At 68.2% G+C, this 55,762-nt stretch carries 53 protein-coding genes and 3 pseudogenes (1 of these 56 cut by a window edge); 23 read left to right on the forward strand and 33 right to left on the reverse strand.

Annotated elements, in window-relative coordinates; genetic code table 11:
- Nucleotides 1–651, forward strand: a pseudogene (locus G5C60_RS10190) (long-chain fatty acid--CoA ligase); the annotation flags it as partial.
- 62 nt (nucleotides 652–713) lie between these two features.
- On the opposite strand, the gene G5C60_RS10195 reads toward G5C60_RS10190, so the two are convergent.
- From G5C60_RS10195 to G5C60_RS10205, 3 genes are all read right to left on the reverse strand, one after another.
- Nucleotides 714–1,091, reverse strand: coding sequence for a toxin Doc (locus tag G5C60_RS10195; RefSeq protein ID WP_165257137.1), 378 nt, complete (start codon nucleotides 1,089–1,091; stop codon nucleotides 714–716).
- Complete coding sequence (locus G5C60_RS10200; RefSeq protein WP_165257138.1) at nucleotides 1,091–1,330, reverse strand: hypothetical protein; 240 nt, start codon at nucleotides 1,328–1,330, stop codon at nucleotides 1,091–1,093. The genes G5C60_RS10195 and G5C60_RS10200 overlap by 1 nt, the downstream gene beginning before the upstream one ends.
- Nucleotides 1,331–1,489: 159 nt before the next feature.
- Nucleotides 1,490–2,182, reverse strand: coding sequence for a haloacid dehalogenase type II (locus G5C60_RS10205; RefSeq protein ID WP_165257141.1), 693 nt, complete (start codon nucleotides 2,180–2,182; stop codon nucleotides 1,490–1,492).
- Between G5C60_RS10205 and G5C60_RS10210 the strand changes: the two genes are divergently transcribed.
- From G5C60_RS10210 to G5C60_RS10220, 3 genes are all read left to right on the forward strand, one after another.
- Nucleotides 2,181–2,813: a CGNR zinc finger domain-containing protein gene (locus tag G5C60_RS10210; RefSeq protein ID WP_206439319.1), complete on the forward strand. Its 633-nt coding sequence runs from the start codon at nucleotides 2,181–2,183 to the stop codon at nucleotides 2,811–2,813. The two genes, G5C60_RS10205 and G5C60_RS10210, sit on opposite strands and share 2 nt — an antisense overlap.
- A 241-nt stretch (nucleotides 2,814–3,054) precedes the next feature.
- Nucleotides 3,055–3,660 carry a TetR/AcrR family transcriptional regulator gene (locus G5C60_RS10215; protein ID WP_338145768.1) on the forward strand — a complete coding sequence of 202 codons (606 nt, stop codon included), beginning with the start codon at nucleotides 3,055–3,057 and terminating at the stop codon, nucleotides 3,658–3,660.
- Between the two features lie 637 nt (nucleotides 3,661–4,297).
- Nucleotides 4,298–5,257 carry an alpha/beta hydrolase family protein gene (locus G5C60_RS10220; protein WP_165257145.1) on the forward strand — a complete coding sequence of 320 codons (960 nt, stop codon included), beginning with the start codon at nucleotides 4,298–4,300 and terminating at the stop codon, nucleotides 5,255–5,257.
- A gap of 77 nt (nucleotides 5,258–5,334) precedes the next feature.
- Here the strand turns inward: G5C60_RS10220 and G5C60_RS51760 are convergent, their stop codons facing one another.
- The 5 genes from G5C60_RS51760 to G5C60_RS10245 are packed head-to-tail and all read right to left on the reverse strand — an operon-like array spanning nucleotide 5,335 to nucleotide 12,036.
- The gene (locus G5C60_RS51760) at nucleotides 5,335–5,685 is read right to left on the reverse strand and encodes a hypothetical protein (RefSeq protein ID WP_241266655.1); all 351 of its coding nucleotides are present in this window, start codon (nucleotides 5,683–5,685) and stop codon (nucleotides 5,335–5,337) included.
- Between the two features lie 29 nt (nucleotides 5,686–5,714).
- Entirely contained in the window at nucleotides 5,715–8,804 is a 3,090-nt protein-coding gene (locus tag G5C60_RS10230) for an alpha-mannosidase (protein WP_165257147.1), read from the reverse strand.
- A 36-nt stretch (nucleotides 8,805–8,840) separates the two neighbouring features.
- Nucleotides 8,841–9,737, reverse strand: a complete 897-nt coding sequence (locus G5C60_RS10235) for a carbohydrate ABC transporter permease (RefSeq protein WP_165257150.1) — start codon at nucleotides 9,735–9,737, stop codon at nucleotides 8,841–8,843.
- Complete coding sequence (locus G5C60_RS10240) at nucleotides 9,737–10,654, reverse strand: carbohydrate ABC transporter permease (protein WP_165257309.1); 918 nt, start codon at nucleotides 10,652–10,654, stop codon at nucleotides 9,737–9,739. Before G5C60_RS10240 ends, G5C60_RS10235 begins: the two co-directional genes overlap by 1 nt.
- A gap of 5 nt (nucleotides 10,655–10,659) precedes the next feature.
- Complete coding sequence (locus G5C60_RS10245; protein WP_165257161.1) at nucleotides 10,660–12,036, reverse strand: extracellular solute-binding protein; 1,377 nt, start codon at nucleotides 12,034–12,036, stop codon at nucleotides 10,660–10,662.
- Nucleotides 12,037–12,390: 354 nt separating this feature from the next.
- On the opposite strand from G5C60_RS10245, the gene G5C60_RS10250 reads away from it, so the two are divergent.
- Nucleotides 12,391–13,629, forward strand: a complete 1,239-nt coding sequence (locus G5C60_RS10250) for an ROK family transcriptional regulator (protein ID WP_165257311.1) — start codon at nucleotides 12,391–12,393, stop codon at nucleotides 13,627–13,629.
- Here G5C60_RS10250 and G5C60_RS10255 read toward each other — a convergent pair.
- The 5 genes and pseudogenes from G5C60_RS10255 to G5C60_RS10275 all read right to left on the reverse strand — a co-directional run bounded on the left by G5C60_RS10255 (nucleotide 13,622) and on the right by G5C60_RS10275 (nucleotide 17,197).
- Nucleotides 13,622–14,046 (reverse strand): annotated as a pseudogene (locus G5C60_RS10255) (IS110 family transposase). The gene G5C60_RS10250 and the pseudogene G5C60_RS10255 sit on opposite strands and share 8 nt — an antisense overlap.
- A 292-nt stretch (nucleotides 14,047–14,338) precedes the next feature.
- On the reverse strand, nucleotides 14,339–14,842 hold the full coding sequence (locus tag G5C60_RS10260) for an SRPBCC domain-containing protein (protein ID WP_165257164.1): 504 nt from the start codon (nucleotides 14,840–14,842) through the stop codon (nucleotides 14,339–14,341).
- Complete coding sequence (locus G5C60_RS10265) at nucleotides 14,835–15,398, reverse strand: SRPBCC family protein (RefSeq protein WP_165257166.1); 564 nt, start codon at nucleotides 15,396–15,398, stop codon at nucleotides 14,835–14,837. Before G5C60_RS10265 ends, G5C60_RS10260 begins: the two co-directional genes overlap by 8 nt.
- Nucleotides 15,399–15,665: 267 nt before the next feature.
- Nucleotides 15,666–16,208, reverse strand: a complete 543-nt coding sequence (locus G5C60_RS10270; protein WP_165257169.1) for an NADPH-dependent F420 reductase — start codon at nucleotides 16,206–16,208, stop codon at nucleotides 15,666–15,668.
- Between the two features lie 56 nt (nucleotides 16,209–16,264).
- Nucleotides 16,265–17,197, reverse strand: coding sequence for an NAD-dependent epimerase/dehydratase family protein (locus G5C60_RS10275; protein WP_165257171.1), 933 nt, complete (start codon nucleotides 17,195–17,197; stop codon nucleotides 16,265–16,267).
- Between the two features lie 135 nt (nucleotides 17,198–17,332).
- Between G5C60_RS10275 and G5C60_RS10280 the strand changes: the two genes are divergently transcribed.
- Complete coding sequence (locus tag G5C60_RS10280; RefSeq protein WP_165257174.1) at nucleotides 17,333–18,274, forward strand: LysR family transcriptional regulator; 942 nt, start codon at nucleotides 17,333–17,335, stop codon at nucleotides 18,272–18,274.
- Nucleotides 18,275–18,399: 125 nt separating this feature from the next.
- Here G5C60_RS10280 and G5C60_RS10285 read toward each other — a convergent pair whose 3' ends face one another.
- Together G5C60_RS10285 and G5C60_RS10290 are read right to left on the reverse strand one after the other, a co-directional pair.
- Nucleotides 18,400–20,001 carry an MFS transporter gene (locus G5C60_RS10285; RefSeq protein ID WP_165257176.1) on the reverse strand — a complete coding sequence of 534 codons (1,602 nt, stop codon included), beginning with the start codon at nucleotides 19,999–20,001 and terminating at the stop codon, nucleotides 18,400–18,402.
- 95 nt (nucleotides 20,002–20,096) lie between these two features.
- The gene (locus tag G5C60_RS10290) at nucleotides 20,097–21,110 is read right to left on the reverse strand and encodes an NAD(P)/FAD-dependent oxidoreductase (protein ID WP_165257179.1); all 1,014 of its coding nucleotides are present in this window, start codon (nucleotides 21,108–21,110) and stop codon (nucleotides 20,097–20,099) included.
- Between the two features lie 97 nt (nucleotides 21,111–21,207).
- Between G5C60_RS10290 and G5C60_RS10295 the strand changes: the two genes are divergently transcribed.
- On the forward strand, nucleotides 21,208–21,843 hold the full coding sequence (locus G5C60_RS10295; RefSeq protein WP_165257181.1) for a helix-turn-helix domain-containing protein: 636 nt from the start codon (nucleotides 21,208–21,210) through the stop codon (nucleotides 21,841–21,843).
- Between the two features lie 130 nt (nucleotides 21,844–21,973).
- Nucleotides 21,974–22,840, forward strand: a complete 867-nt coding sequence (locus tag G5C60_RS10300; RefSeq protein ID WP_165257184.1) for a class I SAM-dependent methyltransferase — start codon at nucleotides 21,974–21,976, stop codon at nucleotides 22,838–22,840.
- A 13-nt stretch (nucleotides 22,841–22,853) separates the two neighbouring features.
- Here G5C60_RS10300 and G5C60_RS10305 read toward each other — a convergent pair whose 3' ends face one another.
- On the reverse strand, nucleotides 22,854–23,711 hold the full coding sequence (locus G5C60_RS10305) for an alpha/beta fold hydrolase (protein ID WP_165257186.1): 858 nt from the start codon (nucleotides 23,709–23,711) through the stop codon (nucleotides 22,854–22,856).
- A 99-nt stretch (nucleotides 23,712–23,810) separates the two neighbouring features.
- Between G5C60_RS10305 and G5C60_RS10310 the strand changes: the two genes are divergently transcribed.
- Nucleotides 23,811–24,221 (forward strand): winged helix-turn-helix transcriptional regulator, encoded by a 411-nt coding sequence (locus G5C60_RS10310; protein WP_165257189.1) that lies wholly within the window; start codon nucleotides 23,811–23,813, stop codon nucleotides 24,219–24,221.
- 81 nt (nucleotides 24,222–24,302) lie between these two features.
- Here the strand turns inward: G5C60_RS10310 and G5C60_RS10315 are convergent, their stop codons facing one another.
- On the reverse strand, nucleotides 24,303–25,163 hold the full coding sequence (locus G5C60_RS10315; RefSeq protein ID WP_165257191.1) for an AraC family transcriptional regulator: 861 nt from the start codon (nucleotides 25,161–25,163) through the stop codon (nucleotides 24,303–24,305).
- Between the two features lie 90 nt (nucleotides 25,164–25,253).
- Between G5C60_RS10315 and G5C60_RS10320 the strand changes: the two genes are divergently transcribed.
- Complete coding sequence (locus G5C60_RS10320; protein WP_165257193.1) at nucleotides 25,254–26,180, forward strand: MBL fold metallo-hydrolase; 927 nt, start codon at nucleotides 25,254–25,256, stop codon at nucleotides 26,178–26,180.
- Nucleotides 26,181–26,269: 89 nt separating this feature from the next.
- Here the strand turns inward: G5C60_RS10320 and G5C60_RS10325 are convergent, their stop codons facing one another.
- The 4 genes from G5C60_RS10325 to G5C60_RS10345 form a co-directional block, all read right to left on the reverse strand.
- Nucleotides 26,270–27,142 (reverse strand): alpha/beta fold hydrolase, encoded by an 873-nt coding sequence (locus tag G5C60_RS10325; RefSeq protein WP_165257195.1) that lies wholly within the window; start codon nucleotides 27,140–27,142, stop codon nucleotides 26,270–26,272.
- Between the two features lie 51 nt (nucleotides 27,143–27,193).
- Entirely contained in the window at nucleotides 27,194–27,667 is a 474-nt protein-coding gene (locus G5C60_RS10330; protein ID WP_165257313.1) for a winged helix-turn-helix transcriptional regulator, read from the reverse strand.
- Between the two features lie 573 nt (nucleotides 27,668–28,240).
- Nucleotides 28,241–29,125, reverse strand: a complete 885-nt coding sequence (locus tag G5C60_RS10340) for an alpha/beta fold hydrolase (RefSeq protein ID WP_165257197.1) — start codon at nucleotides 29,123–29,125, stop codon at nucleotides 28,241–28,243.
- Between the two features lie 1,108 nt (nucleotides 29,126–30,233).
- The gene (locus tag G5C60_RS10345) at nucleotides 30,234–33,011 is read right to left on the reverse strand and encodes an AAA family ATPase (RefSeq protein ID WP_165257201.1); all 2,778 of its coding nucleotides are present in this window, start codon (nucleotides 33,009–33,011) and stop codon (nucleotides 30,234–30,236) included.
- Nucleotides 33,012–33,141: 130 nt separating this feature from the next.
- On the opposite strand from G5C60_RS10345, the gene G5C60_RS10350 reads away from it, so the two are divergent.
- The 3 genes from G5C60_RS10350 to G5C60_RS10360 all read left to right on the forward strand — a co-directional run bounded on the left by G5C60_RS10350 (nucleotide 33,142) and on the right by G5C60_RS10360 (nucleotide 36,064).
- The gene (locus tag G5C60_RS10350) at nucleotides 33,142–33,345 is read left to right on the forward strand and encodes a hypothetical protein (RefSeq protein ID WP_165257205.1); all 204 of its coding nucleotides are present in this window, start codon (nucleotides 33,142–33,144) and stop codon (nucleotides 33,343–33,345) included.
- A gap of 404 nt (nucleotides 33,346–33,749) precedes the next feature.
- Entirely contained in the window at nucleotides 33,750–34,496 is a 747-nt protein-coding gene (locus G5C60_RS10355; protein ID WP_165257209.1) for a response regulator, read from the forward strand.
- 116 nt (nucleotides 34,497–34,612) lie between these two features.
- Nucleotides 34,613–36,064: a DHA2 family efflux MFS transporter permease subunit gene (locus G5C60_RS10360; RefSeq protein ID WP_165257222.1), complete on the forward strand. Its 1,452-nt coding sequence runs from the start codon at nucleotides 34,613–34,615 to the stop codon at nucleotides 36,062–36,064.
- Between the two features lie 172 nt (nucleotides 36,065–36,236).
- Here G5C60_RS10360 and G5C60_RS10365 read toward each other — a convergent pair whose 3' ends face one another.
- Entirely contained in the window at nucleotides 36,237–36,827 is a 591-nt protein-coding gene (locus G5C60_RS10365) for a TetR family transcriptional regulator (protein ID WP_165257225.1), read from the reverse strand.
- Between the two features lie 186 nt (nucleotides 36,828–37,013).
- Nucleotides 37,014–37,514 carry a PaaI family thioesterase gene (locus G5C60_RS10370; protein ID WP_165257228.1) on the reverse strand — a complete coding sequence of 167 codons (501 nt, stop codon included), beginning with the start codon at nucleotides 37,512–37,514 and terminating at the stop codon, nucleotides 37,014–37,016.
- A gap of 103 nt (nucleotides 37,515–37,617) precedes the next feature.
- Between G5C60_RS10370 and G5C60_RS10375 the strand changes: the two genes are divergently transcribed.
- A complete protein-coding gene (locus tag G5C60_RS10375; protein WP_165257231.1) occupies nucleotides 37,618–38,085 on the forward strand; it encodes a winged helix-turn-helix transcriptional regulator in 468 nt (155 codons plus the stop codon).
- A 158-nt stretch (nucleotides 38,086–38,243) separates the two neighbouring features.
- Here the strand turns inward: G5C60_RS10375 and G5C60_RS10380 are convergent, their stop codons facing one another.
- The 8 genes and pseudogenes from G5C60_RS10380 to G5C60_RS51010 all read right to left on the reverse strand — a co-directional run.
- Nucleotides 38,244–38,834 carry a TetR family transcriptional regulator gene (locus tag G5C60_RS10380; protein WP_165257315.1) on the reverse strand — a complete coding sequence of 197 codons (591 nt, stop codon included), beginning with the start codon at nucleotides 38,832–38,834 and terminating at the stop codon, nucleotides 38,244–38,246.
- Between the two features lie 55 nt (nucleotides 38,835–38,889).
- The gene (locus G5C60_RS10385) at nucleotides 38,890–39,981 is read right to left on the reverse strand and encodes an SMP-30/gluconolactonase/LRE family protein (RefSeq protein ID WP_165257234.1); all 1,092 of its coding nucleotides are present in this window, start codon (nucleotides 39,979–39,981) and stop codon (nucleotides 38,890–38,892) included.
- Between the two features lie 157 nt (nucleotides 39,982–40,138).
- The gene (locus G5C60_RS10390) at nucleotides 40,139–40,954 is read right to left on the reverse strand and encodes an oxidoreductase (protein ID WP_165257236.1); all 816 of its coding nucleotides are present in this window, start codon (nucleotides 40,952–40,954) and stop codon (nucleotides 40,139–40,141) included.
- A gap of 232 nt (nucleotides 40,955–41,186) precedes the next feature.
- Nucleotides 41,187–41,294: a hypothetical protein gene (locus G5C60_RS10395; protein WP_420907357.1), complete on the reverse strand. Its 108-nt coding sequence runs from the start codon at nucleotides 41,292–41,294 to the stop codon at nucleotides 41,187–41,189.
- Nucleotides 41,295–41,505: 211 nt separating this feature from the next.
- A complete protein-coding gene (locus tag G5C60_RS10400) occupies nucleotides 41,506–42,339 on the reverse strand; it encodes an enoyl-CoA hydratase/isomerase family protein (RefSeq protein WP_165257238.1) in 834 nt (277 codons plus the stop codon).
- Between the two features lie 109 nt (nucleotides 42,340–42,448).
- Entirely contained in the window at nucleotides 42,449–43,243 is a 795-nt protein-coding gene (locus G5C60_RS10405) for an alpha/beta hydrolase fold domain-containing protein (protein ID WP_206439321.1), read from the reverse strand.
- Nucleotides 43,244–43,656: 413 nt separating this feature from the next.
- Nucleotides 43,657–44,457, reverse strand: coding sequence for a nuclear transport factor 2 family protein (locus G5C60_RS51765; RefSeq protein ID WP_338145770.1), 801 nt, complete (start codon nucleotides 44,455–44,457; stop codon nucleotides 43,657–43,659).
- Nucleotides 44,443–45,381 (reverse strand): annotated as a pseudogene (locus G5C60_RS51010) (NADP-dependent oxidoreductase); the annotation flags it as partial. The pseudogene G5C60_RS51010 and the gene G5C60_RS51765, both read right to left, overlap by 15 nt.
- A gap of 274 nt (nucleotides 45,382–45,655) precedes the next feature.
- On the opposite strand from G5C60_RS51010, the gene G5C60_RS10415 reads away from it, so the two are divergent.
- Entirely contained in the window at nucleotides 45,656–46,615 is a 960-nt protein-coding gene (locus G5C60_RS10415) for a GlxA family transcriptional regulator (protein ID WP_165257240.1), read from the forward strand.
- A gap of 21 nt (nucleotides 46,616–46,636) precedes the next feature.
- Here the strand turns inward: G5C60_RS10415 and G5C60_RS10420 are convergent, their stop codons facing one another.
- Both G5C60_RS10420 and G5C60_RS10425 read right to left on the reverse strand, forming a co-directional pair.
- The gene (locus G5C60_RS10420) at nucleotides 46,637–46,810 is read right to left on the reverse strand and encodes a hypothetical protein (protein WP_165257243.1); all 174 of its coding nucleotides are present in this window, start codon (nucleotides 46,808–46,810) and stop codon (nucleotides 46,637–46,639) included.
- A gap of 67 nt (nucleotides 46,811–46,877) precedes the next feature.
- Nucleotides 46,878–47,831, reverse strand: coding sequence for a LysR substrate-binding domain-containing protein (locus tag G5C60_RS10425; RefSeq protein WP_165257245.1), 954 nt, complete (start codon nucleotides 47,829–47,831; stop codon nucleotides 46,878–46,880).
- 163 nt (nucleotides 47,832–47,994) lie between these two features.
- Here G5C60_RS10425 and G5C60_RS10430 point away from each other — a divergent pair, with 163 nt between their 5' ends.
- From G5C60_RS10430 to G5C60_RS10465, 8 genes are all read left to right on the forward strand, one after another.
- The gene (locus G5C60_RS10430) at nucleotides 47,995–48,888 is read left to right on the forward strand and encodes an intradiol ring-cleavage dioxygenase (RefSeq protein ID WP_165257247.1); all 894 of its coding nucleotides are present in this window, start codon (nucleotides 47,995–47,997) and stop codon (nucleotides 48,886–48,888) included.
- A complete protein-coding gene (locus tag G5C60_RS10435; RefSeq protein ID WP_165257250.1) occupies nucleotides 48,885–49,955 on the forward strand; it encodes a maleylacetate reductase in 1,071 nt (356 codons plus the stop codon). Before G5C60_RS10430 ends, G5C60_RS10435 begins: the two co-directional genes overlap by 4 nt.
- A gap of 251 nt (nucleotides 49,956–50,206) precedes the next feature.
- Nucleotides 50,207–50,764, forward strand: a complete 558-nt coding sequence (locus G5C60_RS10440; protein ID WP_165257252.1) for a nuclear transport factor 2 family protein — start codon at nucleotides 50,207–50,209, stop codon at nucleotides 50,762–50,764.
- Between the two features lie 174 nt (nucleotides 50,765–50,938).
- Nucleotides 50,939–52,477 (forward strand): sugar ABC transporter ATP-binding protein, encoded by a 1,539-nt coding sequence (locus tag G5C60_RS10445; protein ID WP_165257254.1) that lies wholly within the window; start codon nucleotides 50,939–50,941, stop codon nucleotides 52,475–52,477.
- A gap of 112 nt (nucleotides 52,478–52,589) precedes the next feature.
- Complete coding sequence (locus G5C60_RS10450; RefSeq protein ID WP_165257256.1) at nucleotides 52,590–53,657, forward strand: ABC transporter permease; 1,068 nt, start codon at nucleotides 52,590–52,592, stop codon at nucleotides 53,655–53,657.
- A 125-nt stretch (nucleotides 53,658–53,782) separates the two neighbouring features.
- Entirely contained in the window at nucleotides 53,783–54,802 is a 1,020-nt protein-coding gene (locus G5C60_RS10455; protein ID WP_165257258.1) for a sugar ABC transporter substrate-binding protein, read from the forward strand.
- A gap of 115 nt (nucleotides 54,803–54,917) precedes the next feature.
- Nucleotides 54,918–55,559, forward strand: coding sequence for a response regulator (locus tag G5C60_RS53605; RefSeq protein ID WP_165257260.1), 642 nt, complete (start codon nucleotides 54,918–54,920; stop codon nucleotides 55,557–55,559).
- 192 nt (nucleotides 55,560–55,751) lie between these two features.
- On the forward strand, nucleotides 55,752–55,762 hold the start of the coding sequence (locus G5C60_RS10465; RefSeq protein WP_206439322.1) for an LLM class flavin-dependent oxidoreductase. Its footprint extends 1,015 nt past the window's final position; only the first 11 of its 1,026 coding nucleotides appear in the window; the start codon lies at nucleotides 55,752–55,754; its stop codon lies off the right edge, out of view.

A 55,762-nucleotide genomic window follows, 5' to 3' on the forward strand; every position in this document is an offset into this window, starting at 1 on the left:
CCCCTCAACCCCCGCCCCGGCACGGTCGGCCTCCCGGTCCCCGGCACGGCGGTCCGCATCGCGGACGACGACGAGGTCCTCATCAAGGGGGGCATCGTCTTCAACGCGTACTGGAACGACCCGGCCGCCACCGATGCCGTCCTGACGGACGACTGGTTCGCGACCGGCGACCTCGGCGCCCTCGACGAGGACGGCTACCTCACCATCACCGGCCGCAAGAAGGACATCCTCATCACCTCCGGCGGCAAAAACGTCTCTCCCGCCGTCCTGGAGGACCGCCTCCGCAGCCGTCCCCCAGTGGGCCAGTGCATCGTCGTCGGCGACAAACGTCCCTACGTCGCCGCCCTGATCACTCTCGACCGCGAGGACGTCGACCATTGGCTCCACGTCCGAGCGATGCCCGCGGACACGCCGATGTCGGAGCTCGTACGCGACCCCGGCATGCGCGCCGACGTCCAGAAGGCCGTGGACTACGCGAACCAAGCGGTCTCCCGGGCCGAGTCGATCCGTGAGTTCGTGCTGGTGGAGGGTGAATTCACCGAGGAGAACCGCCTGCTCACCCCGTCCCAGAAGGTCAAGCGTCATGCGGTGACACGGGCGTACGCGGACGCGATCGAGGCGCTGTACGGGCGTGAAAACAGCAGCTCGTAACCTTTACGCCACTACGGAGCCGGCAAGGCTGAGCGTGGGCTGACCCCAGGAGGCCCTGCGGCTCAGAGCTTCCAGGAGCGGAGCTGGTCGGCTACGGCGTGGACGCCGAGACGGGTGTCGCGGATCTTTCGTACGAGGTCGGACAGGGCGCCGTAGGGCGGATCGATGCCTTCTCCGGACTGGTCCATGTACTGGGCGGCGATGAACGCGGCGTACAGGCTGTTGCGGTGCGGGAGTGGTTCCAGGCGCACGATGGTGTGCATGAGCGCGGCCGCGCGCCAGGCGACGTCCGGGTCGGCTGCGGCGAGGGTGGGCAGTTTGGTCTTGTGGCGGGCGACAGCCGCCACCAGTGCGGAGTAGTCGGAAACCGTCATGTCCTCGTGGGCGAGGGCGGCCTCCTGAACGTCGAGCAGCCAGGAGACGTCGATGTACAGATGCATCAGGCGGCCGCGGCCCCGTCATGGCGCTCAGAGGGCGGTACCTCATCGGGGAAGGCGTCATCGAACTCGTCGCGCAACCGGTCGGCCCAGGCACTGGCTCCCGTGACGAACTGCCGGCGGTGCATCTCGCGGACGCCGAGGTCGTGCAAGTACTGCTTGAGGCTCTTGCCCTCGGCTGCGGCCGCAGCCCGCACGCCTTCGAGTTCCTCGTCGGTGAAGGACACGTTCAGGGATGGCATACCCCGATGGTACCTAGTTGGTGCCTGCCGGGCGACCCATAGAGCCTTTCGCCGACAGGGCAACCGCCCTCCGCGTGCCGAGGACGACCGTGACGGGCTTGTTGGGGCATCTATCCAAGACGCCCTCAGGCGCCGTCGAGGGCACGTACGTCGGCCTGGCTACCTCGCCGTCAGCGCGGTGACCAGTTCGTCCAACCCGTTGAACCGTCCGTCGAAGACATCGGAGCTCGTCGGCGGATCCCCGATCGGTCGCCGGACGTAGGCGGTCCGCATGCCCCTCGCCCGAGCTCCGCGGAGATCCCAGGCATGGGCGGCCACCATGAGCACGCGTTCGGGTGGACATCCGGCGGTGTCGATGGCGAGCTGGTAGACCTCCGGCGCCGGCTTGTAGGCCAGTACTGCTTCGCTGGACAAGGCTTGGTGCCAGCGCAGCCCGGCATGTGCGTTCAGTCGCAGCAGGGCGGCGCGGCCGGCGTTGGAGAGCCCGAGCACGGGGAACTGCTGCGCGAGCCGCTCGACACCGGCGACGGAGTCGCCCCAGGGAGGCAGGCGCTGACCCGCGGTCGCCAGCCGGGCGATGGTCGCCGGATCGGCAAGTCCGGCATGGTCGGCCACCCGTCGAGCAGCCTCGCCGTCGATGATCTCGGTGTTGACGTACGCGCGGTGCCCTTGTCCGATGCGCTGTTGCTCGAGTTCGACATGCTGCTGCCACAGGGTGAGCAGTTCGTCGACAGCCCCATCGTCGGGCGCGGGCACCGCGTCGCGAATCTCCGCTCGGAGACCGCCGGGTTCGTCGACCAGTGTTCCGAGGACGTCGAAGACGACGACCTCGATATCGCAGATCTCGGCCATGCGTGCTCCCGTTCGCACTGGTGTCACCGGCTCAACAGGTGACGAGCTTGTCATCGGCCTCGTCACCGGTCAAGATGGTGACGTGGATTTCGCGTTCGTGAGCGGTAACCCAGCCCTCGATCTGGCCGGCACCGTGGTGTCTCGTCGAGACGAGCCCGTCGACCTCCTGGCCGCGCCCGCAGACCTCGAGCGGTGGGTGGCCGAATGCGACGAGCTCCCCGACCGTGTTACCGCCGACTTCGCAACCTTCGAGTCCGCGCTGTCACTGCGAGAGGCGACCTACCGGCTTGCTCTCGATCGCGTCCTCGATCGATCCTTCGATCCGGGCAGCCTCGACATCGTCAACGAGACGGCCGCCGGGCCAGTACCCACGATCAAGCTCAGCGACGCAGGGCTGCATATGTCGGGAGACCTGCTTGCAGCGCTCTCGCAAGTAGCCAGAAGCGGTATCGCCGTACTCGCCGATCCCCACGCCTGCCTCAAGGAGTGCGGTCGCACCGACTGCACCCGCATCTATCTCGACCGCTCGCGCGGCGCCCGGCGCACCTGGTGCGGGATGGACGAGTGCGGCAACCGCGTCAAGGCCGCGGCCTATCGCGCTCGCAGACGAGCTTCGACCACAGCCGAGTGACGCGGGCCCGAGGGAACCACCTGGCGAGAGCGCTACTCCGACAGCCGTCAGATCAGTTTGGGTCAATCTGACGACTGTCAAGTAAGCTGTTCCGTGGGTGGCCCAGTCGGTCGTGGGGCAGTCCACGCCACCGCGGGGAGGGCACTCAGGGGCAGAACGCGACGCAGCAATGGAGGCAGTGGTGGGAGTACGAGCCGAATCCGTTCGACGGCCGGGGCGGCCCGGAGCGGGCACTCCCGCGGTGCCCGAGGAGGAGAGCATCCTGCTGCGCGGGCTCGAAGCCTTCGCCGAGCTGGGCTACGACCATGCCTCCGCGCGCGAACTGGCCCGCCGCCTGGGCGTGAGCCACAACTTCATCAACGACCGGTACGGGTCCAAGATGGCCTTCTGGCGTGCTGTGGTGGACCACGCGCTGGGAGCGCAGTTGGCGCGACAGCCGCAGGTGGATCCCTCGCTCGACGACGCCGAGCGGCTGCGGCAGATCATCACCGGCTTCTACCGGACCGCGGCGGACACGCCGCTGGTCGGACGGATCTTCGTCAACGAATTCACCCTGGACACCGAGCGGTTGGACTACCTGTACGAGAACTACATCGCTCCGATCCTGCAGACCATGGCGCCCAGCATCGATCGCCTCGTGGCCTCCGGGCGCATGGCGCCCATCCCGATGGACGTGCTGTTCTTCGCCGTCGTCCCTCCCGTCTCGGGAATGGTGGAGGTGCCTCTGGCGCGGCTCCTGGGGCGGTCCGATGCCGCCTCGCCGGAACAGCTCAGCGCCACGGCGGAATTGCTGGCGACGCTCGTGACCAACGGGCTGCTCGCTACCGGTTCGGGGAGTCGCACCTGAGATCGACAGCCGCATGAGGGCTGCGGCATGCGGCGGTTCGTGAGTGCCGTGAGCATGCCGCCGGCTTCCACGGGCAACTCGCTGATGCGTTGATCGGACGTGGTTACTCAGCCGGCCTGGTCGCCGGTTGCAGTCACGTGTTCCGGGTCGCCGTAGCCGTCAAGCCGGTCGACGGCCGTCTTCTCTCCGTACCTCTTCGTCAGTTGGTGTGCCTCGATCATTCGCGTTCCCTCTCCCGGCCTCCGGCCACAGACGGTCCTGGTGGCCTTGCCGAGAACGCCAGGAGCCGGGCCATGCCGGTCCGGTGGTACCGGGGGCGAACCGGCCCGGGCGGAGCGGCTGTTGCGGCCGGACTCCGAGACACTCCGAGCCCCCCGGCCTGCTCGACGAGATGCGCGCGAGTCGGGAAGCGGCGGTCGATCGTCCCCATCCTGACCCCGAGGCCCGCCTTCGCACCGACGGCCGTTGACGAAACGGAACATGGTTCCGTATATTAAGCGGAACGATGCTCCGTTTTCGGCGTAGCCGAAGCCTGACGTTCGTGACCACCTCCCCCCGCCGGCAGCCATATGAGACCGGCGGCAGCGGCCATTGAGCACAGGGCATTGAGCAGAGGCCATGAAGGGACATACGCACCATGAGTGAATCGACTTACCCGGCCGACACCTTCAGCTCGTCCACTCCCGTCCTCTCGGTCGGTCCGGTAGTGCTGCCGGCTCCCGGCCGAGCCGTGGACCTGCACGTGCGGGTCTCCGCGCCCGTGACCGGGAGCGACCTGCCGGTCATCCTCCTCTCGCACGGTCAGGGCTACTCGAACCACCTCTCCTCGCTGAACGGCTACGCCCCCCTCGCCAACTTCTGGGCGGCGCACGGCTTCGTCGTGATCCAGCCCACCCATCTGAGCTCGAGGACGCTGAGCCTGGCCCCCGATACCCCCGGGGCGCCTCTGTACTGGCGATCACGGGCCGAAGACATGACGCGGATCCTCGACCAGCTCGACGCGATCGAGGCCGCCGTCCCGCAGCTCCTCGGCCGCCTGGACCGAAGCAAGGTCGCCGTGGCCGGACACTCGATGGGTGGCCACACCGCGAGCCTGCTGCTGGGCGCCCGGCTCACCGATCCGGACGACGGAACGGAAGTGAACCTGGCCGAGCCCCGGATCAAGGCCGGTGTACTGCTTGCCGCGCCCGGCAGAGGCGGCGACGCCCTCACCGAGTCCGTGGCCAAGAATCTTTCTTTCTTCCTGACCACGGACTTCTCCAAAATGACGACGCCCGCGCTGGTGGTCGCGGGCGACAAGGACGCCTCCGCCCACTTGACGGTTCGCGGCCCGGATTGGCACGCCGATCCGTACGTGCTCTCCCCGGGCCCCAAGTCCCTGCTCACCCTGTTCGACGCGGAGCACGGGCTCGGCGGGGTCTCCGGATATGACGTCGCCGAGACCACGGACGAGAACCCCGAGCGAGTGTCCGCGGTCCAGCGGCTCACCTGGGCCTACCTCCGCACCGAGCTCTACCCCGGGGATTCCGCTTGGCAGAAGGCGCGTGACGCGCTGACGGCCGGTCCCGACCCGGTCGGACGAGTCGAATCCAAGTAGGACGAAGTCCAGCCGCTGGTCCCGCAGGACATCGAGGCGAGCCGCGGCACGCTGCGGTAGTTCACACGGTCAGGTCGTCAGGCGTTGAATCGGTACGAACCCGCCCGTGCCCGGTAGACGTTGCAGGCCGCGCCGCCGAAGGTGCCGTCTCGGACGTACGCGACACCCCGGGGCGCGGTGACGGGCTTGCCCTCGGTGGGAACCCAGATTTCAGCGCCGCGCCAACTTCGCGTAATACGCGGCCCGTAAGGGCAGGGACCGGCACAACTGCCCGGAGAGATCAGCACCGTGGCCGGACGCCACTCGCGGCCCGTCCTGTAGCCGGCCGCGCGCCACTCCCCCAGCTCGTCCGCGCTGAGCCAGTCCTTGTCCGTGACGATCGTGGTGGCCGAACCGTACGTGTACGTCACGACGAGCTTCGCGCGCATGCGCGGCCGGCCGGCGTAAGGGGCGAGCGTCAGGCGTCACCCGCCTCGTCGCCGTGGGGCGCCTCCGGGCGGAGGCGGAGGGTGAGGATCTGGAAGGGGCGCAGTGTCAGCCTGACGGTGCCGTCGGTGACCTGGTGGCTCGCCGGGTCGTCGAGGGAGCGTTCCAGGAGGTCGGTGGTCGTGGCGGATGCGAGCGGGAAACCGAGGGTGAGAGTGGCGCGGGCGCGGACGCCGTGGGCCTCGTAGAGGCGTACGACGATGTCGCCGCTGTGGTCGTCGGCGAGCTTGACGGCCTCCACGACCACGCCCTCGTGGTCGACCGAGACCAGGGGGGCGACGGGCGTGCTGCCCGGCAGGACGCGTTCGGGCAGGTTGAGGTGGTAGCCCTCACGGACGGCGTCGGCGGTGTCGACGCCGATCACCAGGGCGTAGCTCAGCCGGTGGGTGCCCTGGTCGGCGTCCGGGTCGGGGAAGCGGGAGGCGCGCAGCAGGGAGAGGCGGACCGTGGTGGTGGTGCCGCCGTCGGGGCGGACGTCGCGGGTGACGTCGTGGCCGTAGGTGGAGTCGTTGACCAGGGCGGCCCCCCAGTCGCGTTCGCCGACGTGCAGGAAGCGGTGGGCGCAGATCTCGTACTTGGCCGCGTCCCAGCTGGTGTTGGTGTGGGTGGGCCGCTCGACGTGCCCGAACGGGATCTCGGCGGTGGAGTGCGCGGCGCGTACGTCAAGGGGGAAGGCCGCCTTGAGGAGCTTCTCCCGTTCGTGCCAGTCGACGACGGTGTCGATGACGAGCCGTCGGGAGCCGGCGGGCAGGGTCAGGGTCTGTTCGATTCGGGAGGCGCCGAAGGCACGCACCACGCGCACGCCCGCCTCGGTCGCCGTGACCGACTCGGCTTCGACGAGGTCTCGGACGGTGTTGCGGTAGAAGGCGTCGATGTCCCAGGCGTCCCACTGGTTGGGGAAGTCCTGGTGCAGCTGGAGCAGGTTGGCCCGAGCGGCCGGGGGCAGCGCCTCGCGGTCGGCGGTGAGGTCGCGGGCGGAGGTGATCAGGCCGTCCCGGGAGTCGACGGTCACCCGGACCAGGCCGTTGTCCAGGACGAAGTCGTGGTCGGCCGTGACCGGCGGCACGGGGGCGTGAGCGGTGGCCGTGCGTGGTGCGGCGCCCAGTGCCGGTACGCCGTCACGGTCGTGCGGGGCCGCGTTGAAGACGAGGGTGCCCTCGCCCGGCCGCCCGGCCAGCACGCGCTGGGCATCCTCGATGATCTGCCGAAGCTCCCGGGCGACGGCCGCGTAGGTCTCCTCGGCCTCCCGGTGCACCCAGGCGATCGACGTGCCCGGCAGGATGTCGTGGAACTGGTGCAGCAGGACCGTCTTCCACAGCCGGTCCAGTGCTTCGTACGGATACGGGTGCCCGTGGCGCACGGCGGCGGTGGCCGCCCACAACTCGGCCTCGCGCAGCAGGTGTTCGCTGCGCCGGTTGCCCTGCTTGGTGGCGAGCTGGCTGGTCAGGGTGCCGCGGTGGAACTCCAGGTACAGCTCGCCGGACCACACGGGGGCTCCGCCGTTCTCCGCGAACTCCGCGTGCGCGCGGGTGAAGAAGTCGGCCGGCTTCTCGATGTCGATCCGGGCCGAGCCCTCCAGGTCCCTCAGACGTGCGGCGCGCGCCAGCATCTCGCGGGTGGGGCCACCGCCGCCGTCGCCGTAACCGAAGGGGATCAGGGAGCTGTTGGCGGCGGCCTTGTCCTGGAAGTTCCGCACGCTGTGCGCGACCTCGGCGCCGGACAGCTCGCCGTTGTAGCTGTCGACGGGCGGGAAGTGGCTGAAGATCCGGGTGCCGTCGATGCCCTCCCACCAGAAGGTGTGGTGGGGGAACTTGTTGGTGGTGTTCCAGGACATCTTCTGGGTGAGGAACCAGCGGACCCCGGCCAGCTTCATCAGCTGCGGCAGGGCGGCGTTGTAGCCGAAGGTGTCCGGCAGCCACATCTCCTCCGTCTCGACGCCGAACTCGTCCAGGTAGAAGCGCTTGCCGTGGACGAACTGTCGGGCCAGCGCCTCGCCGCCGCTGATGTTCGTGTCGGGCTCCACCCAAAGGCTGCCCGTGGGCAGGAACTGGCCGGTCTTCACCTTCTCCTGCGCCCGGGCGTAGACCTCCGGACGGTGTTCCTTGAGCCAGGCGAGCTGCTGCGCCTGGGACATGACGAACTTGAACTCGGGGTGGTCGTCCATGAGCTGGGTGACGTTGGAGACGGTGCGGGCGACCTTGCGCACGGTCTCGCGCAGCGGCCACAGCCATGCCGTGTCGATGTGCGCGTGCCCGACCGCGGAGACGCGGTGCGCGCTGGCGCTCGCGGGCGCCGCGAGGGCCGGGGCGAGGGCCGCGCGGGCCGCGGCGGCGCTGCCGCCGACGTCCTGGAGGTCGACGGCGTCCAGGGCGCGTTCGACCGCCCGCAGGATCTGCCAGCGGCGCGGGGAGTCGGAGGACAGCTCGTGCATGAGCTGGCCGAGCACCTCCAGGTCCTGGACGAGTTCGTGGACCGTCCGGTCGAAGACGGCGAGGTCGAGGCGGCGCAGCCGGTACAGGGGCGCGCCCGGGTCGGCGGCCGGGTCGCCGAGCCAGGGCGCCCGCCCGCCGACCGCGGTCGGGCCGAAGGAGAGGGAGCCGGGGCCGGTGTGCATGACGACCGGGTTGGCCGCGGCCTCGATGAACGCCACGAACTCCTCGCCGCCGGTGGCCGACTCGGTCACGGGCAGCCAGGTGTTGCGGGGGTTGAGCGCCTTCACCGCGGTGCCGTCGGCGCGGTAGACCAGGCCCTCGGCGGAGAACCCGGCGGAGTGGGTGGAGAAGCCCAGGTCCAGTACGGCCTCCACGGGCTTCCCGGCCCACTCGGCCGGGATGGTGCCGCTGACCTTGAACCAGCTGGTCGACCAGGCCGGGCCCCAGTGGTCGCCGATCCGGGCCGGACGGTAGGGGGCGGTGAGGCCGTCGCGGACCGGCACGGGTTCGCCGCGTACGTCCCAGATCTCTGCCCGGAGGGGGACCGCCCGGGCGTGGACGGCCGGCCGTATGCGTTCGTTCAGCACCCGGTCCAGCCGCTGCTCGGTCACTTCGCGGTCGTTGTGCATGAGTGTCTCTCCGTTGTGGCATGGGGGTGTGGGGGATCAGCCCTTGAGGGCGCCGCCGAGTGCGAAACCGCCGCCGAGCTTGCGGGACAGCAGCAGGTAGAGCATCACGACGGGAAGGGAGTAGATGAGCGAGAACGCCGACAGCTGCCCGTACTGGGTCTGGTCGTGGGCGCTGAGGAAGGTGAACACGCTGACCGATGCGGGGAGTTTCTCCGGGGACAGCAGCAGGATGAAGGGGACGAAGAAGTTCCCCCACATGCCGATGAAGGTGAAGATGGTGACCACGACGACACCGGGCTTCATCAGCGGCAGGATGACCCGCCACAGCACCTGCATGGTGTTCGCGCCGTCGATCCGGGCGGCCTCCTCCAGCACGATCGGCACACCGTCCATGAAGCTCTTCATCAGCCAGATCCCGAACGGCAGCGCGGACGCGGCCAAGAACAGTGTCGTGCCGGGGGTCGAGTCGATGAGGTTCACCTGCACGAACATGCTGTACACGGGGATCATCACGGCGGTGATGGGCAGACCCGTGGAGAACAGGATCGTGTACAGGAACGGACGGCGCAGCCGCGAGCGGTACCGGGAGAGCGGATACGCGGCCAGGATCGACACCACCACCGTCACCAGGGTCGCGAAGCCGCACAGGATCAGGCTGTTGAGCATCGGCCGGTAGGTGGTGTCGACGTTGAGGATCGCGTCGAAGTTGTCGAGCGTCAGGGACGAGGGCAGCGTCAGCCGGAAGCTGTTGGTGTCACTGACCGAGGCGAGGAGCATCCACAGCAGCGGCAGTACGTACATCAGCGACACCGCCAGCAGGACGGCGTTGACGGCGACGCGGCCGAGCCGGGCGCGGCGTCTGCGGGGCGCGTGCGGTACGGCGTCCGTACGGGGCCGGGCGGGCGCGAGGCGCGGGGACGAGGCGACGGCCATCAGTCGTCCTCCAGCTTGAGCAGGCGGATGTACACGGCGGAGAACAGGGCACCGACGACCAGCAGCACCAGGGCGATGGCGGTGCCGTAACCGATGAGGCTGTTCTGGAACGCCTGCTGGTACATGAAGATGGGCAGGGTCTCGCTCTTGTTGCCGGGACCGCCGCGGGTCATGGTGTAGATCAGGCCGAAGACAGAGAGGGTCTGCAGCGTGATCAGCATCAGGTTGGTCATGATCGACCGCCTGATGACGGGCAGGACGACCCGCCACAGCCGCTGCCAGGGGCCCGCGCCGTCCATCTCGGCCGCCTCCACAAGTTCCTGCGGTACGTCGTTGAGGGCGGCGGAGAAGACCATCATCGAGAAGGCGGTGCCCCGCCAGACATTGGCCAGGCAGACCGCCAGGATCGGCATCGTGTACAGCCAGTTCTGCTGCGGCAGGTGCAGAGCGTCGAGGATCGAGTTGAGCGAGCCCTGGTTGTAGAAGAAGGCGTACATCAGGTAGCCGGCGACCACTTCGGGCAGCACCCAGGCGGCGATGACGACCCCGTTGACGACCGACCGGACCGGCTTGGTGGCCTTCTCCATCAGGACGGCCAGGGCCAGCCCCAGTGTGTTCTGGCCGATCACGGCGGAGCCGATCACGAACACCAGAGTCAGCCAGACCGCGTTGAGGAAGTCGGCGTCCCCGAAAGCCCGGGTGAAGTTGTCCAGGCCCACGAAACTCGTGCCGGACGCACCCGTCAGCTGCATGTCGGTGAACGCGTAGTACACGCAGTACGCGATCGGGCCGGCCAGAAAAACGGCCAGCAGGATCACCGCCGGCAGCGTGGGCAGTCCGCGCAGCAGGGAGCGCACGGGGGCGGGCGCCCCGGAGGGCCGGCGTGGGTCGCCGGCCCTGCGGGGGACGGTGGTCATCGTGCTCACGAGTCGCCCTTGACGGTCTTGTCGTCGCCCACGGCGGCCTTCACGTCGTCGTCGAAGGTCTTCGCGGCCTCGGCGACCGACGCCTGGCCGGTGGTCACCGACTCCATGGCCTTCTGGATCGCGGTCGACACCTGGTTGTAGGTGGGCAGACCGGGCCGGTAGTGGGTCGAGGCCACGAGTTCGGTGAAGAACTCGTTGCTCGGGACCGACTTCAGGTACGTCGGGTCTGTGGCGACGTCCGTGCGGACCGCGATGTTGGCATTGATCGCGTTCCACTTCGCCGCGTTGGACTTCGTCTGGAGGGACGTCAGGAACTTCCACGCCAGGTCGGGGTTGCCTGCCTTGGCCGGGATCGACCAGGCCCAGCCACCTGACATCGATGTCTTCCCAGGGGCCTGGCCGTTCTGGGTGGGCATCGCGGCGGTGCCGATCACCGACTGCCACTCGGGCCACGGCTTGCTGGCGGCGCTGCCCCAGTTGTTGGGCATCCAGGAGCCGTCGATGTCCATCGCGAGCTTGCCCTGGGGGATCAGCTCGGTGCCGACGGTGGTGCCGAAGTTGGCGCCGAGGGCCTGGTCCACCGGCGGGCCGAGCTTCTCGCTGTACACGGTGTGCACGAACTCCAGGGAGTCCTGGAAGCCCTTGCTGCCCACGACCCACTTCTTCTGGGCGGCGTCGTAGAGGGACTTGTCGCCCGCCGGGGTGCCGTAGAGCAGCATCTCGAAGCCCTGCATGGAAGAGGCCTCGCCACCCGCCGTGCCGGTGTAGAGGTTCATCGGGATGACACCGGGCAGCTTCGCCTTGATCGTCCTGGCGGCGCCGAGCACCTCGTCCCAGCTCTTCGGCTGCCAGGGGACGGCGATCCCGGCCTTCTCGAAGAGCTGCTTGTTGTACCAGATTCCGCGGGTGTCGGTGTTGTCCGGCACGGCGTACGTCTTGCCGTCGGCTGCGCCGGTCACCGCGCCCTTGGCCGCGGCCGCGTACTTCGACCAGTCGGCCCACTTCGCGGTGTAGTCGTCCAGCGGCTTGAGGTAGCCGCCCGCGATGTCGGAGTTGATGAGGGCGGTGTCCTCGTAGACGAGGTCGGGGGCGGTCGAGGGGGATCGCATCATGAGCTGGAGCTTGGTGTAGTAGTCGTTCTCGGAGGCGGTGACCGGGACGAGGGTCACCTTGGTGCCCGGGTTGGCCTTGGTGAACTGCTTCACCATCGAGGCGAGGAAGTTCGCCTGGAGCTTGTTCGTGCTGTCCAGGTTCTGCCAGTAGACGACCTTGATCGACTTGGCGGAGCTGCCTGAAGAGCCCGAACCGCAGCCTGTGGCGACCAGGGCGGTGGCGGCAGTGAAGGCCGCGGCGGCGATGAGTTTCGAACGCACAGTGGTTCCTCCGGAACGCGAAACCTGAAGGGAAGCCGCGATTGCGGTGCGGGCTGCAAGCGCGTTGCGCAGGGCTTCTTCACTGGACGCGGCCCCGCGCCCTGGCCACTTGGGCCTGTTTGGTGGGCGACAGCTAAATCCAATTGATGGATTAAGTCAACGCTTCCGGAGTGTAAAATTCGGTCACGAAACGACGTCCGACGCATACCCTGGGACCGGCCGCAGGTGCCGGGCTCACGGTGACAAGGCCGCGGCGAGCCCCCGATCCAGGGGGATGCACGGGGCCGTACGGGCACAAGAGAAGACACGAAGACCACGAGGACATGAGGTGCGACAGGTGACCGACAGGTGACGATGCCCGGTGGGACGAACCTGCCGCGGGTCGGCGGGTACAACCAGGCCGTCGTGCTGGACGCCATCCGGACCAGGGGGCCGGTGAGCAGGGTCGAACTGGCCGCCCTCACCGGCCTGACCAACCAGACCGTCTCGAACGTCGTCCGCAAGCTGCTCGACATCGGCCTGGTCACGGAGTCCGGCCACGCCCCGTCCAACGGCGGCAAGCGTCGCACCCTGCTGTCCCCCAGGCCCGACGGCGCGTACGCGCTCGGCGTCCACCTCGACCCTGACACGGCCGTGATCGTCCTGGTCAACCTGGCGGGAGAGGTGATCGGCAGCCGTCGGCTCCGGCTCGCCACCCCGAGCGACCCCGCCGACGTCGTGGACCGTGTCGCCCGCGCAGCGGTGCGGCTGGTCGCCCGGTCGGAGGTGGACGCCACCCGGCTGCTGGGCCTGGGCATCGCGGCGCCGGGACCGATCGACGGGCCCACGGGCACCGTCGTCTCCCCGCCGAACCTACCCGGCTGGGACCGCGTGCCCCTGGTGGAGATGTTCGTCGCGGCCACCGGTATGCCCGTCGCGCTGGACAACGACGCGACCGCCGCCGCCATCGGGGAGCGCTGGATCGGTGGCAAGGCCAGGGCGGGCAGCTTCCTGTTCGTCTATCTGGGCACCGGTATCGGCGCCGGCATCGTGCTCAACAACACCGTCCTGCACGGGGATTCGGGAAACGCCGGCGAGTTCGGCCACATGGCCGTCGAACCGGGCGACCGCGTCTGCCACTGCGGCGGCACGGGCTGTCTCGGGCCCTACTGCAGCCCGTCCGCGATCATCGACGACCTGCTGCACCGCCACGGGCGGGCCGCCGCCGACCGGATCGGCCTGGCCTGCACCCCGGACTCCCTGCACGGCGACTGGAAGTCCCTGCGCCGGGCCGCCCGCACCGGTGACCCGGACGCCCTCGATGTCGTACGCCGCGCCGCCCGCCGCATCGGCCAGGCCGCCCGAGGAGCTGTCAGCCTGCTCGACGTAAGCCGGGTCGTCCTCGGCGGCGAGGCGCTGCGCGGTGTCGAACCCCTCATGCGGGAGGAAATCGACAAGGCCGTCAACGCCACGTCCGTGGCCCGCGTCATCCGTCCCATAGCGATCGAGCAGAGCGTCATCGGCGACACGGTCGGCGCGGTGGGCGCCGCGTCACTCGTCCTGCACGGCAACTACGCGCCCGGCTGGCGCATGCTCACCGACGCCCTCAACTGATCCGTCGGCCTGGGATGAGGGCGCGCCCGTGCCCCCAGAGGTCGCAGTCGTCGGGCAGGGGCCGGTGGGCGTGCATGTCGGTGCGGAGGATGTTCGCCAGGACGAGGGCGTCGCCGGGGTCGGACTTCGTCCGGCTGCCGCTGTGACGGTCGCGGTAGCGCGAGGCTGCCATCGGTTGACGGCGAAGACCTGCCGCTTACCCTGCCGCAGTACGGCAACCAGCAGGCCGCGGCCCGTTTCGATGGCGACTGGGATCGGGATGCCTTCGGTGTCGCCACGCTCCGCCAGGAAGTCCAGCAAGAATCGGTAGCCGGCCGCATCGTCACTGATTTGGCGCTTGGTCAGCAGCTGGCCGGTGTCGTCGACGAGGGCGACGTCGTGGTGCTTCTCGGCCCAGCCGATCCCGCAGTAGATCAATGGACCTTGGCATCCGGATGCGGCGGCCAGGGCCGAAGCGGCGCGCTCCGCTTCGGCCCTGGCCGGTCAGCGCAGGGATCGGAAGAACTCCCTGACATCGCGGACCAAGAGATCGGGTGCCTCCAGGACCGCGAAGGGTCCGCCGCGGTCGAACTCGCTCCAGGGGTGGGGGGTAGTGGGCCCTCACCGGTGATCTCGGTGACCGTGTCCAGGTGGGCGTCCAGCAGGCGATGGGTGAGCCAGCGGCGTAAGGGTTTAAGGGGTCTCCCCCACGCCCATGTATGTGTGCGGGTCAGGGCACAAGCTTCGCCACTTCCGCCTCTGCGGCACGGGCGAGGCGTTCGACCCATTCCTGGTGATAGTGATAGAGCGCACCGGGATGCTTATGACCGAGCTCCTCGAGAAAGAAGGGGCCCTGCTGCGTTTCCTCGGTCAGCACGTGACAACCATTGTCCGTGGGCGTAATTACCCAGCCGTGGTACGCGCTCGAACCGGTCTCGTCTCCGTCGACTGTCGTCTCCCACGAGAGCCTCGTGAAGGATTCACACTCCGTCACGTTGAGAGTCATTGGGAATCCAACCGTTACCCGGCTGTACTTGGTTCCGAGTACCAGTTCCGGCTCACCGCTCAGGATCTTGACGCGATCTTCTGGAGGAAAGTAGCTCGACCAGTTCTCGGCATCGACGAGCAGCTTCCATACCACTTCAGGCGGCGCCTTCACGTCGATATCGTTGAGAGCGTAGAGAGCCGACGTTCTCGGGTCATACCGTTCGGGCCAATTCACCTTGTCATACATCGGATACTTTTCCCTTCTGAACATTTTGGAGAGAACGCTTCAATGCACCGACTGCCGCCCGCGATGTCTCTCGGTTTTCACGCTCGGTCGCTACCTTGGCGAGCGCCGCAAGAAGGTTTTCGTGTGTGCGCCAAAAAACTTCAGGATCCTGCTTCGCCAATTCGATCCAGAGCGGACCCTGCATCGTCTCTTCGGTCCAGAGGTGGCTCCCCTTCGGCGTGGGTGTGATGATCCAGGCGTGGTAAGCCCTGGATGCTTCCGACGCCTTGGGGTAACCGCCCCAGGCGATACGCGTCACAGGCTGGAATTCCTGTACGGATGCGAAGACGTCCTGGCCGGCCAGGTTGGTTTCGAATCGAGTTCCGAGGCGCAGCGAGTCATGGCCGTCAAGCAGCTGGACATGTTCGACGCCTGGGTAGAAGGTGGCCCAGGCTTGGGGATCCACGAGCAGGGACCAGATCGTTTCAGGAGAGGCTTCGACCTCGAGCTCGTTGGTGAAGTGGATCGGGGAACGACTGGGGACCATGGCCTCCGGCCAATTTATTGCTTCAAACACGTAGTTCTCCAGACATTGGAACCGTTCCCTGGCGAGGATGCCCGATCGAGGGAACGCACAAAAGAAGCACTACCAACACTTCTCGAATTCAGGGAGCAGGCCAGGCAGCGATGCATTGCCAGCCGAAGTCGGAATGCCCACAACTGTATTCACCACGATGGATATGCCTCGCCGGGGATTCATCGGGCTGAACAGCCACATGGCGTGCGCGAATTCCGACGGTGCACGCCTGCCCTGCGGGCAGAATGCAATGCCCAACCGGTTCGTTCAGAGTTCGCCGGGAGCGGCAAACCGATAAAATACGCCGCCGACCGGCTGGATGCTCATGAGCAGCCAGACCGCGTTTTCGAAGTCGCGGGCTCGTGAGAGGTCCCCGACGCGCACCGGGTCGTAGCCGGCGTCGCGGATGAGCTGCTCGGTGACGTCGAGGGCGCCCTCGTCTGCGACGTACCAGTTGCTCGGCCGCACTCGCTGCTTGCGCACTTCGCCGTACACAGCCCCGAAGTTCATGTTGAAGCTTTTGGCCACCGGGGCGTGGGTGAAGGACTGCACTTCCTCGGCGTATGACGGAAAGTTGCCATGACGTGCAGGCATGATGTTGGTCGCGTCGATCGCGATCTTCCCCTCGAGTCCCGTCACCTTGCTCAGGGCGTCCGAGATCTTTGCGCCGGGCACTGCAACCAGGACGGCATCCGCGTCCGAGGCATCCCCGCCGTCACGGCCGATCTCTTCGACCTCGTGGCCTGCGTCTCGCCATAGGGTGGCCAGTCCTCCGCCGATCATTCCTCTTCCGATCGTGACGATCTTCATTTTCTGCCTTCCCTCAGTCTGGAATTGACGTATGCCGGTTGAACGTGGATGACGCTTTATCCGCGGCTGACGGCCACCGAGTTTCTGACGGCGTCCAGACCGGAAGCGTGCGAGACAACGGGCTCGTATCCGAGCTCGGCTGCGGCCTTGTCCGTCCGCAGGGTGCACTGCTGCCCGAGGAACCATCGAGCGGGAACGGGGACCTCGCGGGCAGCGGTCTCGGCGTCCAGGTCGGAGACCGGGATTTCGACGCCATAGATCTCGAACTGGGTCTCCAGGAACTCGCGCAGGATGACGCGGTGCCGGTCGGTGATGAAGTAGGCCTGACCTGGTCGGCCGCGCCGCCATCCGAGCATGAGTCCCTCGACGGCGTTCTCGACGAACGTGACATCAGTGGTGTGCCGGCCTCCGCCGATCCAGGCGAACTGCCCCACCTTCGCCGCCGCTGCCAAGCCTTCGACGAGCAAGCTGTCGGGACCCCAGACGAACCTCGGACGAATCGACACCGTGGCGAAGTCCGGGGCATTCGCATCGAGCACAATCTTCTCGGCCACGGCCTTCACCGCGCTGTAAGCGGCTTCCGAGTCGGGCCGCAGCGGCGCGGTCTCGTCGACGTCCACGAGCGGATCGCCGGCGAGGAGCGCGGCTTCGCTCCCGCAGTGGACGAACCGAGGAACCTGCGCGTAGCGGGCCGCGTCGACGGCTGCCTGGCTGCCGCGAACCGACACAAGCTCATGACGCTCACGGTCAGCGGTGATGTCCGTCTCGGCAGCGAGGTGGAACACCACATCACTGCCCGTCACCTCATTGCGCCACGTGGTCGGGTCGGTCAACTCGCCCCGCACAGGCTTGGCGCCCAGCGCCGAGACCTTTGCAGCCGATGCCTCACTTCGGACCAGAACACGGACCGAGTGCCCCTCGCTGAGGAGCCGGCGTACCAGCACCTGGCCGATGAACCCCGAACCGCCCGTGACGAACGCCTGTGCCATGAACCTCTCCTTCGCTCTGTGCGAGCCCTCTCACCTGTCTTGGGCGAGAAGGTGTCGTGGGTTGGAGCAATCAGGGGCCCGGAGGTCTTCCCTCAACAACATTCATACTTCGAAGGCCTGCGATAAAATTTCTGGATGGCTTCTCTTCGGGCACTGGAATGCCTCGTCGCGGTCGCGGACTCGGGATCGATCACACAGGCCGCGCTGCTGCTGCATTCGTCGCAACCCGCTGTCTCTCATCAGCTCGCTTCGTTGGAACGCGAGACCCGAACGGTCCTGCTTCGCCGCGAGCCCCGAGGGGTCAAGCTCACTCCCGCGGGGCGTGCCGCCGTCGCGGATGCCAGACGAGCGATCGAAGCGGCCGCCTCCGCGGTGAGGTCGGCACGTGCGGCGGGTCAAGCGGCCGGCGGGGTCTTGCGGTTGGCCTGTGCGCAGAGCCTCACGGTGCCGCTGCTCGCTGCGGTCATTCGCCAATGGCATCGCCGCTACCCAGAGGTCGCGATCACGCTGCGCGAGTCCACGGCGATGGACGAGGCGCTCGGCCTCGTCGACTCCGACGAAGTCGACGTGGCAGTGCTGACCGCTCCCTCGACGGGCCGCTTCACGATCACCGCCGTCGCCGAGGAGGAGATCGTGCTGGCGGCACCCACCGGCCACCGGCTGGCCGAGCAGTCTGCTGTACGCCTTGAGGACCTTGACGGTGCGCCGCTCGTTCACTTCACACCGGACAACGGCCTCAGCGCCTGGCTCGACCAGTCCTTCGCCCGTGCCGGAGTCCACCCGGAGACGGTGATGAGGACATCGGTGACTACGGCGGCACCACAGCTCGCGGCTGCCGGTCTGGGAATCGCCGTGTGCCCGGTGAGTGCAGTCAGTGACGGCTTTCCGGGAGCAGTGCGGTCGTTCTCTCCGCGGTGGGTCAGGCAACTGGTGGCGGTGACGTCCGCGGAACCGGATCCGCTCGTCGCACGGTTCATCGGCGACCTGCGCAGCCACGGAATGCGCGTGCCTCGCGGTGCGCGGACTCAGCTCGCACAGGACGGCCCTCCGGCCGAGACACCACGACCGTCCTCCTGAGAATCGCCACGCAGCCGACGCAGCCGACGCAGCCGACGCAGCCGACGACCAGGTCGAGCACGGCCGCTGCCTGGTGCCCTGCCACCGGCCGTCGAGGCCCTGGCGCCGGTTCAGCTCCTATGCCGTCATCGGGCGTCGACCGTCTCGGCGGCACGGGCCTCGTCGGCCGCCACGGGAGCGGCATTCTTCGGGCCGCGCAGGGCGACGTAGACGAACAACGCGGTCATGACTGCGACACCCGCCCACATGGCCTGCTGCCAGCCGTCGACGAACGACTGCTGGGCGGCATCGACGATCTGTTGCGCGTGCGAACCGGTGCCGCCCGCGACCTCGACGGCGTTGGCGACGCCCTCGCGGGCGGTGTCTGCGGCCCCCTGCGGGATGCCGTGCAGCCTGTCGTCGATGGCGCCGCGGTAACCCGCGGACAGGAGCGCGCCCAGCATGGCAACGCCGAGTGCGGTGCCGAACTCACGGGTCACGTCGTTGAGTGCGGAGGCGACACCCTGCTTCTCCCTGGGCAGGGAGCTGGTGATGGCCTCGGTGGAAGGCGTCATCGACAGGCCCATGCCGATGCCCATGGCGAGCATGCCAGGCAGGATCGTCAGGTAGCCGCCGTCCACGGAGACGAACAGCGCCATCAGCGCCAGGCCGACGCCGGCCAGCGCGATGCCCACGGCCATGGCCGGGCGGGAGCCGATCCGTGCGGCGAGCTTGGGGGCCAGGCCGGAGGTCGTCATCATCATGACGGCCATGGGCATCAGCGCCACCGTGGACAGCAGGCCCGACCAACCGAGCACGGCCTGGAAGAACGGAAACAGGACCACGGCGATGCCCGCCTGGACACCGAAGACCACCAGCAGCGTGATGGAGCCGCCGGCCAGGCCGCGCTCACGGAACAGGCGTACGTCCAGCAGTGACGCGTCCCGGCGGTGCAGCTCCCAGGCCACGAAGCCGATGCCGGCGACGAGGCCGACCGCCAGGCTGATCAGCGTCACGGGGGCGGTCCAGCCGCGCTCGGGGCCTTCCTGCAGAACGAAGATGAGGCCGGTCACGGCGACGGTGGAGACCAGCGCGCCAACGGTGTCGTAGGAATGGACCGAGCGCTCAAGGGAGTTGGGCACCGACTTCAGCGTCATGCCCAGGGCCACTATGACCAGGGCCACCGGCAGCACGAACAGCCAGCGCCAGTCCGCGACATCGACGAGGAGGGCGGAGAGGAACATGCCCAGGATGCCGCCGCCTCCGGCGACACCGGTCCACACGCCGATCGCCTTGCCGCGCTGCTCCTCGGGGAAGGTGGAGGTGATGACGGCGAGCGTGATCGGCATGATCATCGCAGCGCCGACACCGCCGGCGACACGGGCCACGATCATGACCTCGGCGGTTGGGGCCAGGCCCGCAACGACGTTTGCGACACCGAAGACGCCAAGGCCGGCGATCAGCATGGGCTTGCGGCCCAGGCGGTCACCGATCGCGCCGAGCGGCAGCAGCAGCGCGGCCAGAGCCAGGGTGTAGATGTTGATGATCCACAGAACCGTGTTCTGCGAGGCCCCGAACGCGACGGCCATGTGGGTCTGGGCGACGTTCAGCCCGGACACCGACGCGATGACGGCCATCAGCGCGATGGAGACGGCGATCAGGATGGTGCGCAGTTGACGCGCGTCCGGTGCGCCTCCCTCGCCGCCGGCTTCGGCGGCGGGCTCCTGTGCGGGCTGGTTCGTACTCATGGATTCCTCTCAAAAAGGGCATGGGGAGCTCGGCGTCGGACCATGTCCGGACGCCGCGATGCGGAAGGAGGGTGCGGAAGTGGGCGCCGCGGACGTCAGGTGGTGGCGGTGCCGTTCTGGGCTGCGGCGAGGGCCGCGTCGGTATCGGCAATGGCCAGCAGAGCGTTGATGTGAGCTGCGGCCAGGGCGCCGGCCGCGGCGGAGGCGCCGACCTGGGCGGTCAGGTCGGTGGCGTTGCCGGCCACCCACACCCCGGGCACCTCGGTGGTTCCGGCCATGCCGGAGGCGAAGCGGCGGCCCACGTCGTCGGGCAGGTCTTCCATCGGCAGCTTCAGCCCTTCCAGCCCTTTTGCGCGGGCCTGCATCCGGGTGGCGACCGCGAGGACGCGACGGGCGACGACCTCGCCGTCGTCCAGGCTCACGCCCGCGATACCGCCGTCGTCAGCTTGGACGACCTCTTCCACGAGGGTGTCGACAATGCGGATGCCCCGGGCGGCGAAGCGCGCGCGGGTGTCCTCGTCGAGTTCGGTGCCGCGGGTGAAGTAGACGAGGTCGTCGGTCAACTGGCGGAACAGCAGTGCGTGATGGACGGAGGCGGGGCCGGTGGCGAGGACGCCGATGGGCTCGTCGCGCACCTCCCAGCCGTGGCAGTACGGGCAGTGCACGACGCCGTGCCCCCAGTGTTCCGCGAGCCCGGGCACGTCGGGCAGCACGTCGCGCAGCCCGGTGGCCACCAGCACACGGCGTGCTGTGATCGTCCGACCGTCGGCCAGGGTGAAGGTGAACCGCAGATCCCCGTCACTCGACGGGGCGGCAGGCTCGGCCGAGGCCACCTCGCCGAAGACGACCCGGCCGCCGTACTGGCGAACCTGCTCCCGGCCGCGCTTCAGGATCTCGGTGGGCGGCATGCCGTCCACCACGATGAAGCCGTGCATGGCCTCGGCAGGCGCGTTGCGGGGCGTGCCGCTGTCGATCACGACGACGGAGCGGCGGGAGCGGGCGAGCATCAGCGCACCGTTCAGGCCCGCGGCGCCGCCGCCGATCACCACGGCGTCGACGATCTCGCCAGGCAGTACGTCGCTTGCGTACGTGGAAGTCTGCACGGACATGTCCTCGCGTCCTTCTTTCGTCCGTGGCCCCAGCCGATCCGGGCCATCTGCCGTCGACGTTAAGCCCGGATTGCATCTAGGGCATACCATGTTGCCTATGACGCAAGAAGATGGTGCGCTGGACAGCCTCGTACGCAAACGCATCCGCGCCCTGCGGGTCGCTCAGGGCTGGTCCCTGGAGGAACTGGCCACCCGCGCCAACCTCAGCCAGTCCTCGCTCAGCCGCATCGAGAACGGCCGGCGCCGACTCGCGCTGGACCAGCTCGTCACCCTGGCTCGCGCCCTGGACACCACCCTCGATCAGCTCGTCGAGAACGCCGCCGACGATGTCGTCATCAGCCCCATGACCCACGGTGCCCACGGTGCCCAAGGCCTGAGCTGGCCGATGAAGGGCGACCCGGCCATGAGCGTCATGCGTCAGCGGATGACCGAGCCGCCGCCGGACAACCCCTCCCGCATGCGCGCCCACCCAGGCCGGGAGTGGCTCGTCGTACTGTCCGGCACCGCGATTCTGATGCTGGGCAACCGGCGCTTCCGCATCGAGACCAACCAGGCCGCGGAGTTCCCGACGATGATGCCGCACGCCATCGGCGCCGAGGGCGGCCCTTGCGAGATCATGGGCATCTTCGACCGCGACGCCCGACGCGGACATCAACGCGACAACGGCGATCAGCGCGGCGACGGCGATCAGCGCAGCAACGGCGACTGCGACGCGCAAGGAACCTGCGAATAGCGACGCAATGCCCCTGGCGCGCCCGCCCCGCAAGGCGGCACCTTGCGCGCCTGGCAGCGCAGAAAGCCATCGCCTTGCGTAATCCGCAAGAGGGCATGCCGCATGCGCATGAGCGACTTAATGTAGCGGTATGACCGAAGCACAGGCACACGCCCACCACGATGCACAGCACGGCCACCACCACCAGCAGCACGACGACGGTCAGGCGGAGATGCTCGACCTGGACGCGGAGGTCCTCGCCGAGCACATCGCCGCCATCACCGAGTGGCTGCCTGTCAAGACCGGCCCGCGTCAGATCGTGGATCTGGCCTCCGGTACGGGAGCGGGTACCTTCGCTCTCCTCGAGCGTTTCCCCGAGGCGCACGTCATAGCCGTCGACGCCTCGCCCGGACACCTGCAGCGGCTGCGGGAGAAGGCGTGCGCCCGCGGTGTGGGCGACCGCGTTTGCACCGTGCAGGCCGATCTCGACGAAGCCGCCTGGCCCGATCTCGGTAAGCCCGACCTCGTCTGGGCGTCGGCCTCCATGCACCACATGGCCGACCACGACCGCGCCCTGCGCACCGTCCACGACCTACTCACGCCCGGCGGCCTGTTCGCCGTCGTCGAGCTGGCCGGGTTCCCGCGCTTCCTGCCCGAGAACGCCCCCGAGGACCGTCCCGGTCTGGAAGAGCGCGCCCACGCCGCGACCGACCGTTTCCACGCCGAGCACGTGCCTCACCGCGGCGCCGACTGGGGGCCCATGCTGAGCGCCGCCGGATTCACCGTCGAAGGCGAACTCACCGTCGCAGTCGACATCGACGGCTCCCGCCACGAGGCAATCGGCCGCTACGCCCTGGGCGCACTGCAGCGCATCCGCGGCGCCGCCGAGGAGCTCTCGGCGGAAGACCTCGCCGCGCTCGACCGGCTGCTCGACACCAGCAGCCCGTACAGCATCCTGCGCCGCGACGACCTCGCAGTGCGGACCGAGCGCACCGTCTGGGCCGCACGCCCCAGCTGATCTCACGCTCCGGTCACTTCGGCAGATCGGTGGAGAGGAAGGGAGCAAGGAGGGCGAACAATGCGTCGGGGCGATCGAGGGGGATGATGTGGCCGCAGTCCTGGAGATGGTGCCCGACCAGGTCATCGGCGATGGGACGGAGCTGGCGTTCGAGCCCGGTGCCGACGGGGTGAGAGCCGACGGCCATGGTGGGCATGGTCAGCCGAGCCGTCGCGACGGCGTCCTGGATCTGCCGCGCGCTGGTGGGCAGGGCCCGGTAATAAGAGAACGCGCAGCGCAGGGCCTCGCTCCCGGTGAAGGCGTGGACGAAGGCCGCACGGATGTCGTCGGGTACTCCTCGCCCGAGCGTCCCCGAGTCTAGGAACCAGTCGATGTACGGGGCCTCGTTCCCGGCCAGGACGGTCTCGGCGAGGCCGGGGACGGCGTGGAAGCCGAACCACCACGGGGTGCCGCCCGCGATGGCGTGTTCTGCTCCGGGCAGGCGGCCGAGCAGTGCCTCCATCACGACCAGGCGCCGGACGAGGCCGGGCCGGCGCAGTGCGAGCAGGACGGCGGGGGCGGTGCCCGCGTCGATGCCGACCACTGCTGCCGAGGGCTCGCCGAGTGCGTCGAGCAGCCCTTCGGCATCGGCGGCGAGGGTGCCTGCGTCGTAACCCTCGACGGCACGTGCACTGGCACCGAAGCCTCGCAGGTCCGGGGCGATGACCCGGTACTGCCCGGCCAGTCGGCCCATGATGCCGCTCCAGAGTTGCCAGGTGTGCGGGAAGCCGTGCAGCAGGAGAACCGCAGGTCCGTCTCCGGCGATTGCGACGTTGAGTTGGACGCCGTTCGTCGCGATGCGGCGCAGTTGGTGTGTGGTGGTGACGGGCATGACGGCTCCCCGAGTGGTTACCATTGGTGACCACAGAACGATAGGTAACTGTCCGACCGCTGCCTAGACGGCACTTTCAGGGAAGGTGGTGAGCCACAGGTGACCACCCGAGGAGCCCGGGCCGACGGTCGCGGGGTGCGCGGCGATCTGTTCGATCCTCAGTGCCCGACACGGCAGTTGCTGGATCGCATAGGTACGAAGTGGACGTCCATGGCCGTCAAGACGCTCGCCGATGCCGCACCGGACGAGGTGCGCTTCGCGGAGCTGAGACGCCGGATGCCCGGCGTCTCGCAGAAGATGCTGTCTGTGACGCTGCGAAGCCTGATCCGCGACGGGCTGGTGTCGCGCCGGGTCGAACCGACCGTGCCGCCGCGGGTCTTCTACCGACTCACCGGACTCGGCCTGTCTCTGGAAGTCGCGCTTGCGGGGCTGCGGAGCTGGGCGGAAGAGCACATGGCCGAGATCGACCGCGCCAACGAAGCCGCCGGCCAGAAGGTCAATGGGGAATAGGCAGGCCGGTTCCGCGCTCAGTACCGGTGGGTCGGGTGCTCGATGTAGCCGGCGTTCGTTGCCGCAATCGGATCTACTCGTCTAGCTCTGGTCACGGTGCCGCAGCCGGTAGCGGCCCGGAGAGACGCCGTGTTCCCGCTTGAAGGCGGTGGCGAAGGCGAAGGGGGAACCGTAGCCGACGTGTTGGGCGATCTGAGCCAGCGGGGTATCGGAGTTGCGCAGGAGGCGCGCCGCCACGGTGAGCCGCCACCAGGTGACGTAGGTCAGAGGGGGTTCACCGACCACTGCGGCGAACCGGCGGGAGAACGTCGCTCGCGACAGGTTCGCCTTCTTGCCCAGGGCCTCGACAGTCCAGGGCTTTGCCGGGTCGTCGTGGATGGCATGCAGTGCGCTGCCGATCGCCGGGTCGGCGAGGGCGGCCGGCCAGCCGGTGGTTCCGCGTGCCGACTCGTCCTCGATCCAGGCGCGCAGCGCGTAGAGCAGGAGTAGATCGAGCAGAGTGGGCAGGGCGGCGTCCGTGCCCGGCCGGGGATTCTGCAGTTCGGCGCCGAGCAGGGAGACAGCGGCACTCAGGTCCTGGTGGCGTCCGATCTGGGAGGGACGATGGATGATCTGCGGCAGGGTGCCCAGCAAGGGGTGCGGCCGTGAGCGGTCCAGCTGGTAGCCGCCGCACAGAAGGGCCGTCGCCCCCTGCGCACCGGCGCTGCCGGGGTCGGTCAGGGTGTGTCGGGTTCCGTGCGGAGTGAGCACGACGTCCCCCGTGGTGAGGTTCACCGCAGGCCCGTCCTCGGGCACGAGCAGGCAGGCCCCGTGCAGGACAACGTGGAAGCCGGCTCCGGCGAAGGGCTCGAAATGCGTGCGCCACACACCCTCTCTGTCCTCACGGTTGGCGAACGGGCTGCCGGTCCGCATGGCGGCGACGACATCACTGAGGACATCCATACCCGTAACGATAGGCGGTGAGACGAACGCGTATCAGCCGGGCATGATCTCTTATAGCCCGTCTCGCCACGCGTCCATACGCTCGAGAACATGGAAACGATAGAGATCGGCAACATCGAGGTCACGCGCATCGTGGAGTGGCAGGGGCCCGTCGCACCGGTCGGGGTGGTCTTCCCGGACTTCGCCCCCGAAAGGTGGCACGAGCACAGGGCGTGGGCCGCCCCCCGCTTCTGGGACACCGAGACCGACAACTACCTGGCCTGCGCGCAGACTTGGGTGGTGCGCAGCGAGGGAAGGACCATGCTGGTCGACACCGGGCTCGGCAACCACAAGGAACGCTCGTACATGCCGGCCTGGACCCATCTGGAGACCGACTTCATCGACCGCCTGACGGCAGCAGGCGTGCGGCCCGAGGACGTGGATGTCGTGGTGAACACCCATGTGCACGCCGACCACGTGGGCTGGAACACCACGCTGCGCGACCGTGAGTGGGTGCCGACATTCCCCAACGCCACCTATCTGATCCACCGGGATGACTTCGAGCACTGGAACCCCAGGAACGGCGTACCCAAGCGGGGAGGCATCGGCGGGGTCAACGCCGGTGTCGCCAACGGGCCGATGTTCGAGGACAGCATCGATCCCGTTCACCGCGCCGGCCAGACCCTGCTGTGGGAGACCTCTCATCGCATCGACGGCAATCTCCAGCTGGAACCCGCCCCTGGGCACACTCCGGGCTCAGCGGTGCTTCATTTGCGGTCCGGTACCGAACGGGCCCTGTTCGTCGGAGACTTGCTCCACACTCCCCTGCAGATCCTCGAGCCGCACGTCGATACGTGCCTGAGCGAGGATCAGCAGGCCGCGGCGAACTCCCGTCGGCGTGTCCTTGAGTACGCCGCGGACACCAACGCCCTCCTCATCCCTGCGCACTTCACCGGCCCGGGAGCCGCTGAGGTCCGCCGCGACGGCTCATCCTTCGCCATCAAGAAGTGGGCGCCGTTCAGCGTCCCCGGGAATTGATCACCTAGTGAGCGGATCTTTGGACCATTAGCTCGATGCCGGGTGTCTCGACCGGCCGAGGGGCACCCCTTCCATCACCGCGGGGGGGCTCACCGGCTCGTGTTGCCTGCGAGGAAAGGCCGCAGATGCGCCAACAGCGCCTCCGGCCGCTCCTCCGGGATGAAGTGGCCGCACTCCGGGATCTCGGCACCGGTGACGTCGTCCGCGTAGCCACGCCAGATCTCCAGTGTCGGCAGGCGGGCAGGCAGCCCCACGGAACCCCACAGCGCCAGCAGCGGCATGGTGAGGCGGCGGCCTTCGGAGGCGTCGATGTCGTCGAGCGCGGTGTCCTCGTCCATGGCGCGGTAGTCGTCGAGGCTCGCACGCAGGGCGCCCGGGCGGGAGAAAGCACGGACGTAGCCGTCGACCGCGTCGGCTGTGAGTCCATGGCGGTTGTAGGTCCACCGCTCGAAGAAGTACTCGAGATAGCCGCGGATGTCGTTGCCCACCAAGCGCTCGGGCAGATCGGGCTGCATGTGGAACAGCCAGTGCCAGTACCCGGAGGCGAGCGAAGCGTCCAGGCGGCGGAACATCTCCCGGGTGGGAACGATGTCGAGCACGGCCAGCCGCTCCACCTGGTCCGGGCGGTCCAGCGCCCAGCGGTGCCCCACACGAGCGCCGCGGTCATGGCCCACGACCATGGCCCGTTCGAAGCCGAGCGCCTCCACGAGGCCTGCCATGTCGGCGGCCATACGCCGCTTGTCGTAACCAGTGGTGGGCTTGTCGCTCAGGCCGTATCCACGCAGGTCCGGAGCCACAACCGTGTGGTCGGCGGCGAGATCCGCCAGTACCGGCCGCCAGCAGTCGGAGGTCTGCGGCCAGCCGTGGAGCAGGACAAGCAGAGGTCCGGACCCGGCTCGGACGTAGTGCAGACAGACCCCGTCCACGTGCGTCACTCCGGTCGTCACTGTCGGCTGTCCCATTACGCCTTCCTGACACGAGCTAACCGTCCAGCTGACGGAGGAGTCCTCAGCTCACTCGGGCGACCTCATACGAAAGGCTGGGCCGGGGACGCTCTCGATGTCCTTCGCCTGCACCGGGTGGCCCCGTTCGCACCGAATCTGGACGTCGACGTGCGCGCCGCACTCACGGTGTCGCGCCAGTACCGCCGGCCCCTCCGGGTCGGCGCGGTAACGGTCACCCCACTGCAGCAGCCCCATCACGGCGGGCACCAGATCCATGCCCTTAGGGGTGATCACATACTTCGGCCGACTCCTCGAACCGGGCTCCTTATACGTCTCGGTCGCCAGGATCCCTTCCTCCACCAGCATCCGAAGCCGCGTCGCGAGGAGGTTGCGAGGACAGCCGAGGACGCGTTCGAAGTCGCTGAAGCGGGACGAGCCGTACCAGACCTCGCGCAGGATCAGGATCGTCCACTTCTCGCCCACGATCTCAAGAGTCCGCGCGATCGAGCAGTTGGACGTGTCCCGGTCGAGTCGGGGGTCCATGCCGGTGTCTTCAAGAACTTCGGTCCACGCATCCATGGGAGCGATTCTAACCGAGTTTGGTTTACTTTTAGATACTCAGCTATCGGCGCCACGATCAGTGATCCGACCTGACTGATGGCGTTGAGTCATTGGGGAAGGTCCCTCACCGACGAGGGAGTCACGGCCCTACTGAGGCCGGGTGCCCACCTCGGATCGTGGATGGCGGACGCCGGGCTCACCAACGGAGCCTTCTACGCCCACTTCGCCTCCAAGGACGCCGACGAGGTCCTCGAGCGGGGAATCGAGAACGCCCACACGTTCATGCACTGAGAGGAACGACCGACCGCAACAGTGCGGTGGTCGACCTCCGCCAGGCGGATGCGCGAGGGCATCGAGCCGAGCCCGGATGCGATCACCGTTCCGCGCGTCCGGGCATGGTCACTCGTGGCCACTCGCGGACTCGCGAAGTGGCCTCCCCGACCTTGACTCGTGACCGGTTGACGGGCGTCGACCACCCGGCCCGGAGGTCGGAGGCCAGAGGCCGGAGAAGCCTTAAACGCCCCCAGCGCACGTGCCGCCCGTCCTTGACACCCCCTACCGCTCAAGGAAGTCGAGGGCTTCCGCCACGAACTGCTCGTGGAACTGGAAGATGCCTCCGTGGCCGGCATCGGGGTAGACGACCACGTCGGCGTTCGGCAGTCGCCGGGCCAGCTCGAACGAGTTCTTCGTCGGCACCATCCTGTCGCTCTCGCCGTTGGCGACGAGCACGGGCTGATGGATGACGGAGAGGTCCTGGGGCTGCGCGAGCCCCCAGCGGTGGATGGCCTTGAGCTGGGCGAAGTACGACGTGAGGGAGATCGCCTTGTCCCGGTCGTGGGTGCGCTCCTTGAGTCGGGCCAGGAACTGCTTTCCGGCGCGGCGCCCGCCCGCGGTGCGGGTGAAGAAGAGGAACTGCTTCGGGTCCTGGAGGGTGAACAGGGCCCGGACGGTGTCGAGATGGGACAGTCGGGTCACGTTCTTGATGCCCTCGCCGCCCGCGGGGCCGGTGCCCGAGAGGATCAGCCTGCGGACGAGCTGCGGTTCGTCCTGTGCGATCACCTGGGCGATCATGCCGCCCATCGAGAAGCCGTGAATGTCGACATGCTTGAGCCCGAGTCCCCGGATGAAGGTGACGGCGTCCTTCGCCATCTCCTCGATGGTCTTTGGTGTCGAGCCGCTGGAAGCGCCGACACCCCTGTTGTCGAAGGTGATGACGCGATGTCTGGCGGCGATGCCGTCGACGACGCGGGGGTCCCAGTTGTCGAGGACCGCGGCAAGGTGGGTGATGAAGACCACCGGGACGCCGGTCTTCGGGCCGAGGTCGCGGTAGGCGTAGGTCACTCCCCCGGCGGTGAGGGTGCGGGTGGGTGCCTTCTTGTACGAGGTCACCACGTCGCCTCGTACTCCTTGTGCGTCGTTCACGGCCGTGCCCTTCTGCATGGGGGTTTCTGGACTGCGGCTGCAGCCGGTTCGGTCGCCGGCAGAAGGCCCGTAGGAGTCGGAACCCTGTTCGGTTGAGCCCTTCAGCGTCACGTCGACTATTGAATTATGACCATACTTCAATGTGCTCCGCAAGAGGTGCTCCGCACACGATGACGGTGAGAGCCGCGACAGCGAATCAATCCCGCCGGACGTCCATCCCCTCCCCCGTGGAGCAGGCCCTCGATCTCGCGGCAGCGCACGCGAGTCACGCCACCGGGGCACACCGACTGCCAGCCGGACCTCAGGTCAGGGCCCACGCCAAAAGGGGGCAGGGCCGCCTCACAGTCGCGTGAGGCGGCCCTGCCCCCGGACCAGCCGACAGTCGCCCCACATCATCCGAGGGCCGGCGGCGCACCCGTCCGTACGCCAACGGCGTCCACGACGTGATGGTCCCCGCCTGGCCTCGGCACCTCATGACCATGCGAGTTGCCGCCGGATCCGAATGGCGATCGTCACCGCCAGATGTCCCGCGTCGTCCCCGGGGCCGGGAGCCGATGCTGACCCCGGGGCGCCTCATGACCAGGCCATTTCACGGTTCGGCTACCACAACGGCTTCCTGCTCGCTCTCCTCGACGAAGCCGAGGCGGAGTCCCAGGAGGCGTATGCCTCAGGTCCGCCTCCCCTGGGGCAAAGGAGCGCCTGCGGGAGATCGCCCGGCAGCGTTCTGCTGCGCCCGGCTCGAGCGCATCGCCGCCGACGCGGACCTGGGCGCCTCGCTGGGACGCCAGGTGCTCTACGCACGCCACAATGCCTCGGAACAATGTCTCGGACACCGGCCGGGCCTTCCACGGCCATGTCTCAACTCTCCTGCGAAAGACGGGAGTTGACGGATACCACGACATGCTGGCCCACGCCCTCCTCGCCTTCACGAGCTTCGAAGCGGCGGACCGGCGGACTTGCGGGCTACCTGCGCAAAGAGCGCGGGTGGCCACCGCACGCCTGAAAGCCACCTGGGTGGACCTGGTACGGCGGCTGACCCGACCCAAGGGATCGTGACGGCGATCATCACTGCGGTGAGCATGCGGGCATCGGTGAGCCACCCCGGCGGCCCCCGGGATACCGCCGGTCACTCCATCAAACGCAGCCCGTCCTCGAAGTCGACGCGTGCGAGGTCGGCGCGCGCGACGATACCGAGCTTGGGGAACACGTTGGCCAGGTGATGAGCCACCGTACGAGGACTGATCAGCAGCTGTGCCCCGATCTCCCGGTTGGTGAGTCCCTCCGCGGCCAGCCGTACGACTCGCAACTCCTGCGCCGTGAGGGTCGTCGGGGTGTCCCGCGCCCGTGCCCGCGCGGAGTCCCGGCGCGGTTGCTGCCCGGTCAGCTCCTGTTCGGCCCGCGTGCGGGCGAGCAAGGGAGCCGCGTCGAGTCGCTGGAAGGTTTCCGCGGCTTCGGCCAGCTGTATGCGGGCGTCGGTACGACGGCGGGCCCGCCGCAGCCACTCGCCGTACAGCAGGCGCGTCCGGGCGTAGTTGAAGGGCCGCGACGCGGCTCCGGGGACATCCAGCGCAAGCTGGAACTGCTTCTCCGCCTCCGCTCGGGACGCCAGCAGGGCATGGACAAGGTGCGTCGCGGAGATCGCCCATGCCGCGTTGGTCCGTTCGGCCCACCGCCGTAGCAGCCGTGCCTGTTCCTCGGCCGTCGCCCGCTGCCCTGCCTGGACCGCGGCCTCGGCGGTGTCCGGCGCGGCGAGCAGCGCGACGGTGGCGTTCGCCGCGTGGTGCCCGTACTCGCTCAGCCGGACCAGGCGGACCAGCGCCTCCTCGGCCCGGCCGGCGAAGAGCGCCGACATGCCGAGGTTCCACTCCGCGCAGGCGCTGAAGACGCGCACCCCACGCGGCACCCATACCTCGATGGTCCGGTCGGCGACATCCGCGACGGTCCGCTCATCGCCTTGCACGGCTGCCAGCCATCCGAGACCGGTACGGCACTGCCCGGCCAAGTGGTCGTCGCCGATCCCCTGGGCCACTTGGAGCCCCTCAAGAGCGTTCGCCTTGGCCGAGGTCCAGGAGCCTTGCGCGATGTCGGGCGCCACGGTCTGGGCCAGCGCCTGGGTCAGGGCAGTGACCTGGTCCGTGTGCCGCAGCGTGTCGATTTCACGGCGGAGCGCCTCCTGCAGGGCGGACTCGATGCCCCAGGCCACCGCCAGCGGTGCCGGTGGCATCAGGAGCCAGGAGCTGCCGCTGAGCCGGGTGAGGATGTCGGCGCCGGGGGCCACGACCTGGTCGCGGTCATCGGCGCCGCCGCCCCCGTCCTCCGTCCACCATTCGCGCAGCAACGGCAGCAGCTCGGCGTTCGGGAAGCTCCCTTGTGGGAGCCGGCGCTCGAGCCGCTGGAGTGCCTCGCGCTGCAGTGCGCCATGACTGGCCGCCCAGGCAGCCCGCAACGCCATGCTGCCGAGCCTGAACGCCTGCCCGGGATCGGCCACCCGTTCCATGTCCCGGGTCAGCTGCCGGCAGGCGGTTTCCAGATCGCCGTGCGCGAACTCGATCAGACCGCGCAATCCCTCGCTGAGGTCCGCGACCGTCGATGCGGAGGACATCCCTTCGGCCCGCTCCAGCATTCCCCGCGCCACGTCGACGTGGCCGGCCTCCCAGGCTGCCCTCGCTCCGTGAGCCAGCCGTCTGGCCGCGTCGTCCGTAGACGGGGACAGCTTCGCCGCGCGCCGCAGGGCACGGGCCGCCGTGGCACAGCCACCGCGCGCCCAGGACCGGTGGGCCGACTCCTCGAGCAGCCGGGCCACCTCCTCGTCGGGTCGGCCCACGGCTTCCAAGGCCGCGGCGAGGTGCCAGGGGCGCAGCTCGTCGGCGTTCTCACCGGTCAGTACGGAGGCGAGCGCATGATGAACGGCCTGGCGGTTCGCGGGAGGCGCCTCCTCGTAGACCACCGCCTCCATCAGTTGATGGCGGAAGCAGATGCGACCGTCCGAGCGCGTGGTGAGCAGGCCCGAGTGCAACGCCTCGTCCCACGCGACCGCGTCGAGGCCGAGGACAACACCGGCCTGGCGCACGGTGTTGCGATCACTACGGTCATCGGCGGCGGCGAGCAGGAGCGCGGTACGGGCAGGCGCGGACAGCCTCTCGATGCGGGCGCGGAAGGCACGGCGCAGACGTGGCCCGACGGCGATCTGCTCATCGGCAAGAGGGTGCGTCGAGATGTCGCCGGCCGCCACGGACGTGGTCAGCTCCTGAAGTGCGAGGGGATTTCCGGCTGCCGCGCGGATCGTGCGGCGGATCACTGACTCGTCCGCATGCGGAGCGACGGCACGGGCAAGGAGCCGAGCGTCCTCGTCGTCCAGCTCCCGGACTTGCATGGCCGCCAGTTTCTCCCAGGGGCCGTCGACGGGCTCGTCGTGTCCGGTGAGGAGCATGACCACTGGCTCGTTACGCAGTCGGCGCGCGGCGAAGGCCAGGCACTGTGCGGATGGCTCGTCGAGCCATTGGGCGTCGTCGGCGATGATGAGCACCGGCCGTTCCTTGGCGAGCTCGCCGACGAGCGTCAGTACGGCCACGCCGATCAGGAACCGGTCCGCCACGTCGTTGCTGGTACCGAGCGCCCCGTTCAAGGCGTTGGCCTGCGGCTCCGGGAGCGTACTGATCCGCTCCGTCACCGGCCACAGCAATTCGTGCAGTGCGGCGAACGCCAGCCCCGACTCCAGGCGAGTGCCGCCGCATCGCAAGACGGTGAAGTCCGCGGCCGCGGACTCGGCCACGTATTCCAGCAGGGCGGTCTTGCCGATGCCGGGGTCACCCCACAACACCAGCGTTGCCCCGTCACCTTGCCGAGCACCGTCAAGGATCCGGTCAAGGGCTGCCTGCTCCGGGCGCCGTCCGTATAGGTCCATTTGTTGAAAGCTTAAGGGGCTGCTGTCACCCCGAGCCACTCCCGATGCCCGCGCTCAACCAGATTTGAGAGTTCCATGACCGATACGGTGACGGATTCGCTGCCATCCCTTCATCAGTAGCGTCGGGAACGTGATCAGCGCATTCGCGAAACTGCGCTACGCCGTCGGCCCGACCACCGGAGGCATCAGCACGCTCCGCCATGTCGTTCCCGCCCGGGACTTCGACAGTCAACTCCGCACACTCAACCGGCCGGGCCGGCTGTCGAGCGTGAAGCAACGACCAAGATCTAAAAACCAACGGCAGCAAGGAGAAGTACGCCGCTTAAGCCGCTGACGCCGTCATCCGCGACGACGGCGAGAAGCCGGACGACGCCGGAGGACACCCCCGCACACACCGGTCGGGCCCGGTCGACCTCGCGCCCTGTTGCGGTGGGTCCGCGCCGCCGGGCCCACTGCCGCCCCCGTACACAGCGGCGCACGTCATCGTCACCCCCGCCCTCGACGCGGTACACGTCACCGCTGAGGGCACCGGACCGTCGTGCACCCCACGGGTGGACGGCCATGACGGCGGCGGCCAGGGGCCGGTCGCCGTACGCGAGCGGTTCGCCCTATGCCAAGGAGCCAAAGAGCCAAGGAGAGGTAGCCGCGGGCCCCTACTCCCGCAGCGACTGGACCGTCCGTGCCTTCTCGTCCCCACGATCCCCACCACCCCCACCGCCGCTCACACGGAGACTTGGCATGACCACCGTTCTCATCGTCGACGACCACGCCCTGCAGCGCTTCGGCTTCCGGGTGCTCCTGGAGCAGCACCCCGATCTGACCGTGGTGGGCGAGGCCTCCCACGGCGCCGAAGCGGTCCGCAAAGCCGCCGAACTGCGCCCCGACGTCGTACTCATGGACGTACGGATGCCCGGCATGGACGGCATCGAGGCCACCCGCCGCATCGTCGAGTCCGGAGGCCGCTCCCACGTCCTGGTCCTGACCACCTTTGACATCGACGAGCACGCATACGACGCCCTGCGCGCCGGTGCCAGCGGTTTTCTGCTCAAGGACGCACTGCCCGACGAACTCGTCGCCGGTATCCGGGCCGTGGCCGCCGGGGACGTGGTCATCGCCCCCGGCCTGACTCGCGATCTCATCGACGTCTTCTCCGACCGGCTGCCCAGCCACACCCCCGGCCAAAAGCGGCAGCTCGCCTTCCTGACCCAGCGCGAACACGCATCCCTGACCCGGCGCGAGCGCGAAGTGCTGACTGCCATCGCGTCCGGCTGGAGCAACCTCGAGATCGGCGAACGGCTGTCGCTGGCCGAATCCACCGTCAAGACCCACGTCAGCCACATCCTCGCCAAGATCGGCGCCCGCGACCGCGTCCAGGCTGTGATCTTCGCCTACGACATCGGACTGGTCAGGCCCGCACGACCAGGACCGCCGCGCGCAGTCAGCGCCGACCGCAGAGCTCCTGACGCTCTGCCCGCAGCCGGCTGAGGTCCAGTCACGCGGGATCCGCACTCAGCCTGCCGCTGACGGGGCTCGGCTTCACGCTGAGCACCGCCGACGTCATCCAAGTGATCAATTGCCAACCCAGTCCGTCAAGGGGAGCCATGGAACAGCGAAGCCAGCAACCGGCCCGGCGCGGCAGCGCCGTGTGGGCCGTGGTCATCACCAGCGTGGCGGGATTCATCACCGCGCTCGACAACCTGATCGTCACCACCGCTCTGCCCTCCATCCGCGAGGACCTCGGCGGCGGCCTGGAAGAGCTCGAGTGGACGGTGAGCGCCTACACACTCACCTTTGCCGTGCTGATGATGTTCGGCGCTTCCCTGGGCGACCGCTTCGGCCGCCGTCGGCTGTTCGTCCTCGGTCTTGGAATCTTCACCGCCGCGTCCGCCGCCGCCGCGCTCGCCCCGGGCATGAACGAACTGATCGCCGCCCGCGCGCTCCAGGGCTTCGGTGCCGCAATCGTGACACCGCTGACACTCACCCTGCTGTCGGCCGCCGTCCCCGCCGAACGGCGTGGCGTGGCCTTCGGCATCTGGGGCGCGGCCAGCGGCGTCGCCGTCGCCATGGGACCGCTCATCGGCGGCGCGCTCACCGAACACCTCTCCTGGCAGTGGATCTTCTGGGTGAACGTCCCGATCGGCCTGACGCTGATCCCGCTGGCCCTGCTGCGGCTGGACGAGAGCCACGGCCCGAACCCGAGCCTCGACCTGACCGGCACGGTTCTGGCCAGCGGCGGTCTCTTCGGCATCGTCTACGCCCTGATACGCGGCAACGCCGACGGCTGGACCAGCACTCCGGTTCTGGGCGGCTTCTTCGCCGGCACCGCCCTGCTCGTCGGCTTCGTCTTCTACGAACTGCGCGCCCAGCACCCGATGTTGCCGATGCGCCTGTTCCGCCACCGTTCCTTCAGTGCCATCAACGCCGCCAGCCTGCTGATGTTCCTGGGCATGTTCGGGTCGATCTTCCTGCTCAGCCAGTACCTGCAGACCGTCGGCGGCTACTCACCGATGGAAGCCGGCGTGCGGATGCTGCCCTGGACCGCCATGCCCATGATCGCCGGACCGCTCGCAGGGGCGCTCTCCGACCGCATCGGCGGCGGACCGGTCGTCGCGGTGGGGCTTGCCCTGCAGGCCGTGGGCCTGGGGCTCTGGGCGCTGGCCGTCGAGCCGCAGGTGTCCTACCCCGACCTGGTGCCGGCACTGATCGTCTGCGGCATCGGCATGGGCATGTTCTTCGCCCCCACCGCCAACCTCGTCATGAGCACCGTCCGCCCGGAGGAAGAGGGCATCGCCTCCGGCGCCAACAACGCGATCCGAGAGGTCGGCGGCGCCATCGGCGTCGCGTCCCTGGCGGCCATCTTCTCCGCCCAGGGCGGCTACGAGTCCGCTTCCCGGTTCGTGGACGGACTGATTCCGGCGCTCTGGTTCGGTGCCGGTGCGCTCGGCGTGGCGGCGGCACTGACGTTCCTGGTCCCCAGCCGGCGCAAGACCGGTGGCCCAGCTGCCGACCTGCCCCCAGGGGATACTCCGGCCCGCGCCCCAGCCGCCATCTGAACTCCGCGCCACGCCCGGCACCACGCGCCCAGCACACCTCGTACGCCCGCATCGTCGGGGACATCCAAACCGCCACCGACGGACAGGGCTGCCGGACAGACACCGGATTGTGTGGATCACCTGCCGGTGGCGGTAGCCCTCCAGCCTGGGGTCGGGGATGTGGTGCGGTGTGTCAGACGCGCTGCCCGGCGTCCAGCAGAGTGAGGGCGTTGTGGACCCCCTGTTCGAGGAGCTCGTGGGCGAGTTGGCTGTCGGTCAGGGCGCGGGAGAGCTGCAGTGTCCCGGCCATCAGGCCGAGGAGGCTGAGCGCCTTCACGCGTGCGGAGGACGGGTCCTCGGGTGCCATGCGGGCGGCAATGCCGTCGATGAGGATCAGCACGCCGTCGGTGTACGCCTGCCTGGTGGCGTCCGTGCAGCGCCCGATCTCGTCGAGCAGAGCGGCGTTGGGGCAGCCCTCGCCCAGGCTGTCGCGGTGCTGGGGCGACAGGTACCCCCGCACGATCTGCTCGAGTCCGGCACGGCCCGGTGCAGCCCGCGCCACGACACTCTCGGCCTGCGCCTTCAACTGCTCGGCGATGGCCGTGGCGACGAGGTCATCCTTGGATTCGAAGTGAGCGTAGAAGGCCCCGTTGGTCAGCCCCGCGTCCTTCATGAGCGTCGAGACCCCGGAGCCGTCGATACCGTCCTGCTTGAGCCGGCGGCCCGCCATCTCGATGATCCGCCGCCTCGTCTCCTGCTTGTGCTCTTTTGCGTACCGCACCACAGCACACGCTCCTTCGCCGACCGGAAGGACCGGTTGCCCTTCACCGACTCCCCCAGCCTATGGTATTGCGAACGTAATCCAAAAAATCGACGAGTCACCAAGGACCAGCGGGCCGCCGCCGAGTGGAGTATCGATGCACTGCCTGTTGTCCCGGCTGCCGCACAAGCCGAGGGTCTGCCTGCGGAGTCACACCCGAGGGGCAGGCACCGGGAAGAGCATGCAGCTGCTGGTGGCATGGGCAAGGAGACGGTCCGTCGCGTCGACCAACTGGGCCTGGGCCAGGGCGGTTTGACGGCCCTTGTTGACGACCGTGCCGATGGCGCGCACCTGGCCCGTGTTCACCGTGATCGGTCGCAGGAACTTCACCGTCAGGTCGAGTGAGGTGTACGCCATGCCCTGCGGCAGGGTGGACTGGACGGCGCAGCCCGCCGCCGAGTCGAGCAGGGTGGCGAAGATTCCGCCGTGCACGCTGCCGATCGGGTTGTAGTGCTCCTCCCCCGGCGTCAGCGAGAAGACCGCCCTGCCGGGCTCCACCTCGTCCAGGGTGAAGTCGACGGTGTAGTTGATGGGCGGCCCCGGCAGTCGCCCCGCCTGCAGCTCACGCAGGAAGTCGATGCCGGCCATGCGTCCGGCAGCCTCCGCCGAGATCGCGGGATCGTCCCACTGATACGTACGCGTTCGCCCCATGGTCCAGCGCCTTCCCTCTGACTGTCAGCTGACTTTTTCAAGCGAAGCTAGGCTTTTGGTCACCTGACTGTCAATGGCGAAGGCAGACCCTTACGCTGGTTGCATGGAGTGGCTTGAGGCGAGCACGGAGAACTGCCCCGTCCAGCGCACGCTCGACGTGATCGGGGAGAAATGGACGCTGCTGATCCTGCGTGACGCCGTCAACGGGGTACGCCGCTTCGACGACTTCCACCGCCACATCGGCCTGTCGGAGGCCGTCCTCAGCAACCGCCTCCGCAAGCTGACCTCGGCCGGCATCCTGAAGACCGTCCCCTACCAGGAGCCCGGCAGCCGTTCCCGCAACGAGTACCGACTGACCCGCAAGGGCTGGGACCTGTGGCCCGTTCTGATGGCGCTGAGCCAGTGGGGCGAGGCGTACACCCTCGGCTCCGAGGGTCCTGCACTGGACGTCCGCCACACCGAGTGCGACGCTCCGGTCCGTGTCGTCGTCGAGTGCTCCGCGGAGCACTCCGCCCTCACTCCCCGTGAAGTCACCGCCCGACTGGGAACAGGCGCCCGGCTCCGGTCCTGAAGGTCGTTAGCCATCGGCCTCGCGGTCGCGGGCCAGACTGCGGTGAGACATCAGCTGAGTGCCGTGTACTTCGCCGCTGTTGACCCTGAGTGCACGATCGCGCGATCAGGAACCCTGTTCGACCAGACCAGTCCCGTCATCGATACGCGGATGCCGTCTCAGTTGCGCTGCTCGGCATCCAGCAGTGCGAGGGCGTTGCGGATGCCCTGTTCGAGGAGTTGGTCGGCGAGTTGTCGGTCGGTCAGGGCGCGGGAGAGCTGCAGTGTTCCGGCCAGCATGCCGAGGAGGCTGAGTGATTTCAGGCGCGCCGACGGCGGATCGTGGGGTGCCAGGCGGGCGGCGAAGCCGTCGATGAGGGTCAGCGCGCCGTCAGTGTACGCCTGCCTGGTGGGATCCGTGGCGCGTGCGATCTCGTCGAGCAGGGCGGCGTTGGGGCAGCCGTCCTCGATGTTGTCGCGCTGCTCGGTGGAGAAGTACCAGCGCACGATCTGCTCGAGTCCGGCGCGGCCGGGCGCCGCCTGCGCGACGATGTTCGCGTGCTGCGCGCGCATCTGGTCGGCGACCGCGGTGGCGACGAGTTCTTCCTTGGAGGCGAAGTAGGCGTAGAAGGTGCCGTTGGTCAGGCCCACGTCCCTCATGAGCGTGGCGACTCCGGAGCCGTCCATGCCGTTGCGCTTGAGCCGGCGACCGGCCGTCGCAATGATCCGCTGCCTTGTCTCCTGCTTGTGTTCTTTCGTGTACCGCACGATGTGTTCCTCCATCGCGGCAGCCGGAGCTTGCGACCCGGCTGCCGCCCTGGTCAGGTCAGTGTGCCGCGTCTGCAAGGAGAGCGGCGAAGTTGATCCTGGCGGTCTGCAGTTTCGCGTCGTGGGGCTCGGGGACCCCGCCGTCGGTGATGTACAACCGGTCGCCGCGGACCGCGGTCGCGGAGGGTGAGGCGAGACCGTCCGCGCTGGTCAGGACGGGCTTGTAGGTACCGTTCGGGTAGATCGCCACGACCCTGTCCGGACCGTTCTGCGAGGAGGAGCCGTTCTGCGCCGCGAACACCACATCGGACCAGGGGGTCAGGAAGCTGAAATCGTCGATGTTGGGCAGGCCGCCTGTGACCAGGCGGATGGGACCGGCCGCGCCGGCGGGGGTGACCGGTACCCGCAGCAGTGTTCCCTTGTTGAAGTTGCTGACCCACAGAGCGCCGTTGTGGAATCTGAGCCCGTTGGCGCCGATCGGCAGGGCTTCGGTCGGTACCGGCGCGAGAGCGGCGTCGGTCAGCCACTCGGTCGCCGATCCGCCCGAGACCGGAACGGACCAGATGATGCCCTTCAGGCTGTCCGCGATGTAGAGGGTGCGTCCGGCCGGGTCGATGGCCAGCCCGTTGGGGCCCGCGTCGGCGGGCAGAGCGGCGATGCGCTGAGGGGTACCGTCCGCACGCAGCGTGTACACGCCGTTCCTGGCCGCGTTGCCCGGGGCCCACACGCTGTAGTAGACGGTGCCGTCACTGCCACGGGTGTTGCCACTGATCGCCTCGCCCACCTGCCCGGTGACGAGCACCGTGCGCTCTCCGGACGCGGAGATACGCATCAGCTGCGGCCCGTGGGTGCGCTGGCACACCGCGCAACTGCCGAGCAGGGACAGGGTCACTGAGCCGTCGGGGTTGACGGTGATGTTCTCGGGGATCTCGCCGACGGCGTAGTCGAACTTCGCCGCGGTCGTCACGTCGGTGACAACGGATCCGCGATCCCCGTGTCCCGAGGGTCTCGTCCCTGCGGACGCGGACGGCGCCGACACCAGGACGGCCGCCGTCGCGGTGACCGCCACGGCGATTGCGACGTTCTTCTTCAGAAAACGCCTTGCGCTCGATGCACTGCGCCGGGCGGTTTGCTGGCGTTGCTGCTGCATGACTCTCCTCGGTAAATCAACGAGTGACTGATCAATGGACTTTCGGCGACATCAGCGATGTCGGGCACAGCAGGTACCTCGGAGGCATTCGGGCGGAATCGGGCGCCCTTGCAGCCGGACCGGGATGTCATCGGCGCCTTGCAGCCGAACCGGGATGTCAGGCGGGCAGTCGGTTGTTCTTGCGGATCTGCTTGTCGAACGCTCCGGCGGGGACGAGGCGGCGCGCCGTGGTGACGCGTGAGGCCAGCGGGCCGGCGGTGTAGCGCAGCTTCGGCTTCTTGTCGGTGGCCGCGGTGACGATCACTTTGGCGACGACGGCGGGGTCGTCGCCCTTCTCCATCGCATCCGCGATCATCGCGTCGAAGTCGCGCCGTCGCTCCGCGTACAGCGGCAGCGGGGTGTCGGGCTGCGCGGCGTTGGTGTCGAAGCTGGTCTTGGTGTAGGCGGGCTGGACGAGGAGGACCCGGACGCCGTGCTCGCGGACCTCGTGGTCCAGCGACTCTGAGTAGCCCTCGATGGCGTGCTTCGACGCGACGTAGAGGGCCATGAAGGGCTGGGGGGCGACCCCGAGGACGGACGAGATGTTGATGACGCGTCCGCCACCCTGGGCGCGCATGTGCGGCAGGACGGCCTTCGTCATACGGATGACGCCGAGGACGTTGATGTTCAGGACGCTCTGGGCCTGGGTGACGGAGTTCTCCTCGACGGCGCCCGCCGAGCCGACGCCTGCGTTGTTGACCAGGACGTCGATGCGTCCGAACCGGTCGATCACCTCTGCGACCGCGGCGGTGGCCGAGTCGTCACTGGCCACGTCGAGATCGAGGTAGGTCACACCGGCGGGCGGGGTCAGCCCGGAGGTCTTGCGACCGGTTCCGATCACCTCGAAACCGGCCGCGACGAAGGCGCGGGCCGTCTCCTTGCCGATCCCCGATGAGGCACCTGTCACGAGTGCCACCGGCTTAGTTGTCGCCATCACGAACTCCCTTAGTTTTGAATTACGCTCGTATGCCTTACGTTCGTACGACCATATGGTGGTCGTCGGTCGATGGCAAGGGGTCACGTCCGGCGATCCGAGAAAGATTCGGGGAAAGGTGGGGTGCGGTACGGGAAGGACCACGAGCGGACGGCGAGCAGTTGACCGAGACCGCCACCGCCGGTCCTCGCATCACCCACCGCACTCGTCGACGGCGGCCTCGGTGCCGTCCTCACACACCACTTCGGACTTGAACACCCCGGAGCGGCACGCCGACAGAGCCCTGTTTGCGAGCACGGTCCCGGTGGCTGAAGGAGGCCACCGCACTGGTCTCCGACATGCCGAAGCCCTCCAGGATCGGGACGTCGAAGCGTTTCTCGAATTCGGAGGGCGGTGCCCCGTCAAGTGCCGGGGGTCTTCGTCAGGCGGCGTGGGTGGGGTAGTCGGTGTCGCCGGCGTGTCCGGGCCTGCGCGGCCGTTGTGATCGTGGCGCTGGAGGTGACCCCGGAGGCGTCAGCCGCTGGTCGCGAACGGGTCTTCGCGGTCGGTGTTCACCGGCTCTCCTGACGTGCGATGCCGAGATAGTGGCCCAAGCGGAGCTCCAGCTCTTCGGGACCCGTTTCGGCAGCGAGCTTCTCGAAGTGGGGCAGGAATGCCTGGACCCCTGGCCAGGTCAGGGAGCTCAGGAATTGCGTGTAGGCCGCTCGCAGGTCGGCATCGGGCGGGAGCGTCGCCCGGTTGACCTGGGCCTTGGCGGCTGCCAGCGCCGCCTTGTCGAATGACGCCAGCCGGGTTGCCATACCGTCCACGAAGCCGTCCAGTTCGGCGTCGGCGACGGTGCGAGTCACCCATCCGTAGCGTTCTGCCGTGTCGGCGTCGTAGTCATCGCTGCTGAGGATGGCTTCGAGTGCCCGATCCCGTCCGATGAGTCGGGGCAGGTGTTCTGTGCCCCCGCCGCCGGGAAGAATCCCGCCGCCGACCTCGGGCTGGCCGAACACCGCGTGCTCGCGGCTGGCGTAGCGCAGATCGCAGGCCAGGGCCAGTTCGTCCCCGCCACCCCTGGTCCGTCCGCGGATGGAGGCGATGCTGATGAACGGAGCTGTGGACAGCCGTATCACGAGATCGGTCCACGCCGGCGTCGCCTCCGGATCGGACGGCATGAAGTCGGCAGCCCGGCCGAGATCGAAGTGGTTGAAGAAGTAGCCGGGTGTACTGCTGGTGAAGACGGCGACGTGAACTTGCGGGTCCTCGCTCAGCTCCGTGACGACCTCGACCAGTCGGGACACGGTCTCCCCGACGATGAGATTCACTGGTGGATTCGAGAATGTGATCTTGCGGATTCCTGGTGTCAGCCGCTCCACGCTGATCGTGCTGGGTTGCGTCATCGTTCGCTCCAAGGGTGATCCTGACGGTTCGTCAGGGACGGGTGTTCGTCGGGGCGCCCTGAACTGGCAGAGGCGACGCCCTCTACGCGATCCGTATGTCGGTCTGCCTTCACCTTCGGTCGGCCCACAGTGCGCCCTCCAGCGCCCGTGCCTGCCGGCGCCAGAACTCCCGCGAGACCTCGGCCTTGGGAAACACGAGGTCGAAGCCGTGGAAAGCGCCGGGGACTACGAGGAGGTCGCAGGGGACGCCGCTGTCACTCAGCCGACGCGCGTACTCGACGTCTTCGTCGTGGAAGAGATCGAGGGTGCCGACGCCGATCCAGGCCGGAGGAAGACCGGTGAGATCCTTGCGGCGGGCTGCGGCCGAGTACGGGGAGACGTCCGGGCCCGCGACGGCGTCGCCGAGGTAGGACGACCAGCCGTACCGGTTGCTCTTGGGCGTCCAGACGCGCACCTTGAGGGTGTCCAGGTCGGTTCTCGTCGTCGTGCGGTCGTCCAGCATGGGGTAGAGGAGCAGTTGGAACACCGGCCGGATCTCGGCCCGGTCATGGGCGAGCAGTGCGAGGGCCGCGGCGACTCCGCCGCCTGCGCTGGCACCGCCGATCGCGATGCGATCGATGTCGATGTGCAGGTCGCCCGCGCGCTCGGCCAGTCCACGCAGCGCGGCGTAGGCGTCCTCGACCGCAGCGGGCGCAGGATGGTCCGGCCCCAGTCGATAACGAACCGCGGCGACGGTGATGCCGAGCTCGCGGGCGAAGGCGATGTTCGTACGGTCGTCCTGCTCGGGTGCGCCGAAGATCAGCCCGCCTCCGTGTATCCAGAGCAGCGCCGGAGCCGCCGCCTTCAAGCCGGTTGGCTGGAAGACGCGAAGCGAGACGGGAGGTGCGTCCTTCGGCCCGGGCACGACCATCTCCTGAACCGTGACGTCCGTCCCTGGATCTGCCGAACGCCACTTCACGCTCCGCACGAGGCGCGACGACAGACGTCCGTAGGACACATTGGGGAGAAAGCGACCTCGTTTGAGATCGGGGTGGAAGGCACTCATCGGGTCCTCGTTCTTTCCCACCACCAAGGGTGTACGGAATCGTCTGGCCACCCGGCCGGTGGTCGGCGTCGAGAGTGGGGACGGTGACAAAGCCGGTGCGACGTAACCGATGGGCTAGTCGTCGGCCGACACGAGTACGCGCGCCGCGGCGGCCCGGCACGCAGCCGCGTGAGACTCTCGCGGACCAGATCGGGCAGCGAGGACGTCGGTCCCCTTCCAAGCGCTTGAAGGCGACGAGCCACAACCACACCCTGTCCACGCCCCGGCGGCCGTCAGAACATCGTGTTGTCGTTGGCGGAGGTCTCCGGCACGTCCTGTACGGCGTCCCAGTGCTCGACGATCTTTCCGTCCCTGACCCGGAAGAGGTCGAGGACCGCCCGGCCGCGCTCGCCCGGCGCGTCGACGTAGTGGCTGTGGACGGCCACCAGGTCGCCCTCGGCGATGATCCTCTTCGGCTCCACGCTCAGCTGCGGGAACTGCTCGATGTACGCGCCCAGTCCGGCCTTCACGCCGGCCACCCCGTCGGGGATGTTCGGGTTGTGCTGACGGTACTCGGGGGCCACGTAGGTGTCGATGGCGGACAGGTCCTTGCGGACCAGGAGCTGGTCGACGAACGCGGTGACCAGCTTCTTGTTGTACGCGGTGAACCACCGCTGCTCCGGCGCCTCGGTCTGCGGCCGGCTGAGGGTGGAGAACATGTCGTTGCCGTTGGCCGTGGTCGCCGGCACCTCCTGGAGGATGTCCCAGTGCTCGGCGATCTTCCCGTCCTGGAAGCGGAAGATGTCGAAGACGGCCATCCCGTGGGTACCAGGAGCCGGGACGACATTGGAGTGCAGGAGCACCAGGTCGCCCTCGGACAGGACCCGCTTGGTGTCGTACGCGGTGTCCGGGTACTGCTGCCGCCAGGCGGCACCGAACGCCTTGAGGGCCTCGGGGCCGTCGGGGGCGAGCGGGTTGTGCTGGATGTAGTCCGGCCGTACGTGGCGGTCGATGACGGTCGTGTCGCCCCCGTCGAAGACGGTTGTGAGGGATTGGGCGATCTGCTTCTTCACTGTCCCTTCCACGGTCAGCACGATCTTGCCGGTGGTGCGGCCGGTCTCGCCGAGCGTGTGGGCCTTGGCGGCCTCGGCGAGCGGGAAGGTGGCCGCGATGTGGGCGCGCAGGGCGCCGGTTTCGACGAGGTCGGCGATGGCTTGCATGCCGGCGCGGTCGGCCTCGACGAGGAGGGACTCGTAGCGGATGCCCCGCCCTGCGATGTCAGCCAGCTCGTCGGGGTCGATGGGTACCGGAAGGATCGAGACGAGGGTGCCGCCCGGGCGCAGCACGGCCAGGGAGCGGGCGCGGGCGGCGGTGTCCAACGAGACCGGGTCGAGGACCACGTCGATGTCCTTGACCGCCTCGGCGATGTCGACCGTGTGGTAGTCGATGGCCTCGTCGACTCCGATCGAATGCAGGAAGTCGTGCTTGGCGGCGCTGGCGGTGCCAATGACGTACGCGCCGCGGGACTTGGCGATCTGGACGGCGAGATGGCCGACGCCGCCGGCGGCCGCGTGGATGAAAACGCGCTGCCCGGGCTGGACATCGGCGGTGTCGACGAGTGCCTGGTAGGCGGTCAGGGCGGCGAGCGGCAGGGCGCCGGCCTGGACGTGGTCGATGCCGGCGGGCTTGTGGGTGAAGGCGCGGGCGGGGGCGGTCACGTACTCGGCGTGGGCGCCGACCCCGTGGGGGTAGGGCAGCATGCCGAAGACCTCGTCGCCCGGCTTGAACAGGGTGACGCCGGTGCCGACGGCCTCGACGACGCCGGAGACGTCCCAGCCCAGGGTGAGGGGCAGGCCGCCCGCGGTCATGGGCTGGGCGCGGTTCCACCAGTCGGTGGGGTTGACCCCGGCCGCTTGGACGGCGATCAGGATCTCACTCAGCCCCGGCTCGGGCCGGGGTAGTTCGACTTCCTTGAGTACCTCGGGGGAACCGTGGGTGTCCTGGCGGATGGCGCGCATGGTGGTGGTATTGGGGTTCGTCATGCGTCCAGCGTCGCGGTCTGCCACTCCCGGGCGCCATGGCATGAATGCCAACTTTCAACGGGATCACGCCATGGCGTGCGTTCGTCGATTCATTGCGTCGGCCGCACCCGGGCTCGCCGGAACCCTGACACGTCATCGTCAGAACATGGACTTGTGGCGTGCAAGGTGACGCTGCACGTGATGCGTCCAGCGCGTTGCCATCACCGTCCGATATCGTGGCATGAATTCCAATTTTCGACGGGATCACGCCATGGCATCCATTCACCGAGTCGTCGTCCTGGCCGTAGACGGGGTGTACCCCTTCGAACTGGGCATTCCCAGCCGGGTCTTCGAGGCGGCGGACGGCCGCTACGAGGTCCTCACCTGCAGCGTCGACGGCCGCCCGGTCCGCACCAACTCCGACTTCTCGATCACCGTCGAGCACGGCCCGGAGGCGCTGCGCACCGCCGACACCGTCGTCATCCCGCCCTTCACCACCACCGCCGTCACGACGGAAGTGCCACGGGCCATGACCCAGGCGCTCGCGTCCGTGGCACCAGGCGCCCGCCTCGTATCGATCTGCACCGGCGCCTTCGTCCTCGCCGCAGCCGGTCTCCTCGACGGCCGGCCGGCCACCACCCACTGGATGGCCGCGGACCTCTTCCGCGCATGCTTCCCACAGGTCGCACTGGATCCCGACGTCCTTTTCATCGACGACGGAGATGTGCTGACGGCGGCCGGTGCCGCCTCCGGGCTCGACGTCTGCCTGCACATCATCCGCAAGGACCACGGCAGTGAAGTCGCCAACCAGGTGGCCCGCATGTGCGTCGTCCCTCCGTGGCGCGACGGAGGACAGGCGCAGTACATCCAGCACCCGGTGCCCGAGGCCACGGCCAGCGGAACGGCCACCGCCCGTCAGTGGGCGCTGGAGAACCTCCACGAGCCGATGACCCTGACGGACCTCGCCGAGCACTCCCACATGAGCCTGCGCACCTTCGCCCGCCGCTTCACCGAAGAGGTGGGCATGAGCCCGGGACGCTGGCTGATCCAGCAGCGCGTCGAACGGGCACGACACCTCCTGGAAACCACCGACCTGCCGGTGGACGAGATCGCCGGCCAAGTCGGCTTCGCCGGCGGCACATCGCTACGGGAACATCTGCATGCCGCCATCGGCGTCTCACCGCTCGCCTACCGGCGCACCTTCCGCGGCGCCCTGTCCCCCACGCACTGAGCATCACCGCACACACCGCTCTCACTCTGCGAACGCGGTGACGAACCAGCGCCCGCCACGGCCGGGGAATGCCCTTCGCCGAGACAGCACGCACCCGTCCACGCCCCAGGGTTCGCGCCACACCCAGCGCGCCTCGTACGCCCGCATCGTCGAGGGCATCAGACCGCCGCCGACGGACAGAGCTGTGCCGGACACAGACACCGGGTCGTATCGACCAGCCCGCCCTCGCCGGCCTCAGCCACCACGGCACCCGCCCCCTCCTCTAGGCGTCCTTCTCGGCACACACCTGAACAGCGGTGCCGTCAGGAGGAGACAGCAGGGCGTTGGTCTCTTTTGCCACGTCAATGAATCCGGCCAGTACTGGACTGTCGTTCTCACGTGCCCAGATGAGTCCCATTTCGACGTCGAGCGGTTCGTCCTGGAGTGCGCGGTAGGTGACCCCGGTTTTCTGGATGCGGCGCACCGAAGCGGGAATGAGCGCGACGCCCACGCCGCTCGCCACAAGCCCCGCGATGGTCTGGACGAGAGCTGCTTCTTGGACGACTCGGGGTACGAAGCCGCCGCGACGGCACTGCTCCAGGATGATTTCGCGAAGGCCTTGGCCGCTGTGTCCGCCGACGAGCACGAAGGGCTCGTCGGCGAGGTCGCTGACCTGGATCTTCCGGCGGGCGGCGAGACGGTGGCCGGGCGGGAGTACCGCCACCAGGGGTTCCCGTGAGATGGCCGCGGACATGAGGTTCCGGTCGCCGAACGGATACCCGTCGGCGAAGGGGAGATAGAAACAGCCGCAGTCCAACGATCCGTCACGAAGGTCTCGCACCTGCTGCTCGGGCGTCAGTTCGTGCAGGTCGAGCCGTACGTCGCTGAAATGTGCTCTGAAATTGCGAAGAATGGGCGGAAGATTCTCCGTGGTCGCGGAGGGAACGAATCCCAAAGCCAACCTGCCCCATTCGCCTTTCGCGGCTCTCCTGGCGTCCTCGACGTTACTGCGAAGCTGGTCGAGAAGCTCCTGTGTGCTCTCCTGGAAGGCGCGGCCTGCCGCCGTGAGCTTCACCCTGCGTGTGGTGCGCTCGAAGAGAACCACGTCCAGCTCCTCCTCGAGCTGACGGATCTGAACGCTCAGCGGCGGCTGAGTCATGTTGAGCCGGTCCGCCGCGCTGCTGAAGTTCAGCTCCTCGGCGACAACCAGGAAGTACCGCAGCTGCCGCAGCTCCACCTCCCACGGCCCTCCCTCGTCTGTTCAGTGCCCATGACGTCAGTGCCCATGGCGCCGCTGATCTATTCGCAGCATGTATAGATCAAGAGGTTAATGAGAATTGGACAGGATGAATAGCGGATACGAGCATGTAACCCAACCTTCACAGATCGGTGAGTCCGCGATGAACGCATCCTCGATGTTCAGTGAGGGCAGGTCCGCCGAGATCGTTGTCGCGAGCTTCGGCGCGGACACCGATCCGAGACTGAGGAAGGTTCTCGGCTCCCTCGTCCGGCACCTGCACGACTTCGTCAAGGAAGTCGAACTCACCAATGAGGAGTGGGAGTTGGCGATCGCCACGCTCACCGAGACCGGTCAGGCGTGCACCGACGTACGGCAGGAGTTCATCCTGCTGTCGGACGTACTGGGCGTTTCGATGCTGGTCGAGACGATCAACAACCGTTCTCTGGAGCTGGCCACCGAGTCCACCGTGCTCGGCCCCTTCCACATGGTCGAGTCACCCCCCAGGAAACAGGGCGACCTCATCGCGCTGGACGGCAAGGGCGAACAGTGCCTGGTCACCGGGCGCGTCACGGACGAGGCGGGAACCCCGCTCGCGAACGCCGAAGTCGACGTCTGGCAGGCGAACGCCGAGGGCTTCTACGACGTGCAGCAGCCCGGAGTCCAACCCGATCGCAACCTCCGCGGCCTGTTCACCACGGACGAGCACGGCGAGTTCTGGTTCCGCTCCATCGTTCCCCGCTTCTATCCAATCCCCGTGGACGGCCCCGTCGGCCGTCTGCTCGCGGCCACACACCGGCACCCGAACCGGCCCGCGCACGTGCACTTCCTCGTGACCGCCGAAGGGCACCGGCCGTTGGTCACTCACCTGTTCGTCAAGGACTGCCCGTACATCGGCTCCGACGTGGTCTTCGGCGTCAAGGAAAGCCTCCTGCGCGACTTCGCCCAGGTCGACGACCCCGCCCGTGCGGTCGAACTCGGCTTCGACAACCCGTACCGCGCCGTCCACTTCGACATCACCCTCCTCAGCGAGACCGCCCAGGAGACCGGCCGATGAACCAGGCACGAACCTTCGCGTACCAAGCGCTGCCGATGCGTGTGGTGATGGGCCCCGGCGTAGTCGGCCGGCTGGCCGACGAGATCGACCGGGCAGGACTCAAGCGGGTGCTCGTCCTGTGCTCCCCTCAACAGGAGGAGCTCGGCCACGCCGCCGCGCATCTGATCGGCGACCGCGCCGGCGGAGTGCACCCCCATGCCCGTATGCATGTCCCCGTCGAATCCGCCGCGGAGGCCGGCGACCGCGCGGTGGAGTTGGGGGCCGATGGCTGTGTCGCGGTGGGTGGCGGTTCGGCGATCGGTCTGGGCAAGGCGATCGCCCTGGACCATGGCCTCAAGCTCATCGCGGTGCCGACGACGTACGCCGGTTCGGAGATGACCTCCGTGTGGGGGCTGACCGAGAACGGCCGCAAGCGCACCGGCAAAGACCTCCGGGTGCTGCCGGTCAGCGTGCTGTACGACCCCGAACTCACCCTGAGCCTCCCGGCTGTCGCCTCCGCGACCAGCGGCATGAACGCCATCGCGCACGCCGTCGAAGCTCTCTACGCCCCGGACGCCTCACCGATCATCAGCCTGATGGCCGAGGACGGAGTGCGCTCCCTCGCCACAACGCTTCCCGCCGTGGTGGCGGACGGCGCGGACACCAAGGCGCGCGCCGAGGCCCAGTACGGTGCCTGGCTGTGCGGGGCCTGCCTCGGCGCCACCACGATGTCCCTGCACCACAAGCTGTGCCACACGCTCGGCGGCACCCTCGACCTGCCGCACGCCGATACCCACACCGTCGTCCTGCCGCACGCCCTCGCCTACAACCAGCCAAGCACCCCTGCGGCGGTCGCCGCGCTCGAACGCGCGCTGGGCGGCTCCGACCCGGCGGTGGCACTGTGGGAACTCGCCCGAAACCTGGGCGCCCCGGGCTCGCTGCGCGAACTGGGCATGAAGGAAGAAGCGATCGACCAGATCGTCGAGCTGGCACTGGCCGACCCTTACGCCAATCCGCGCGAAGTCACCTCCGAGGGCCTCACCCGGCTGCTGCGCCGCGCCTGGTCCGGCGAACCGCCGATCGCCTGAAACCGTCCGCCGTCCGCCGTCCGCTCCATGCATCTCGTACGAGCGCACCGAAGTAACCACCACTGACCGCCACCGACGCGGAGGTCATCCGTGAATTGGTTTCTTTCACGTCGAGTGCGCAACGGTCCTTTCTGGAATCCCACAAGCGGTGTCGGCGGAGAACTCGGCTACCATGACGTCCTCGCCGATACCGATACCGATGCCGATACCAAGACCGCCACCATCGCGCTCAGAATTGGGAAAGAAGTCCCATGACTATCGACGCCACTATCGCCAGCCTTGTCCAGCGGATCGAGGTGCTGGAGGCCGAGGCCGAGATCCGCCGTCTCCAGACGCGCTACATGTTCCTGTGTGACACCCCGATCCCCGAGTTCGGAGTCCGGGACGACGGACACCGCATCGACCTGATCATGGAACTGTATTCCGAGGACGCTGTCTGGGAGGGCGTCGGTGAGTACTACGACGGCCAGTTCGGCCGCGCCGAGGGAGCAGCCGCGATCCGTGAGCACTTCGAGAAGTTCTGGGGCCAGAAGCAGGACCCGGCGTTGCTGTTGAACGCCCACTACCTGACCTCGGAGCAGATCCACGTCGACGGCGACGAGGCGACCGGCCAGTGGATCCACATCCAGCCGTGGCTCTTCTCCGACGGCAAGTCCCTGGTGCGTTCGAGTCGGCTGAACAACGCCTTCCGCAAGGCCGACGGCATCTGGAAGATCACACGCACACGGACCGAGAACGTCTTCGTCGCGCCGCTGTCCGCGGGTTGGGTGAGCGACTACCCCTCAACCTCGGTGTTGATGGGGCCATGATCGAAGACGTACCCTGATTCGCCGTCAGAAAGGCCGAGTCGGCGAAACAAATCGACAATCAAATGGAAACCGGAAAGAGGCACGGAGGCCGGCACCTCCCTAAAATTAGGGAGGTGCGGTTTTGCCGCCCCGTGGGGATGGTTCCATTCGAGTTCTTCCACCTAACATTCGGCCATGAATTCCGGAGATGAGCAGGGCAGACCCGTTCCTCTGCTGCGGGCCGAAGGGATCTCGAAGCAGTTCGGAACCGCTGTCGTCCTACGGGACGCCTACGTGGAATTCCACGCCGGTACCGTAACCGCGCTTACCGGGGAGAACGGTTCGGGAAAGTCGACGGTTGCCCGGATTCTCGGCGGCATGCTTGCTCCCGATGCGGGACGCATATTGGTGGACGGAAAACCCGCACGCATTCCCGACGCGAGGGCCGCGCTCTCCCATGGGATCGCGCTCATCAGCCAGGAGCTGACCCTGGCCGCCGACCTGACAGTCGCGGAGAACGTCTTCCTGGGCCGGCTGCCGGTGCGCGGCAGGGTCGCGGTCTCGTGGCGCAGGCTGCGGTCCGCAGTCGCCGAGTTGCTGGAGACGTACGGGATGGCGATCGACCCCCGCGCTCGGGTGGGTGACCTGTCCATCGAACTCCAGCAGCAGGTGGAGATCGCGCGGGCGATGGCAACCGACCCCCGGGTGCTCATCCTGGACGAGGCCACCAGCTCTCTGTCGGAGAAGGCCGCCGACCGGCTGCTCGAACTCGTCGAGCAGCGCCGCGCGCTCGGCACGGCGGTCGTGATGATCACGCACCGGATGAACGAGATCTACCGGTCCGCATCCTCCGCGGCTGTGTTGCGGGACGGCCGGATCATGGCCACCGTCCCGATCCCGCGAACGCCGGAGGAGGACCTCGTCCGCCTCATGGTGGGCCGTGAACTGGGCGACTACTACGGGCGGCGCGTCCATGACGTGGACGGCGCGGACATGGTGCTGAGCGCTGACGGCCTGTCGGCGCGAGCACAGGGACTGCGGTCGGTCGACCTGTCGGTACGAGCCGGGGAGATCGTCGGCGTGGCCGGTCTCTCGGGCTCCGGCAAGGAAGTCCTGGGGCACGCGTTGGCGGGCGCCGTCTCCGCAGAGGGGCGGGTGCGGGTGGCCGGGCGTGCGATCAGGCTCGGCCGGCCCGGGGCCGTACTCCGTGGCGGCCTGGGGTTCGTACCGGAGGACCGGAAGGCCAAAGCCCTGCTACCGGAGCGGTCGGTCACCGAGAACCTCTCCGTGGCCTGGCCCCAGCACGTCTTCCGGTACGGGATCCGCAGGCCGCGGGCGGAAAGCGGTCGGGTGGCCGATGCGGTGCGCCGATACGGCATCAGGACCGCCTCCTCACACCTTCCGGTCCGAGTCCTGTCCGGAGGCAATCAGCAGAAGATCACCATCGGCCGGCTGTTCGACCTGAACCTTCCCGTCTACGTCCTGAGCGAGCCGACCCGGGGTATCGACGTCGGCTCCAGGAGCGCGATCTACACCCTGCTGCGGGAACAGACCGCCCGAGGCGCCGGAGTGTTGTTCATCTCGTCGGAGCTGAACGAGCTGTGCGGAGTCTGCGACCGGGTGCTGGTGATGTACCGGGGGGACGTCGTCGCGGAGTTCACCGGGGCCGACATCAACGAGGAGACCATCAACCGCGCCATGGTCACCGGCAGGCCGCAGCTCGAAGGCGCCTGACGCGCCCGCCCGGTCCGCAACCGCAGCCGCAGCCGCAGCCGCAGCCGCAGGGCGCCCTGACCACATCCCCGCGCCTCAGAGCGATCCGCATCCCACACCCGACAGGAACGTCATGACAGCTCTCCATCAGCAGGTCGATCCCTCCAGTGCCGCGCCCGGTGGCGAGCGGGTGCGCCGTCAACTGCCGCCGCTGCCACGCCTGGGCGAGACAGGCGGGGTCGTCGTCGCCCTGGTCATCCTGATGGTCGTCTCCTCGATCGCCCAGCCGGCCTTCTTCACCTGGTCCAACCTGATGAACATCGTCGGCGCAAACAGCGTCGCCATGTCACTGGCGATCGGCTCCACCTTCGTCATCATCGCCGGAGGCATCGACCTGTCCGTCGTCTCCATGACCGCTGCGTCGGGCATGGGACTCGGGCTGCTGCTGTCCTCCGGGGCGCCGACGGTTGTCTGCGTGCTGGGAGCCCTGGCCCTCGGAGCCGGGCTCGGCGCCGTGAACGGGCTGCTGATCTCCCGGCTGCGGATCTCTTTCCTGGTGGTCACGTTGGGCATGGCGTCCATCGCGGCGAGCCTGGCGCTGGTGGTGAAAAACGGCTCTACCGTCGACGTCTTCACCAAGCCCGCCTTCGGCCCGGTGCACACGTTCGCGACCGGCGACATGGGGCCCGTACCCATCATCCTGGTCTTCGACGTGCTGCTCATCCTGGCGACCGCCGGAGTGCTGCGCTACACCCGCTTCGGCCGCTCGGTGTTCGCGGTGGGATCCAACGCGGAGGCCGCGCGGCTCAACGGCATCAACGTCAAGAACACCACCGCGGCCGTCTACGCGCTGGCCGGGCTGGCCGCCGGGCTCGGCAGCGTCGTCCAGGTCGGCCGGCTTACCGGAGCCTCCCCGCAGATCGATCCCTCGCTGCTCAACGGCGTACTCGCCGCGGTACTGATCGGCGGAACCTCCTTCAGCGGCGGCAAGGGCAGCATCTGGGGAACCGTGCTGGGAGTGCTCTTCCTCGGCGTGGTGCAGAACATCATGACCCTGGCCGACATCTCCAGCTTCTGGCGGCAGGCGGTCAACGGCCTCCTGCTGATCCTCGCGGTCGGCCTGAGCGCGGCGCGCTGGAAGAGCCTGCGCCGACGGCCCGCGCCCGAGGCGGCGGCCGCCCTCGCGAAGGAGCCGCGATGACCACCTCGGCCCATTCGCCGACCCGCCCTGATGCCTGACTTCCTGACGCAGCGTCAGCCCGCTGCCGCGCTCCTGCCCGCAGACCCACCACCCCTCGCGAACCCTCATCAGATCGGACGTACACCATGCACAGCAGATTTTCACGCCTCGCCCTCAGCGGCCTGGCGATCGGCGCCATGGCCGTGACCACCGGCTGCGGAAGTGATAGCTCCACATCGGCCGGGAGCGGGTCGGGCAGCGGCCTGACTGTCGGGTTTGCTTCCCCGGTGATGGCCCAGGAAGGCCAGCAGGACATCTCCAAAGGCTTCAAGTCGGGGGCGACCAGCCTCGGTTGGAAGGCCAAGACCTACGATGCGAACCTGTCGGCCGACACCCAGGTCTCCAACGTCCAGACCATGATCGACCAACAGGTCGGCGCGCTTTCCGCGTGGGCACTGGACGAAAACGCCATTGCGGGCTCCTACGCCGCCGCCAAGAGCGCCAAGATCCCCGTAATCGGCGTCAACTCCGCAGGAGCGGACGGAATCTCCAGCGTCTGGTGGGAGATCTACAGCTGCAAGAAAGATGGAATCCTTGACCAGCTCGCCCAGATGTTCGCCAAGGCCAAGCCGAACGGGAAGATCGCGGTGATGGGCTTTCCGGTCAAGTCGATCGTGGGGATGACCGACTGCTTCACGGCCGCGGCGAAGCGGGCCGGACTGACCGTCGTCTCCAAGCAGGACAACACCCAGAACACCAGCAGCGGCGCCTCGTCGCTGGCCCAGGACCTGCTGTCGGCGCACCCGGACATCGACGGATTCTGGAGCTTCAACGATTCCACGGCGCTCGGCGTCTCCTCGGCAGTCATCGCCGCCGGCAAGAAGGTGTACACGGCCGAAAGCCCGAACGGAATCTTGGTCACCGGGTCGAACGGCGACTCCTCGGCGATCGCGGCACTGCGCAACGGGACCATCACCGCCTCGATCGACACCGACCCGTATTGCACCGGGGTGGCGGCGGTCGCCGCCATGCAGGACGCCGTCAAGGGTGACGCCGCAACCAAGTACGTCATCAAGAACGAGCTCATCACCCCCGCGACGGTCAAGGACTTCGTGGCGCCCAAGGACCGCCCCTGCACGCCCACCGAACTGCCGCTGGTCAAGTGAGAGTGAGACCGTCGCCGGCCCCATGAAGACCCTCTGAAGGGGGCCCTACCGGATCGCGCAAGCACCACCTGGGACGAGCGTGGAGGTGACCGCGGTGGCGGCAGCCCCGAGCCCCGTGAGACCGGCGGATGGGCAGCCGCCGGGCAGCGTCGTCTACATCGTCGACGACGACCAGGAACTGTGCAGGTCACTGGCCTGGCTGCTGGAGTCCGTGAGAATCAGGTCCCTGTGCTTCACCGATGTGAGGACCTTCCTGGACTCCTACGACCGCGACCAGCCCGCCTGCATGGTGCTGGATGTGCGCATGCCCGAAGTGAGCGGCTTCCAGCTCCAGGAGACCTTGAACCGGACCGGATCAGCCATCCCGGTCATCTTCGTGTCCGCCCACGGCGACATCAGAATGTCCGTGCGGGCACTGCAGAACGGCGCCGTGGACTTCCTGGAGAAACCCTACGATCCCCAGCACATGCTCGACGTCGTCCAGCAGGCGCTGCGAACCGCGCAGCAACGATTCGCCCAGGCGGCCAGGCAGCAGGCCCTCCAGGCTCGCCTGGACAGCCTCAGCCCCCGTGAGTTGGAGATCCTTCGCCTGGTGATCGACGGCGTACCCAGCAAGAACATCGCGACCCGGCTGGGGATCAGCACGAAGACCGTCGATGTGCACCGCACCCACATCCGGGAGAAGACCCGCGCCGAGAGCATCGCAACCCTCGTCCGGGACGTGCTCCGGACAGGCCTGGCACTGCCGTCCCCATGACACGCGGACGAGATGGTGAACCGGAATGCTTGGAATTCTCGTCGCTAACCAGCCCTCGAGAGGACGGAGATACCTCTTGGAATGTCCCGCACCTTATGCCTCATGGCGGCGTAAGGAATTCCCTAATAGTGCTCGGGTGACCGCGTTTCTAGGATTTCCCGTGTCAAGATGTCCCCCCTTGACGAGGAGTGAATGATGGGAAT

The organism is Streptomyces scabichelini (assembly GCF_011045015.1).
Taxonomy (GTDB): Bacteria; Actinomycetota; Actinomycetes; order Streptomycetales; family Streptomycetaceae; genus Streptomyces; species Streptomyces scabichelini.

Excerpts from the sequence above, each read along its gene's own strand:
- G5C60_RS10390 (WP_165257236.1), bottom strand. The coding sequence starts at position 40,954 with ATGGCGACAACTAAGCCGGTGGCACTCGTGACAGGTGCCTCATCGGGG.
- G5C60_RS10435 (WP_165257250.1), top strand. The coding sequence starts at position 48,885 with ATGAACCAGGCACGAACCTTCGCGTACCAAGCGCTGCCGATGCGTGTG.
- G5C60_RS10295 (WP_165257181.1), top strand. The coding sequence starts at position 21,208 with ATGACGCAAGAAGATGGTGCGCTGGACAGCCTCGTACGCAAACGCATC.
- G5C60_RS51760 (WP_241266655.1), bottom strand. The coding sequence starts at position 5,685 with ATGCGCGCGAAGCTCGTCGTGACGTACACGTACGGTTCGGCCACCACG.
- G5C60_RS10355 (WP_165257209.1), top strand. The coding sequence starts at position 33,750 with ATGACCACCGTTCTCATCGTCGACGACCACGCCCTGCAGCGCTTCGGC.
- G5C60_RS10315 (WP_165257191.1), bottom strand. The coding sequence starts at position 25,163 with ATGGATGTCCTCAGTGATGTCGTCGCCGCCATGCGGACCGGCAGCCCG.
- G5C60_RS10220 (WP_165257145.1), top strand. The coding sequence starts at position 4,298 with ATGAGTGAATCGACTTACCCGGCCGACACCTTCAGCTCGTCCACTCCC.
- G5C60_RS10290 (WP_165257179.1), bottom strand. The coding sequence starts at position 21,110 with ATGTCCGTGCAGACTTCCACGTACGCAAGCGACGTACTGCCTGGCGAG.
- G5C60_RS10200 (WP_165257138.1), bottom strand. The coding sequence starts at position 1,330 with ATGCCATCCCTGAACGTGTCCTTCACCGACGAGGAACTCGAAGGCGTG.
- G5C60_RS10230 (WP_165257147.1), bottom strand. The coding sequence starts at position 8,804 with ATGCACAACGACCGCGAAGTGACCGAGCAGCGGCTGGACCGGGTGCTG.
- G5C60_RS10300 (WP_165257184.1), top strand. The coding sequence starts at position 21,974 with ATGACCGAAGCACAGGCACACGCCCACCACGATGCACAGCACGGCCAC.
- G5C60_RS10235 (WP_165257150.1), bottom strand. The coding sequence starts at position 9,737 with ATGGCCGTCGCCTCGTCCCCGCGCCTCGCGCCCGCCCGGCCCCGTACG.
- G5C60_RS10240 (WP_165257309.1), bottom strand. The coding sequence starts at position 10,654 with ATGACCACCGTCCCCCGCAGGGCCGGCGACCCACGCCGGCCCTCCGGG.
- G5C60_RS10450 (WP_165257256.1), top strand. The coding sequence starts at position 52,590 with ATGACAGCTCTCCATCAGCAGGTCGATCCCTCCAGTGCCGCGCCCGGT.
- G5C60_RS10455 (WP_165257258.1), top strand. The coding sequence starts at position 53,783 with ATGCACAGCAGATTTTCACGCCTCGCCCTCAGCGGCCTGGCGATCGGC.
- G5C60_RS10395 (WP_420907357.1), bottom strand. The coding sequence starts at position 41,294 with ATGTCGGAGACCAGTGCGGTGGCCTCCTTCAGCCACCGGGACCGTGCT.
- G5C60_RS10205 (WP_165257141.1), bottom strand. The coding sequence starts at position 2,182 with ATGGCCGAGATCTGCGATATCGAGGTCGTCGTCTTCGACGTCCTCGGA.
- G5C60_RS10285 (WP_165257176.1), bottom strand. The coding sequence starts at position 20,001 with ATGAGTACGAACCAGCCCGCACAGGAGCCCGCCGCCGAAGCCGGCGGC.
- G5C60_RS10305 (WP_165257186.1), bottom strand. The coding sequence starts at position 23,711 with ATGCCCGTCACCACCACACACCAACTGCGCCGCATCGCGACGAACGGC.
- G5C60_RS10345 (WP_165257201.1), bottom strand. The coding sequence starts at position 33,011 with ATGGACCTATACGGACGGCGCCCGGAGCAGGCAGCCCTTGACCGGATC.
- G5C60_RS10340 (WP_165257197.1), bottom strand. The coding sequence starts at position 29,125 with ATGCAGAAGGGCACGGCCGTGAACGACGCACAAGGAGTACGAGGCGAC.
- G5C60_RS10400 (WP_165257238.1), bottom strand. The coding sequence starts at position 42,339 with ATGACGCAACCCAGCACGATCAGCGTGGAGCGGCTGACACCAGGAATC.
- G5C60_RS10440 (WP_165257252.1), top strand. The coding sequence starts at position 50,207 with ATGACTATCGACGCCACTATCGCCAGCCTTGTCCAGCGGATCGAGGTG.
- G5C60_RS10210 (WP_206439319.1), top strand. The coding sequence starts at position 2,181 with ATGCGTGCTCCCGTTCGCACTGGTGTCACCGGCTCAACAGGTGACGAG.
- G5C60_RS10445 (WP_165257254.1), top strand. The coding sequence starts at position 50,939 with ATGAATTCCGGAGATGAGCAGGGCAGACCCGTTCCTCTGCTGCGGGCC.
- G5C60_RS10360 (WP_165257222.1), top strand. The coding sequence starts at position 34,613 with ATGGAACAGCGAAGCCAGCAACCGGCCCGGCGCGGCAGCGCCGTGTGG.
- G5C60_RS10270 (WP_165257169.1), bottom strand. The coding sequence starts at position 16,208 with ATGAAGATCGTCACGATCGGAAGAGGAATGATCGGCGGAGGACTGGCC.
- G5C60_RS10385 (WP_165257234.1), bottom strand. The coding sequence starts at position 39,981 with ATGCAGCAGCAACGCCAGCAAACCGCCCGGCGCAGTGCATCGAGCGCA.
- G5C60_RS10415 (WP_165257240.1), top strand. The coding sequence starts at position 45,656 with ATGGCATCCATTCACCGAGTCGTCGTCCTGGCCGTAGACGGGGTGTAC.
- G5C60_RS10195 (WP_165257137.1), bottom strand. The coding sequence starts at position 1,091 with ATGCATCTGTACATCGACGTCTCCTGGCTGCTCGACGTTCAGGAGGCC.
- G5C60_RS10325 (WP_165257195.1), bottom strand. The coding sequence starts at position 27,142 with ATGGGACAGCCGACAGTGACGACCGGAGTGACGCACGTGGACGGGGTC.
- G5C60_RS10280 (WP_165257174.1), top strand. The coding sequence starts at position 17,333 with ATGGCTTCTCTTCGGGCACTGGAATGCCTCGTCGCGGTCGCGGACTCG.
- G5C60_RS10430 (WP_165257247.1), top strand. The coding sequence starts at position 47,995 with ATGAACGCATCCTCGATGTTCAGTGAGGGCAGGTCCGCCGAGATCGTT.
- G5C60_RS10370 (WP_165257228.1), bottom strand. The coding sequence starts at position 37,514 with ATGGGGCGAACGCGTACGTATCAGTGGGACGATCCCGCGATCTCGGCG.
- G5C60_RS10275 (WP_165257171.1), bottom strand. The coding sequence starts at position 17,197 with ATGGCACAGGCGTTCGTCACGGGCGGTTCGGGGTTCATCGGCCAGGTG.
- G5C60_RS10320 (WP_165257193.1), top strand. The coding sequence starts at position 25,254 with ATGGAAACGATAGAGATCGGCAACATCGAGGTCACGCGCATCGTGGAG.
- G5C60_RS10250 (WP_165257311.1), top strand. The coding sequence starts at position 12,391 with ATGCCCGGTGGGACGAACCTGCCGCGGGTCGGCGGGTACAACCAGGCC.
- G5C60_RS10375 (WP_165257231.1), top strand. The coding sequence starts at position 37,618 with ATGGAGTGGCTTGAGGCGAGCACGGAGAACTGCCCCGTCCAGCGCACG.
- G5C60_RS10330 (WP_165257313.1), bottom strand. The coding sequence starts at position 27,667 with ATGGACCCCCGACTCGACCGGGACACGTCCAACTGCTCGATCGCGCGG.
- G5C60_RS10260 (WP_165257164.1), bottom strand. The coding sequence starts at position 14,842 with ATGTATGACAAGGTGAATTGGCCCGAACGGTATGACCCGAGAACGTCG.